Origin of the sequence: Vibrio sp. S/42/10 (genome assembly GCF_029890535.1) — a bacterium.
Classification (GTDB): domain Bacteria; phylum Pseudomonadota; class Gammaproteobacteria; order Enterobacterales; family Vibrionaceae; genus Vibrio; species Vibrio cyclitrophicus.
In genome coordinates, this window is sequence record NZ_JAKMZC010000009.1 from 1 (window position 1) to 57,671 (window position 57,671).

At 44.1% G+C, this 57,671-nt stretch carries 54 protein-coding genes and 1 pseudogene (1 of these 55 running past the window's edge); 37 read left to right on the top strand and 18 right to left on the bottom strand.

Annotated elements, in window-relative coordinates; translation table 11 throughout:
* Positions 1–96: IS3 family transposase (locus tag L8S15_RS11440; RefSeq protein WP_137409013.1), on the top strand; the 96-nt coding region annotated here is incomplete at its 5' end.
* 54 nt (positions 97–150) lie between these two features.
* On the opposite strand, the gene L8S15_RS11445 is transcribed toward L8S15_RS11440, so the two are convergent.
* The 3 genes from L8S15_RS11445 to L8S15_RS11455 form a co-directional block, all read right to left on the bottom strand.
* Entirely contained in the window at positions 151–816 is a 666-nt protein-coding gene (locus tag L8S15_RS11445; RefSeq protein ID WP_010432275.1) for a response regulator, read from the bottom strand.
* Positions 813–2,183 (bottom strand): ATP-binding protein, encoded by a 1,371-nt coding sequence (locus L8S15_RS11450; protein ID WP_016767944.1) that lies wholly within the window; start codon positions 2,181–2,183, stop codon positions 813–815. Before L8S15_RS11450 ends, L8S15_RS11445 begins: the two co-directional genes overlap by 4 nt.
* A 286-nt stretch (positions 2,184–2,469) precedes the next feature.
* Entirely contained in the window at positions 2,470–2,715 is a 246-nt protein-coding gene (locus L8S15_RS11455) for a hypothetical protein (RefSeq protein WP_010432281.1), read from the bottom strand.
* Between the two features lie 301 nt (positions 2,716–3,016).
* On the opposite strand from L8S15_RS11455, the gene L8S15_RS11460 reads away from it, so the two are divergent.
* The 6 genes from L8S15_RS11460 (at position 3,017) to L8S15_RS11485 (ending at position 10,138) form a co-directional block, all read left to right on the top strand.
* On the top strand, positions 3,017–5,056 hold the full coding sequence (locus L8S15_RS11460; RefSeq protein WP_280573119.1) for a DUF3466 family protein: 2,040 nt from the start codon (positions 3,017–3,019) through the stop codon (positions 5,054–5,056).
* A 338-nt stretch (positions 5,057–5,394) separates the two neighbouring features.
* Entirely contained in the window at positions 5,395–6,468 is a 1,074-nt protein-coding gene (hppD, locus tag L8S15_RS11465) for a 4-hydroxyphenylpyruvate dioxygenase (RefSeq protein WP_010432289.1), read from the top strand.
* Complete coding sequence (locus tag L8S15_RS11470) at positions 6,461–7,591, top strand: homogentisate 1,2-dioxygenase (protein ID WP_010432292.1); 1,131 nt, start codon at positions 6,461–6,463, stop codon at positions 7,589–7,591. The genes hppD and L8S15_RS11470 overlap by 8 nt, the downstream gene beginning before the upstream one ends.
* 12 nt (positions 7,592–7,603) lie before the next feature.
* On the top strand, positions 7,604–8,641 hold the full coding sequence (locus L8S15_RS11475) for a fumarylacetoacetate hydrolase family protein (protein ID WP_016787473.1): 1,038 nt from the start codon (positions 7,604–7,606) through the stop codon (positions 8,639–8,641).
* Positions 8,642–8,662: 21 nt separating this feature from the next.
* Entirely contained in the window at positions 8,663–9,367 is a 705-nt protein-coding gene (maiA, locus tag L8S15_RS11480; RefSeq protein ID WP_280573124.1) for a maleylacetoacetate isomerase, read from the top strand.
* Positions 9,368–9,451: 84 nt separating this feature from the next.
* Complete coding sequence (locus tag L8S15_RS11485) at positions 9,452–10,138, top strand: SGNH/GDSL hydrolase family protein (RefSeq protein ID WP_102282489.1); 687 nt, start codon at positions 9,452–9,454, stop codon at positions 10,136–10,138.
* 265 nt (positions 10,139–10,403) lie between these two features.
* Here L8S15_RS11485 and L8S15_RS11490 read toward each other — a convergent pair whose 3' ends face one another.
* Genes L8S15_RS11490 through L8S15_RS11500 form a run of 3 tightly spaced genes read right to left on the bottom strand, consistent with a single transcriptional unit; the run spans position 10,404 to position 12,347 of the window.
* Positions 10,404–10,715, bottom strand: a complete 312-nt coding sequence (locus L8S15_RS11490; protein ID WP_016794880.1) for a DUF1330 domain-containing protein — start codon at positions 10,713–10,715, stop codon at positions 10,404–10,406.
* A gap of 12 nt (positions 10,716–10,727) precedes the next feature.
* Positions 10,728–11,354: an antibiotic biosynthesis monooxygenase gene (locus L8S15_RS11495; protein WP_260811195.1), complete on the bottom strand. Its 627-nt coding sequence runs from the start codon at positions 11,352–11,354 to the stop codon at positions 10,728–10,730.
* A gap of 51 nt (positions 11,355–11,405) precedes the next feature.
* Entirely contained in the window at positions 11,406–12,347 is a 942-nt protein-coding gene (locus L8S15_RS11500; protein ID WP_010432305.1) for an NADP-dependent oxidoreductase, read from the bottom strand.
* A gap of 117 nt (positions 12,348–12,464) precedes the next feature.
* Here L8S15_RS11500 and L8S15_RS11505 point away from each other — a divergent pair, with 117 nt between their 5' ends.
* Positions 12,465–13,382, top strand: a complete 918-nt coding sequence (locus L8S15_RS11505) for a LysR family transcriptional regulator (RefSeq protein ID WP_016767953.1) — start codon at positions 12,465–12,467, stop codon at positions 13,380–13,382.
* Between the two features lie 125 nt (positions 13,383–13,507).
* Here L8S15_RS11505 and L8S15_RS11510 read toward each other — a convergent pair whose 3' ends face one another.
* On the bottom strand, positions 13,508–14,392 hold the full coding sequence (locus L8S15_RS11510) for a LysR family transcriptional regulator (protein WP_010432310.1): 885 nt from the start codon (positions 14,390–14,392) through the stop codon (positions 13,508–13,510).
* A gap of 144 nt (positions 14,393–14,536) precedes the next feature.
* Between L8S15_RS11510 and L8S15_RS11515 the strand changes: the two genes are divergently transcribed.
* Both L8S15_RS11515 and L8S15_RS11520 read left to right on the top strand, forming a co-directional pair.
* On the top strand, positions 14,537–15,157 hold the full coding sequence (locus L8S15_RS11515) for a glutathione S-transferase (protein WP_010432311.1): 621 nt from the start codon (positions 14,537–14,539) through the stop codon (positions 15,155–15,157).
* 315 nt (positions 15,158–15,472) lie between these two features.
* Positions 15,473–17,167: an FAD-binding oxidoreductase gene (locus L8S15_RS11520; RefSeq protein WP_171387619.1), complete on the top strand. Its 1,695-nt coding sequence runs from the start codon at positions 15,473–15,475 to the stop codon at positions 17,165–17,167.
* Positions 17,168–17,361: 194 nt separating this feature from the next.
* Here L8S15_RS11520 and L8S15_RS11525 read toward each other — a convergent pair whose 3' ends face one another.
* Entirely contained in the window at positions 17,362–19,398 is a 2,037-nt protein-coding gene (locus L8S15_RS11525; protein ID WP_280573135.1) for an acetoacetate--CoA ligase, read from the bottom strand.
* A 199-nt stretch (positions 19,399–19,597) separates the two neighbouring features.
* Between L8S15_RS11525 and phhA the strand changes: the two genes are divergently transcribed.
* From phhA to L8S15_RS11545, 4 genes are all read left to right on the top strand, one after another.
* Positions 19,598–20,392, top strand: a complete 795-nt coding sequence (phhA, locus tag L8S15_RS11530) for a phenylalanine 4-monooxygenase (protein WP_016787479.1) — start codon at positions 19,598–19,600, stop codon at positions 20,390–20,392.
* Positions 20,382–20,720: a 4a-hydroxytetrahydrobiopterin dehydratase gene (locus L8S15_RS11535; RefSeq protein WP_010432321.1), complete on the top strand. Its 339-nt coding sequence runs from the start codon at positions 20,382–20,384 to the stop codon at positions 20,718–20,720. Before phhA ends, L8S15_RS11535 begins: the two co-directional genes overlap by 11 nt.
* Positions 20,721–21,003: 283 nt before the next feature.
* A complete protein-coding gene (locus tag L8S15_RS11540) occupies positions 21,004–21,213 on the top strand; it encodes a DUF3283 family protein (protein ID WP_010432323.1) in 210 nt (69 codons plus the stop codon).
* 96 nt (positions 21,214–21,309) lie between these two features.
* Entirely contained in the window at positions 21,310–22,026 is a 717-nt protein-coding gene (locus L8S15_RS11545) for a YebC/PmpR family DNA-binding transcriptional regulator (protein WP_010432326.1), read from the top strand.
* 242 nt (positions 22,027–22,268) lie between these two features.
* On the opposite strand, the gene L8S15_RS11550 is transcribed toward L8S15_RS11545, so the two are convergent.
* Complete coding sequence (locus L8S15_RS11550; RefSeq protein ID WP_016785456.1) at positions 22,269–22,547, bottom strand: DUF2798 domain-containing protein; 279 nt, start codon at positions 22,545–22,547, stop codon at positions 22,269–22,271.
* Between the two features lie 85 nt (positions 22,548–22,632).
* On the opposite strand from L8S15_RS11550, the gene L8S15_RS11555 reads away from it, so the two are divergent.
* From L8S15_RS11555 to L8S15_RS11575, 5 genes are all read left to right on the top strand, one after another.
* The gene (locus L8S15_RS11555; protein ID WP_016797822.1) at positions 22,633–23,532 is read left to right on the top strand and encodes a LysR family transcriptional regulator; all 900 of its coding nucleotides are present in this window, start codon (positions 22,633–22,635) and stop codon (positions 23,530–23,532) included.
* A 17-nt stretch (positions 23,533–23,549) separates the two neighbouring features.
* Positions 23,550–24,425: an NAD(P)-dependent oxidoreductase gene (locus tag L8S15_RS11560; RefSeq protein ID WP_016797821.1), complete on the top strand. Its 876-nt coding sequence runs from the start codon at positions 23,550–23,552 to the stop codon at positions 24,423–24,425.
* A gap of 379 nt (positions 24,426–24,804) precedes the next feature.
* The gene (locus L8S15_RS11565; protein ID WP_016797820.1) at positions 24,805–26,325 is read left to right on the top strand and encodes a M20 family peptidase; all 1,521 of its coding nucleotides are present in this window, start codon (positions 24,805–24,807) and stop codon (positions 26,323–26,325) included.
* Between the two features lie 94 nt (positions 26,326–26,419).
* A complete protein-coding gene (locus tag L8S15_RS11570; RefSeq protein ID WP_016767959.1) occupies positions 26,420–27,028 on the top strand; it encodes a DUF3299 domain-containing protein in 609 nt (202 codons plus the stop codon).
* Between the two features lie 254 nt (positions 27,029–27,282).
* Complete coding sequence (locus L8S15_RS11575) at positions 27,283–28,566, top strand: serine hydrolase (protein ID WP_010432338.1); 1,284 nt, start codon at positions 27,283–27,285, stop codon at positions 28,564–28,566.
* A gap of 719 nt (positions 28,567–29,285) precedes the next feature.
* Here L8S15_RS11575 and L8S15_RS11580 read toward each other — a convergent pair.
* Positions 29,286–30,038: a hypothetical protein gene (locus L8S15_RS11580; protein ID WP_280573143.1), complete on the bottom strand. Its 753-nt coding sequence runs from the start codon at positions 30,036–30,038 to the stop codon at positions 29,286–29,288.
* Between the two features lie 326 nt (positions 30,039–30,364).
* Here L8S15_RS11580 and L8S15_RS11585 point away from each other — a divergent pair, with 326 nt between their 5' ends.
* Positions 30,365–31,264: a LysR family transcriptional regulator gene (locus L8S15_RS11585; RefSeq protein WP_102265458.1), complete on the top strand. Its 900-nt coding sequence runs from the start codon at positions 30,365–30,367 to the stop codon at positions 31,262–31,264.
* A gap of 284 nt (positions 31,265–31,548) precedes the next feature.
* Here L8S15_RS11585 and L8S15_RS11590 read toward each other — a convergent pair whose 3' ends face one another.
* Together L8S15_RS11590 and L8S15_RS11595 are read right to left on the bottom strand one after the other, a co-directional pair.
* Entirely contained in the window at positions 31,549–32,031 is a 483-nt protein-coding gene (locus L8S15_RS11590; protein ID WP_010432344.1) for a MepB family protein, read from the bottom strand.
* A 212-nt stretch (positions 32,032–32,243) separates the two neighbouring features.
* On the bottom strand, positions 32,244–33,701 hold the full coding sequence (locus L8S15_RS11595; RefSeq protein ID WP_280573147.1) for a HEPN domain-containing protein: 1,458 nt from the start codon (positions 33,699–33,701) through the stop codon (positions 32,244–32,246).
* A 341-nt stretch (positions 33,702–34,042) separates the two neighbouring features.
* Between L8S15_RS11595 and L8S15_RS11600 the strand changes: the two genes are divergently transcribed.
* From L8S15_RS11600 to rlmJ, 12 genes are all read left to right on the top strand, one after another.
* Positions 34,043–34,717, top strand: a complete 675-nt coding sequence (locus L8S15_RS11600) for a hypothetical protein (protein ID WP_280573149.1) — start codon at positions 34,043–34,045, stop codon at positions 34,715–34,717.
* Positions 34,718–34,764: 47 nt separating this feature from the next.
* Positions 34,765–35,463, top strand: a complete 699-nt coding sequence (locus tag L8S15_RS11605) for an ABC transporter ATP-binding protein (RefSeq protein ID WP_010432353.1) — start codon at positions 34,765–34,767, stop codon at positions 35,461–35,463.
* On the top strand, positions 35,451–36,749 hold the full coding sequence (locus tag L8S15_RS11610; RefSeq protein WP_010432354.1) for an FtsX-like permease family protein: 1,299 nt from the start codon (positions 35,451–35,453) through the stop codon (positions 36,747–36,749). The genes L8S15_RS11605 and L8S15_RS11610 overlap by 13 nt, the downstream gene beginning before the upstream one ends.
* A complete protein-coding gene (locus L8S15_RS11615) occupies positions 36,742–37,536 on the top strand; it encodes an outer membrane lipoprotein-sorting protein (protein WP_016795440.1) in 795 nt (264 codons plus the stop codon). Before L8S15_RS11610 ends, L8S15_RS11615 begins: the two co-directional genes overlap by 8 nt.
* Before the next feature lie 9 nt (positions 37,537–37,545).
* Entirely contained in the window at positions 37,546–38,838 is a 1,293-nt protein-coding gene (locus L8S15_RS11620) for a hypothetical protein (protein ID WP_280573153.1), read from the top strand.
* A complete protein-coding gene (locus L8S15_RS11625; RefSeq protein WP_102357263.1) occupies positions 38,838–39,896 on the top strand; it encodes a histidine kinase in 1,059 nt (352 codons plus the stop codon). Before L8S15_RS11620 ends, L8S15_RS11625 begins: the two co-directional genes overlap by 1 nt.
* A 51-nt stretch (positions 39,897–39,947) precedes the next feature.
* Positions 39,948–40,796 carry a response regulator transcription factor gene (locus L8S15_RS11630; protein ID WP_010432359.1) on the top strand — a complete coding sequence of 283 codons (849 nt, stop codon included), beginning with the start codon at positions 39,948–39,950 and terminating at the stop codon, positions 40,794–40,796.
* 192 nt (positions 40,797–40,988) lie between these two features.
* Positions 40,989–43,769 (top strand): M16 family metallopeptidase, encoded by a 2,781-nt coding sequence (locus L8S15_RS11635; RefSeq protein WP_280573158.1) that lies wholly within the window; start codon positions 40,989–40,991, stop codon positions 43,767–43,769.
* Positions 43,770–44,090: 321 nt separating this feature from the next.
* Positions 44,091–44,555 carry a hypothetical protein gene (locus L8S15_RS11640; protein WP_010432361.1) on the top strand — a complete coding sequence of 155 codons (465 nt, stop codon included), beginning with the start codon at positions 44,091–44,093 and terminating at the stop codon, positions 44,553–44,555.
* 271 nt (positions 44,556–44,826) lie between these two features.
* On the top strand, positions 44,827–46,626 hold the full coding sequence (gene secD / locus L8S15_RS11645) for a protein translocase subunit SecD (RefSeq protein WP_016785470.1): 1,800 nt from the start codon (positions 44,827–44,829) through the stop codon (positions 46,624–46,626).
* Between the two features lie 2 nt (positions 46,627–46,628).
* Positions 46,629–47,567 (top strand): protein translocase subunit SecF, encoded by a 939-nt coding sequence (gene secF, locus L8S15_RS11650; protein ID WP_016785471.1) that lies wholly within the window; start codon positions 46,629–46,631, stop codon positions 47,565–47,567.
* Positions 47,568–47,803: 236 nt separating this feature from the next.
* Positions 47,804–48,670, top strand: a complete 867-nt coding sequence (rlmJ, locus tag L8S15_RS11655) for a 23S rRNA (adenine(2030)-N(6))-methyltransferase RlmJ (protein ID WP_016793144.1) — start codon at positions 47,804–47,806, stop codon at positions 48,668–48,670.
* Positions 48,671–48,977: 307 nt separating this feature from the next.
* Here rlmJ and L8S15_RS11660 read toward each other — a convergent pair whose 3' ends face one another.
* The 3 genes from L8S15_RS11660 to L8S15_RS11670 all read right to left on the bottom strand — a co-directional run bounded on the left by L8S15_RS11660 (position 48,978) and on the right by L8S15_RS11670 (position 52,119).
* A complete protein-coding gene (locus L8S15_RS11660) occupies positions 48,978–50,066 on the bottom strand; it encodes an alkene reductase (protein WP_016790004.1) in 1,089 nt (362 codons plus the stop codon).
* 85 nt (positions 50,067–50,151) lie between these two features.
* Positions 50,152–51,360 carry an MFS transporter gene (locus L8S15_RS11665; RefSeq protein ID WP_280573162.1) on the bottom strand — a complete coding sequence of 403 codons (1,209 nt, stop codon included), beginning with the start codon at positions 51,358–51,360 and terminating at the stop codon, positions 50,152–50,154.
* A gap of 75 nt (positions 51,361–51,435) precedes the next feature.
* A complete protein-coding gene (locus tag L8S15_RS11670; protein ID WP_280573164.1) occupies positions 51,436–52,119 on the bottom strand; it encodes an SDR family oxidoreductase in 684 nt (227 codons plus the stop codon).
* Positions 52,120–52,244: 125 nt separating this feature from the next.
* On the opposite strand from L8S15_RS11670, the gene L8S15_RS11675 reads away from it, so the two are divergent.
* The 5 genes and pseudogenes from L8S15_RS11675 (at position 52,245) to L8S15_RS11695 (ending at position 56,054) form a co-directional block, all read left to right on the top strand.
* Entirely contained in the window at positions 52,245–53,180 is a 936-nt protein-coding gene (locus L8S15_RS11675) for a LysR family transcriptional regulator (protein WP_280573166.1), read from the top strand.
* Positions 53,181–53,288: 108 nt separating this feature from the next.
* Positions 53,289–53,686: pseudogene (locus L8S15_RS11680) on the top strand (GFA family protein).
* Between the two features lie 26 nt (positions 53,687–53,712).
* Positions 53,713–54,174 (top strand): OsmC family protein, encoded by a 462-nt coding sequence (locus tag L8S15_RS11685; RefSeq protein WP_016785476.1) that lies wholly within the window; start codon positions 53,713–53,715, stop codon positions 54,172–54,174.
* 129 nt (positions 54,175–54,303) lie between these two features.
* Positions 54,304–55,536, top strand: coding sequence for a PatB family C-S lyase (locus L8S15_RS11690; protein WP_102282475.1), 1,233 nt, complete (start codon positions 54,304–54,306; stop codon positions 55,534–55,536).
* 173 nt (positions 55,537–55,709) lie between these two features.
* Positions 55,710–56,054 carry a ribosome recycling factor family protein gene (locus L8S15_RS11695; protein ID WP_280573172.1) on the top strand — a complete coding sequence of 115 codons (345 nt, stop codon included), beginning with the start codon at positions 55,710–55,712 and terminating at the stop codon, positions 56,052–56,054.
* Positions 56,055–56,193: 139 nt separating this feature from the next.
* Here L8S15_RS11695 and L8S15_RS11700 read toward each other — a convergent pair whose 3' ends face one another.
* The 3 genes from L8S15_RS11700 to L8S15_RS11710 all read right to left on the bottom strand — a co-directional run.
* Positions 56,194–56,433, bottom strand: coding sequence for an RNA-binding protein (locus L8S15_RS11700; protein ID WP_010432413.1), 240 nt, complete (start codon positions 56,431–56,433; stop codon positions 56,194–56,196).
* 112 nt (positions 56,434–56,545) lie between these two features.
* The gene (locus L8S15_RS11705) at positions 56,546–57,220 is read right to left on the bottom strand and encodes an SDR family NAD(P)-dependent oxidoreductase (protein ID WP_016766890.1); all 675 of its coding nucleotides are present in this window, start codon (positions 57,218–57,220) and stop codon (positions 56,546–56,548) included.
* A 214-nt stretch (positions 57,221–57,434) separates the two neighbouring features.
* Positions 57,435–57,671, bottom strand: partial view of a hypothetical protein gene (locus L8S15_RS11710; RefSeq protein ID WP_010432418.1) — the 3' portion only. The gene runs 27 nt beyond the window's last position; only the last 237 of its 264 coding nucleotides appear in the window; its start codon lies beyond the right edge, outside the window; it ends in the stop codon at positions 57,435–57,437.

A 57,671-nucleotide genomic window follows, 5' to 3' on the forward strand; every position in this document is an offset into this window, starting at 1 on the left:
GAATACATCGAGTACTACAATACCAAACGTATAAAAGTGAAACTAAAAGGCCTGACTCCGATAGAATATCGAACTCAGGCCTTGAAAGCCGCTTAACAGAAATGTCCAACTTTACGGGGTCACTTCATGAAAGCGGCTTTTTCGTTCGTATTATTCTATTTCTAGTTTGTAACCTATCCCGTAAATGGATTTAATGTAGTCACATTTTTCATTTATCGAGACCATTTTTTTACGTAAGTTTTTAATATGGCTATCGATAGTGCGATCACTGACCACTCTTCTATCGTCGTAGATTTTATCAATCAATTGATCGCGACTATAAATGCGGCCAACATTTTGATAAAGAAGGTGCAAAAGCCGAAACTCAGCTGGCGTTAAACTTAGCTTAATACCACATAGGACGGCGGTCATACTCAATTCATCAATATCAATGGCGTTCGTTGCTGACGTGGCTTGGGGCTTGTTGGAACGGCGCAAAATATTTTTCACCCTCACGACTACTTCTCTCGGGCTGTACGGCTTACATATATAATCATCTGCACCCAATTCAAGCCCAACGAGTCGATCGATCTCTTCGACCTTGGCTGTCGCCATAACCACAGGGATGTCACTGAACGTTCTCAGCTCTCGATAAATATCCAACCCGTCTCGATTGGGTAGCATTAGGTCGAGAATAATGAGTTTAGGCGATGCTTGTTTTACCCAGTCAATGACAAGATTACCATCGATAATATGATGACTTTCAAGGCCAGAGTGCTCTAAGTACTCACACAGTACACTTGCTAATGCAGGCTCATCTTCGACGACTAAGATCACGATTTTATTTCCTTTGGTAACGCTATGATGATTCGTAGTCCACCCAATTCTGAGTGGTCGGCAGTAATGTGTCCTTGGTGCGCTTCAACGATATTTTTACAGATAGATAAGCCAAGCCCAGAACCGCCACTTGAGCGACTGCGCGATTTATCAACGCGGTAAAGCCTCTCAAACAAACGCGGAAGTGATGCATCAGGTACACCTGGATCACTGTCTTCAACGTTGATAATAATACTATCACTAATGTCGGTAACATCTATCGATACATGCCCATTATCGCTAGTGTATCGTGCGCTATTTTCCAACAGATTCACAAACAGTTGTGTCAGTAATCTCTCATCACACGAGGTAAACAGTGGGGCTGAATGGTCATAGTGCTTTGTTAATGTGATTCTTTTCTGTTCTAAACGGATCGAGTTTTGAACGATCACAGAATCAATCAGTTTATGTATATCAACGTTGTTTTTAACATTGAGGTTAAATCCGATGTCATACAGGGAGAGTTGATGAAGATCCTCAACGAGTTGACCCAGTGTGATGATTTGTTGATGTAACGAGTCGATATATTTTGGCTCAGGAGATCGGATACCGTCTTGTAGCGCTTCTAGTTCACTTCTTAGCACGGTGATAGGCGTTCTAAGTTCATGTGAAATATCCGATAACCACTGTTCTCTAAGTGTTTTTTGTTTTCTTAGTGTTTCGACTACACCGTTGAATATTCCGATGAGATCGGACAATTCATCATTGCCGCTTTTTTCAATGTAGAAATCGAGATCGCCATTTTCGATAGATTTGGCACCTTTCGACAAAGCACGCAATGGTTTCAAAAATCGCCTAACAAGAAATAAAGCGATAAGGAATGAAAGCAACACGGTAATCGAAGCGATAGTGCTTACATGCGTCGTTTGTTGTTTGAAAAAGCTTTCTGCCAAAGGCCCTGATATTTCATCCATCTGGACGATGGAGATATACCCAATCACTTGATCATCCCGTGTTATTTCGACTAGTGCTTGATGCTGACCATCTTCAAGGTGATGTAGGTTTTCAGGAGGTCCAATTATAGCTCGCCCGTTTTGATCTAAAATGTTGAGTCGTTGCCAAATAGGTTGAAGATCTGGCGCTTCCGGCTCTCTTAATGGTGGTGGCGATGGGTGTCTGTCACGAGCATGTGGTCGTGAGGGGCCACCAATGCTACTGGCGATTAAATGTGGTTCACGTTCTAGCCGCCTCCACTTTTCGGAAGGTGAGTAATATTGCTTTAAGTTATTGGCGAGTTCTTGAGCTAGGGCAATCTCATTATTATTTGTGAAATCTTGGAGCCCTCTTTGAAAACTGGAGTTAATAAAATAGGTCAGTACAAAGAGCATGGTCACGCATACCATTAGTATTGAAACAAACAGTTTAGTGAAAATTGATATGCGCACGTTCTCTCCAGAAGTTAAAGTGAATTAGGACAGTAAAATGAATTAAGACAAAAGTGAGTTAAACCAATATTAGTCACCAATCGTGTGGGAAATGTGGACATTGATTTCTTTATTCATCTTAGGCCATGTATAAGCATCTTTTTGTTAGAAACGAATAGCGAGCTGACAGGGTGCTATACCCCATCAGCTCGCATTGAATTATCACTATTTTTGGATAACCCTCTAACAATTATTGACGTCTTGGTGGTGGCGGCGGAACTTCCTCTTCCGATAGACCACCGCTTCCATCTGCGTCTAGTTTGTCAAAGTCATCGGCGAGTGGACCTCTGAGCTCTTCTAATTGTAACTCGCCATCACCGTTTGCATCCATTTCTTCAAAACTTGGCATTTCTCTTGGACCTTCACGGCTTTCAGCACACGCTTGAAGCGCGAATGTCGATGTCAGTAAAAGTAATGCTGTCGTGATTTTTTTCATAATTTAATTCCTATTCGTAACCAAATATAAGTGTATTTCTTTGACGTAAATAGGTTAGCGATCAAATTAGCAGAGAAAATGGATAAATCTAGGAGATGAAAGTTAGCGTTTAACTTTAATAGGGCATCAGTTCATCAGCCCATCAAGTCAGGTTGTTTAAACCTCCATTGTTTCTACATAGTTTCCACATTTTCTATTTTTATCCTAGTCCATTATTGAACTCATGAATTTAATGCCTTTAGCAATAAAGGCAGAAAGCTATCGTTGGTATTGAAATGGATTATTTTTTAGGAGCCGTAGAATGAAGGCAATGGTAAAAAAATCAGTCGTTGTCTCTTCTACGTTGTTGGTTGCTTCTTATAGTAACGCTGCTCTTTATAGGGTGGTTTTGGAGAAATCACCAGTAGAAACGGAATCGGTGTATGGGGTTGCAGTTGAACCAGAGCTTGGTACAACGGATTGCTTTAGTACCAGTTGTGGTGACACCGATTATGCATTCGCAGGGGAAGCTCAAAATGCAGAACCAGGTTTTTCCTTTAAAGAGGAGGTCCCTTTTGGTATCGATAACACGTTCTACTATTTGGATTATGACGATATCTATAGCTACTGCACAAGTGAACTTGGCTACGCGACTTGTGAAGCTTGGAGTTCTTTGTTGTGGTATGGCGATGAGGATGCAGGCATTGGAGGCTTGAGAAATGAGCGTGATGCATATTACGAGCTGAGCTATCAGACGAATTCCACGGCTTTCTATGACTCTTATTCGTTAAGTGATATCCCTGATGTTGGCAGTAATCCACCTGATGTGAGCAGTTATAGTTATTCCTTTGTTGATGGAACAGAGGAGAAGGTGATCACTAAAGTTGACGAGAATGGTTTTGTTCTTGGTAACACCAGCAGTGGTTATTACAGCTATAACAACCAATATATTCAGTTGTATAGGCTGCGTGGTTACTACGATACAGGCACTGAATTTACGGTTCTCCAACCTGAAGCCGATACCAGCATTACGATCAGCGATGCTGACGGCGAAGCGAATATAATCTCCCAAATGGGAAGAACGATGGCTTTTGATTCTTTCAGTTATGGAGGAGAAAGCTATGTGGTCGGAAGTGCGTCCGTTGCGACTTTTTATTACAGTGATGAGTATAAAGATTATGATTCTCCGTACACATCCGACAGTGATGCAGAGGATCTAGATAATTGTATCGATGAAGATATTGAGCCTGCTTTATATCCAGAGTGTCAGAACTTTGCTTTTGCTAATCGAGCTTTTGTCTGGAATATAACCGATGCGAATGGCCCCAATGATGATGGAAACCGTTTCTCAGTATCTGATTGGGAAACCAGTTCGACCTATTACTCTTACAACGATGATGAAGCTTCAGCACAGGCGAGTGTGAGGGCTGCAACGATTTCATCTAGAGGGACATATAGCTCTTATCCTGTTTTAGTTGGTTACAATACAGAGCTAGATGATTCTGATAACTTTCTTATGCAGGCTGCTGTGTTTAGGCCAAGCAGTACGTCAAATTTCAGCGTTTCGGAAAATGCTTGGACGACGACATTTATCGCTAATGCGACGGTAGAAGTGAGTGATTCATACATCCACAGTAATTCTGTCGCAACAGATATTAATGAAAACATGATGGTTATTGGTTATGCAAAACGAGATGGTGATTATCCGTCGGATCGTGTGTCTGACAATCGTATGTTTGTCGCTGATGCGAATGACACAACGCCAACAGCTACATTCTTCGCAAGTTTAGGTGAAGACATTTTCTTTGATAGTGCAGAAGGAAAAGCAAGTGAGATCAATAATTACAATGAAATTGTTGGCTATGTTGACGCAGAAACTCACTCTGAAGTAGACGGCCATGAAAGGAGGCATCGCGGCTTCATTTTCCCTTACAACGACATTGGTACCGATGCTGATAGACGTGCAAGATATAATGATCAAGCTTGGTGGTTAGACGACCTAACTAACGGTGGTGACTACAGTGATGCCAACAACCACTTTAGAATATTGGACGCAACCGACATTAATGATGCGGGTGTTATCTCAGGGACGGCAATACAATGTTTTGCGAGTGAAAGTAGCTCCTCTTCTATGGCTTATGATTCAACCGCGCACTTTGCATATTGTAATGATGGAGTAGGTGACGAGAGGGTGGTGGCTGTGAAACTTATCCCGATATCTGGAGCAACAAGTGAAGACATTGCTGAAAGAAGTGATGATAGCGCTGAAGATGTTGAACGTAGTGGTGCCGGTACCGGGTTATTGGTGCTTATCAGTTTGATGTCCGTGCTTTCTATGCGTTCAAGAGTATCTCGTCTGTAACTTTTTAAATTGATGAAGTTCAAAAGTCGCCTTCTTTTTCCGATAACATCGAAGGCGGCACTAAGTCGATGTTATCCCTTTCGCTTAAAAATCCACATGTAACAATTCAATAACATTTCTTGCTCGCCTGTAAATCAAACCACCCTCTTTCAATCCCTTGATAGCACTCATTTTCTTGTTGTGAGGTTTTGTGTGTAACAAATATTTTACAACTTGACGAGTTTTCAGCGTTACTGCCCATTTCCTTCCATCCATTCCAATCTTTCCGCTTGTGGGCCAAATTTAATCAAGGACAAAAATCACTTAACACAAAACCAGTAGGTACAAGGAGAAAATTCATGGTGGAGTCATACAACCCGCTTGGCACAGATGGATTCGAGTTTGTTGAATACACGGCCGTTGACCACAAGGGAATAGAGCAACTTAAAGCGCTGTTTGTGTCACTTGGTTTTGCTGAGATCGCCAAGCACCGTTCAAAAGAGGCTTGGCTGTATCGACAAGGTGACATCAACTTTATCGTCAATGAACAGCCTCACAGCCAAGCGGAAGCGTTCGCTAAAGTTCACGGCCCATCGGTGTGTGGCATGGCGTTTCGTGTCAACGAAGCAACAGCTGCAATGGAGCAAGCGTTTAAGGGTGGCGGTGAAGAGTACAGGACAGAAATAGGGCCGATGGAGCTTAGCATTCCTGCCATTTACGGCATCGGTGAAAGCCTGCTCTATTTTGTGGATCGCTACGGCAAGCAGAGCATCTACGACGTTGATTTCCGATTCTATGATGACGCGCAAGAGCGCATGGCGAAAGCCGACGTAGGCCTTTATGAGATCGATCACCTCACGCACAACGTGAAACAAGGCAATATGGATCTGTGGTCTGGTTTTTATGAGCGTATCGGTAACTTTCGTGAGATTCGCTACTTCGACATTGAAGGTAAGCTGACAGGCCTTGTGAGCCGTGCCATGACCTCACCATGTGGCAAGATCCGTATTCCAATCAATGAGTCTTCAGATGACAAATCACAAATTGAAGAGTTCATTCGTGAATACAACGGCGAAGGTATCCAACACATCGCGCTTGCTACGGATGACATCTACAAAACGGTGAAAACCCTGCGTGATCGCGGCATGGACTTTATGCCAACCCCAGATACCTACTATGAGAAAGTTGACGATCGTGTAAAAGGCCACCGGGAAGATACCGATCTGTTGCGTGACCTACGCGTTCTGATTGATGGTGCGCCGACCAAAGATGGCATCTTGCTGCAAATTTTCACACAGACGGTAATCGGGCCTGTGTTCTTTGAAATCATTCAGCGTAAAGGTAATGAAGGCTTTGGCGAAGGTAACTTCAAAGCGCTGTTTGAATCGATTGAAGAGGACCAGATTCGTCGAGGAGTATTAGACGATGCATAAATGGATCTCGTTTCCTCATCGGGAGGGTGTGTGCTCTAAACAAGCGCACGCCGATTTTCCCGAAGAGGCAATTTATGAGCGAGAGGCGGGCCGAAGTGGGTTCTTCGGCCCAGCGGCTCACTTTCATCACCAACATGCCCCAACAGGTTGGTCGGAGTGGGAGGGTGATCTGCGCCCTCGCGCTTTTGATTTCACGCTAGTGGAAAAAGCCAGCCAGATAACGCCTTGGGCTGTGCCTCATCTTTTGCACAATGCGGACTGCAAAATTCGTGTGTGGCGCATGGACGAGAAGATGGATTTCTTGGTGCGTAATTCCGACGGTGATGAGCTGCTGTTCATTCATCAAGGCAGCGCCGATCTCTATTGTGACTATGGTCATCTAGAGGTGAGTGAAGGGGATTACGTGATGATCCCGCGCTCGACCAACTGGCGTTTAGAGCCAAGCGAGCCGATGTTTATCTTGATGATTGAGAACACAGACGCGGCTTACTCCTTGCCAGAGAAAGGCATGGTCGGTAATCACGCGGTGTTTGATCCTGCTGTGCTCGACATCCCTTCTATCAATGATCAATTCCGCGTTCAGTACTCAGAAAATCAAACTCAGGTTCAGGTAAAACGCCACGACAAAGTCAGCGTTATTACTTATCCGTTCAATCCATTGGATGCAATTGGTTGGCATGGCGACCTAGCTGTGGTGAAAGTAAATTGGCGCGATATCAGACCGCTGATGTCACATCGCTACCACTTGCCACCCTCTGCGCATACAACGTTTGTTGGCGCAGGCTTTGTGGTGTGCACCTTTGTGCCACGCCCGATTGAGAGCGATCCTGGGGCGTTAAAAGTGCCGTTCTACCACAACAACGATGATTACGACGAAGTGCTGTTCTATCACGCAGGTGACTTCTTCAGTCGCGATAACATTGAGGCGGGCATGGTGACCTTCCATCCGGCTGGGTTTACGCATGGGCCTCACCCTAAAGCCTTTAAGGCAGGGCAAGCGCACAAGAAGAAGTTTACCGATGAAGTGGCGGTGATGATCGATACTCGCCACGCGCTGCAGTTCTCTGATGAACTCGATAGCGTTGAGAACAAAGAATATGTCTACAGTTGGCAAGAGAAGTAAGGGGCAACAAGGATGAAATTAGCAACCAAGAAAAATGGTACTCGCGATGGTCTGTTGATGGTCGTGAGTAGAGATCTTAAACAGTGTGTGCCAGCGACGGAGATTTTTCACGCGATGCATTTGGCGCCAACCATGCAGGTAGCTTTGGATAACTGGGACAGTGTTGCGCCTCAGTTAGAAGAATTATACACCTCGCTTAATACTGGGCATGTGATAGGCAGTGAAGTCTTTGCGCCTCAATATTGTGAATCGCCTCTGCCACGCGCTTATCAATGGGCAGATGGCAGCGCGTATGTAAACCACGTTGAGCTGGTGCGTAAGGCGCGTGGTGCTGAAATGCCAGAAAGCTTCTGGGTTGACCCGCTCATGTATCAAGGCGGGTCAGATGCGTTTATTGGTCCTCGTGACAATATTGAATTTGCTAGTGATGATTGGGGTATCGATTTTGAGGGCGAAGTCGCCGTTGTCACCGGAGATGTGCCAATGGGTGCTAGCGCTAAGCAAGCGCACGATTCTATTCGTCTGCTGATGCTGGTGAACGATGTGTCGCTGCGCGGTTTGATCCCGGCAGAGCTCGCGAAGGGCTTTGGTTTCTTCCAGTCTAAACCCTCTTCAGCGTTTTCTCCGGTTGCCGTTACACCTGACGAGCTAGGTGAACAGTGGAAAGGCAGCAAGGTGCATCTGCCACTGACTTCAACCTACAACGACACATCTTTTGGTTGTCCAAATGCAGGTGTGGACATGACCTTCAATTTCGCTGAGCTGATCGTCCATGCTGCGAAAACTCGTCCACTGTCGGCAGGCACAATCATAGGCTCGGGCACGGTTTCTAATAAGCAAGGGACTGACCACGGCACCTCAATTGCCGAAGGCGGTGTGGGTTATTCATGTATTGCCGAAGTGCGAATGATTGAGACGATTCGTGATGGTAAACCGTCGACTCAATTCATGTCGTTTGGCGATTCGATCAAGCTTGAGATGTTTGATGCAGCGGGTGACTCCATTTTTGGTGCGATTGACCAAAAAGTGAGCCAGTATCGAGCGTTATAATCCACGTAATAGGGTTTCAGTATGAGCGAGAGCATCGTGAACAAGAACATTTTACTTTACGGTTACTGGCGCTCGTCCGCAGCCTATCGAGTGCGTATTGGATTGAACCTAAAGCAACTCAACTATGAGTCTAAATCGGTGCATTTGGTGCGTAATGGTGGCGAGCAGCATGACCCACAATATCGCGCTCTCAATGCCAGTGAATTAGTGCCGGTGCTGGTGGATGGTGACGTTCAACTCAATCAGTCACTAGTTATTTTGCAATATCTCGACGAGCACTATTTATGTGTGAGTAGCCCGGAAGTCTCGCTGATTCCTGATCAAACACCACTGCGCTATCAAGCACTGGCGATGGCTCAGGATATTGCGATGGAAATTCATCCTCTTAATAACCTGCGCGTGTTGCAGTATTTGGAGCGAGAATTGTCATGCGGGCAAGAGGCTAAAATGGATTGGCTTCACTATTGGATGAGCCAAGGGTTTTCAGCGTTAGAAGAGAAGCTGGCCAAACACCGAAAAACACACGGTGATTCGGTGTATAGCCTCACTGATTCGCCTTGCATCGTCGATATTTGCTTAGTGCCGCAGGTGTATAACGCGTTGCGCTTTGATGTTGATATGTCGCCGTATCCGCTGATTAACTCAATTGTCGAAGCGTGTAATCAGTTACCCGCTTTTATTGAGGCGATGCCAGAGAACCAAGCGGATGCGAATGTACCGATGTGAACGAATGGCAACAATTTACGGCTAATTTCGACTGCAATACGATACACCACAAATATCTAAGATGTGTCTGACGTAGTGCTAACAATTTTCATTTCATTTGTAATACAATTAAACATCTTTAAATCAACGAATAAAATGGCTATGAAATCAGTTCTATGTTTTGGCGATTCCAACACTTGGGGATGTTCCCCAGACTTACCGCGTAGATATAACCGTGCAGAGCGCTGGACGATGTTACTTCAATCAAAACTCCCTAATTATGTCGTGATTGAAGAGGGTTTAAACAGCAGAACAACCGTTTTAGATGACCCTTATGAAGCAGGAAAAAAAGGGCTAGATTACCTTTTACCGTGCATAGAAAGCCATCACCCCGATCTTGTTATACTGATGCTTGGAACCAATGACCTCAAATCTCGTTTCAATTTGACTGCCAGTGATATATCTAAAGGGGCTGCAAGACTCGTTCAACTGATACAAAACTATCAACACGGTTTTATGACTAAGCCTGCTGAAGTCTTGCTAGTGTCACCTACTCATGTCCTTGAAGTGAATCCATTAAAAGAGGGTTTTACGAACGCTGAAGCTAAATCAAAGCAGCTAGGACACTATTTTAAACTTCGCTCCCAAGAACTGGGTTGTCATTTCTTTGATGCTGCAACCGAAATCCAACCTTGCCCAAAAGAAGGTATACATTGGCAAGCATCCCAGCATGAAAAGTTTGCTGAGATACTAGCAAAGCGAATCCCCACCATCTTGGAAACCGCTGTTTAGTTATAGCTGCAGGCTTTTCCGAGGTTAGAAAGCCTTATGTTGGTATTTCTAGTCATCCTTTTGCTTTGATATTTTTCGTCCTGGCAAACTATGGTGAGGGTTAGATTGAACGCCGCGGGACAAAAGCTTGTTAAGAAGCCAATAGAATTAAGGTGATGCAAATAATCTCTGCTGCTACAAAGTATTCGAATCACCTAAAAGTAACGATCAACTTTACTCATCCGCTACGCCTTCCACTACCTGTACTTAAATAAGATTCTTGGTATTAAGACGGAACAACCAATTTGTCTACAATGTAGCAATCTATATTGGTAGTGGCAGCAAGGCGTATGAGTTTTGCGTCACGATATTCAATGTCATTATCCCATGCTAATGCAGCTTCTCTACTTGGGAACTGAATGATTATTTTCATTTGTAAACATTGCCCCGACAGTGTCTGACCTTCACTTGTTGCGACCAAAATCTCACCACCATGCTTTGCAACCGTGTTAGCAGTGACATGATTTAACCCAGGGTTGTATTGCGCATAAAGTTCTTCATCCGCAATATCATAATTAACTACATAATAAGCCGTCATTATTATCTCCAATCAACCCGCTATTTGAGTGACAAAGTTCATGTACTGGTTCATATCACCTACCACGGCTTTCTCCATTAATGCCCCAGTCACTTTCGAGTAAGGTTGATTAAAGTGGATATCCCAAACATCCGATTCTTTTCTCCAGTGTTCATACACGGCTAACGTGTCGTCATTGCCATTAATGGTAAACAAATCAAACAACAAATTACCTGTCTCGGTGCGAGTGTGTTGAATATGCTCCTCGAACTGGGCGATTAGCGCTTCACGATGTTCCATTTTTAGTTTGAAAATGAAGAAAATATTAAATTTCTCATCCTCTTTATCTGCTTGCTTCAAGGCCACAGGCGCAGGGGTTGTTTCACTAAGGTTCAAAACCATCGCAGGCTCAACCAAAGCAGTTTCTGTCAGTTTGATGAGTTTTTGAGTGTGTGCCTGCTGTAAGTGTGAATCCAAAGCCTCCTGATTAACCCAACGGTCGTAGGCAAAAAATAGATTCGAATCTTGGTTATCAACATAGATTCGCATCTCCACATTGCCAGCTTCTTGGCTACTCGCCAGTTGGTGCTCCAATAGCTGTTGTTGAAATTCGTCTTCGTATTCTGGCTTTACTGTGAACTTTACAATTTGGTTAATCATTACTCTACACCTTGCTAGATTTTTAATTTTAACTTCAATGACTTATGGGAACTAAACCGTTACGATAACTTTACCTACGGTTCGGCCAGTTTCGACAGCAGTGTGCGCCAGAGCTAAATCTTTAAACTCGAAAATTTGAGATACGTGTGGTTTGATCGAGTTGTTGGCGAGCATTTCAGAAATTTTTGAAGCGTCTTCACCGTTAGATTGAACAAGAAGCGGAGTAATCTTTAAATTTGATTCAAACGCAGTTTTTTGCATGTTATCTGAAGGCTCTCGAATAGTAATTGAAACGAGTTGACCACCAGAACGCAGCACTTGTAGCGACTTTTCAGCGTTTTCTGGACTCACCGTGTCGAACGCTAAATCAATATCATGAAGTACTTTTTCAAAGTCTTGCTCACGGTAATCGATGTGCTCATCTGCACCAAGTGACATCACAAAATCCTTATTTCGAACCGAACTTGTCGAATAAACATAAGCGCCCATCTGTTTGGCTATTTGAACGGCAAAGTGGCCCACGCCGCCAGATCCCGCATGAATTAGAACTTTATCACCTTGGTTTACCCGACCGTTTAATGCCTGATAGGCTGTCATGGCAGCAAGTGTGGTTGCTGCTGCATCGATAAAATTAACGCCCTCAGGTATTAATGCGATATGTGATTCTGGAGAGGCAACATACTCCGCATACGCTTTACCATTTCCTGGAAAATTCACCATACCAAAGACGTTATCACCCACTTTGAAATTGGTGACGTTTGCACCAGCTTCAATCACTGTGCCTGCTATGTCCCACCCCAAAATGATAGGACGCTCTTCGCCATACAAATCAAGTAACGCTTCTTCTGCATACTTCACTTTGGTATCCGCAGGATTAATGCTGATGGCTCGAGTTTCTACTAGTACTTCATTGGCTCTAATTGTTGGCTTTTCTACGTCGTGCAACTGTAGGTTTTCAATGCCGCCTGCTTGATGAGTAATAATTGCTTTCATTGGTTTGTCTCCGTTGGTGAATTCGTAAATGATTATATATATGCCATTATTTGGTATCATCTAGCAGATTAAGGAAATACTATCCTTAAATTCGGGATTAATAGAGAGGCGGATGAAGTGAACTTTGATCTAAAAACCTTAGCGTTATTCTTACGAGTTGTAGAAATAGGAAAAATTGGACGTGCTGGCGAAGACTTTGGGCTTTCAACGACTAATGCCAGCCAAAGAGTGCAACAATTAGAAGCGGAGCTGGGCGTAAAACTGTTCCATCGCTCAACAAGAACCATCACATTGACTCATGATGGTGAAATGTTTCTACCTCATGCCAGACGCATTGTTGACGATGTTGAAGAGGTGGCAAATGTCTTCAAAGGTAGCGAAAGCAATGTTCAAGGGCGATTAAAAGTGGCTGTATCAGCTTCATATGGTCGACATTACATTGTTCCCTTTATCCCTGAGTTACTCGAGCTGTATCCTAATCTTGAATTGGAAATTGACTTTAACGATAAAACCGAGGATTTAATTGAGCATGGCTACGACTTAGCCTTCCGTATTGGTAACTTGTCTTCAAGTAACCTGTTAGCGAGGCGACTGGCTGACAATCCAATTATGCTAGTTGCTTCACCAGACTATATTGAAAAATATGGTGCGCCTGAAAGCCCAGAAGATTTACTCAAGCATCGATGTTTGCCCTTGGGTCATGCTGTCGATTGGGCGTTTATGAGTGCTGACGGGAAAGTACACAAGGTATCTGTAGCAAATCCGATCTCCTTAAACTTAGGGGATGCGGTCAGTGATCTTGTTGAGTCTGGTATGGGGATTGGTATGGCTTCTTACTGGCATGCAGGGCCTTCGTTAAAATCTGGTCGAGTGATTCAAATCCTTCCGGATTATAAGCTTGTGAACGACACAAAAATTTGGGCGGTACGGCCACCTGGCAGAGTTTTACCCGTTAGAGTTAAAGTATTCTTAGACTTTATTGAGAAAAAAATCGTAGATACCAATAAAGTGAGATACGGGGATTTACTGATGTAGTTTGGCTCTTACCTAGAGCACACTAAGACTATTTCTGAGACTCATTAGAATGTAAATGAGCCGGTCAGAATTCGCCCAGAACTAGATATAAGCGAGGCACCTAAATTCCTAATACTGGTTAGCGCTTAGTCGTTAAACCAAGCAACAAGATGATCGATTAAAGCTCTGATTCTTGCGGTTAAATGTCGGTTCTCGGGATATACGGCGTATAACCCCATTGGCTCTACTTCCATCTCTTCGAAAAGCAACGTTAGCTCACCTGATTTGACATGGTTTTCGACGGCGTAATACGGCCCAATTCCGATACCTAAACCACCACGCGACATATTGGTAATTGCCCTTGGTGAGTCTGCATTGAAAGTCCCAGACACTGGGCAAGAGACGATTTGGCCATTGAGGTTAAAATGCCAGTTTTTCGAATCAGTAGAGCTACGAAAAAGCAGGCAGTTATGATCGACAAGTTCTTCAGGATGAGTAGGTAAGCCATTGAGACTTAGATAGTCTGGGGAAGCAAAAAATACCACTCGCATATCTTTCAGCTTTCGTGCCATTAAATTAGAATCTTGCAGCTTACCAAATCTTATTGCAATATCGACGCCCTCTTCCACGACCGCAATATGGTTGTCTGACAGGCGAAGATCGACTTTTACTTCGGGATGCTGCTTTTGGTAGCTTAGCAGCGGTTCTATCAACTCTTTACTTCCAAAGCCTGTGGATGCTGTTAACCGGATAGTCCCTGAAAGTTCTTTTTGACGGTCTTGTACCAAGTCTTCGAGCTCATCAAACTGCTCTAGTATCGGTTGACAACGCTTATAGTAAGCTCGTCCCGTTTCGGTTAATGTCACGCTGCGTGTAGTTCGATAAAAAAGTTGAGCATCCAATCTCGCTTCAAGTTGACGAACATACTTACTTGCTAGCTTCGTACTCAGATCTGATTGCTTTGCTCCTTGAGTAAAGGATTTTTGACGTGCCACATTAACAAAAACCCGCATCGCTTCAATAGTGTCCATAAACTCCCTTTCTCTGCTGACCTCAGAATTATAATTATCTACAAAATGTACATTATTATTGTATATATGGGTAGATTATAACCTATTAAACACCTTATATACTCCTAGCATACACAATCAAACCAGTCCGTTTAGGAGGCTAGAATGTCACATGGTATTCGAATCTACAGTTTTCCATTATCAGGCCATGCACACCGTGTGGAACTTTTTGTAAGCATTGCCAATATTAAACACGAAATTGTTTATGTTGATCTTCCATCAGGAGAGCACAAAAAAGAACCGTTCCTAACATTAAACCCTTTGGGACAGGTACCGGTCATTGAAGACAATGACATTGTCATCAGCGATTCAAATGCCATCCTCGTTTACTTGGCGCGCCGATATGCTCCAGACTTTCTTCCTTCGGATCCTATGCTAGAAGCTGAAGTGCAAAAGTTCTTAACACTAGCCGCTGGTGAAATAGCTTTTGGTCCAGCTGCTGCCCGTCTAATTACTGTTTTTGACGCGCCATTCGATGCTCAGTTTTGTCAAATTGTTGCTGAAAAGGCACTTACCAAACTCGATACTTTATTGGCTAACAAAGACTTCTTGGTTGGTGGTCGACCAACCATTGCGGATATTGCCGTCTACTCATATGTGGCTCATGCACCCGAAGGTAACGTGTCGCTAGACAAGTACCCGAATGTACTCCGTCTGCTAAGCAACATTGAGAATCTTGATGGCTTCAAAGCGATGCCTCGCACAGCTGTAGGGCTCTATGCCTAACACGGCTATTTCGCGTGAGAAGCGTTACGAGGCACGCTCATAAATAGACGATTACACGATCTGAAAAGTGACATCTCTCCCTTTTATAAGGGAGAGCTAATATGCTGGTACGAGTAGGGACGTGATAGATCATCGTTCATTTCTATCGACAGGCTGTTTGCCCGCACATGCTGGACAGCACCGTCAGTTTTTTAATTAATCACCATCCATGACTAGCACGGATTCAGCTATAAACATGGCTTTTTTCGGTAGAAAGCCTCGATGGTTTTAAAGCTCTGAAGCAAGCAAATTAACAACGAAAAAATAAGGGATACTATGTCTTTTTTATCTTATCATCCGGGGGAATTAGCAGCCCAAGACAAAGCGGGAACAAGAGGCGCAGCCGCTGAACTCGCTGCCGGTAAGCGCAGTGCCCTTAGCTTTTCTTCTAGTCATGATGCATTTTTGGCAGCTCAATCATTTGCCGCTTTAGCAAGTGTTGATATAAAGAGTCAGTCTGTGTGGGTAACCCCTTTGTTCGGCAAAGCTGGTGATTTAACGGCTACCTCAGAACACGAAATTTCAATCTCCGCAAGTTGCATCCCAAACTCTGAAATACTTAAATTTATTGAGCCTGGCACGCCTCTTTCATTATTAGGAATTGATTTAAATAGAAGAATAAGACATCGCATTAGCGGCACTTCGCTAACTTCAATGAATCAAGAGAGCCGTGGATTGAATTTACAAGTTGAGGAATATAGCCCCAACTGCCCTAAATACATTAATCGTAGACAAATCATCCATGCATCAAATGAAGCGTCTGCCTTAAACAAAGATGCAAAGGCAGTAATCCGCACTCAGTTAACTCCTGATGATCAAGCGTTTGTTCGGACAATCGATACTTTGTGGATCGGCAGTTATGCACCTAATGTCGGTGCTGATTGCAATCATAGAGGCGGGCAACCAGGTTTTATACGAGTAATATCACCATCTATCATAGAGTGGCCTGAGTATCGTGGTAATGGCATGTTTTTTACCTCGGGTAATTTGGAATCTTGTGATAGAGCTGGAGTTACTTTAGTAAATTTTGAATCAGGTAGCATGATTCAAATGACAGGCCGAGCAACTGTAGATTGGGCACACGATGGGAGTTATGAAGGTGCTTCAAGGAAAATAGTCTTTCACATAACAAGTCTTATCCGAACAGACAATGTTACCAGCCATCGTTGGCAACGCTTAGATTACTCTCCTTATAACCCTGTGGTAGCGGGTGCAGAAATCTTAGATTCTGAAACTGAATATCCGCAAGTGGCAACGTTGGCGAAAATTGTGGACGAAAGCGAGCATGTTAAGACTTTCCGCTTTGTGATACCGCGTCGTATTGCTTTTCTGCCTGGTCAATATGCTACTTTTGAATTTTCCAATATTCCCGATGGTGAACCGCTTGAGGTACGTACTTGGACTCTATCGGAAACTCCTAACAGTATTAATGGCGACAATACATTAGATATTACGGTGAAGCGTGTCCCAAATGGGTTGCTAACGAACTGGTTACACGACCATGCGGAGCTCGGCATGCAAGTTAAATTGCTGGGTGTTCAAGGCGAAATGACTGCAATTCGATTGGACATAGAAACGCAAAAACCGGTCGTTCCTAAACATTTGCTGTTACTGAGTGCTGGCATTGGTATTACGCCTAATCTGGCGATGGTTCGTGGTATCGGCGCATTTTCACTACAAGACAAAACCAACATTACTATGATCCACATAGAAAGAGATGAAAAGCACCTCATTAGCCAATCAGAATTATTACGCCGAGCAATGAATTACCCTAGTTTCAATTACATAAATATCATTAGTAGTCGTCAGGGGCGGTTGACAGAAGATGCACTGGAAAAGGTGGTGCCGAATGCGGCTAGCCAGCAAGCCTATATATGTGGGCCGACTCAATTTATGAGGGATATGACTGAGTACCTAGTTTCAATAGGCGTCCCAGCAGCACAAATTTATACTGAAAGTTTTGAGTTTTGAATTTAGCTGTTCGAGGTTTGAGGCACAGATGGTTGGACAACCGATTGGAACAGCTCAAACCTTGATTGATAATGACAGGCTCGTGCTGATTAGCCCACTTAGATAAATCGAATACGAAGATCAAAAAAACTCCGCGGCGTTAAATTCCACGGAGGACTTTTTATTTCTAAATCATGTTCTTCTAGGTCTCAGCGCTACAGCGAAACAGCACGCTTTATCTCTTCTAGAACCTCGGCGTTAGCGATTGCTCCGAGGTTTTCTACATCTTTGCCATTCACGACCTGCTTCACTGCCAACTCCACCAATTTACCAGAGCGTGTTTTTGGCACGTCGCTGATCGCAAAAATCTGGCTTGGTACATGCCTCGGTGAGCAAGAGGATTTGAGTTTACTTTTGATGGCTGTCAGTAAGTTATCATCTAAGCTCACACCTTGCTGCAGTTGAACGAACAGCCATATTTGCTCATTGCGGTCGATGTCTTTGCCGACTGCTATCGAATCAACAATGCCCTCAATGGTATTCACTTGCTGGTAGATCTCGGCAGTACCAATTCGCACGCCACCAGGGTTGAGAGTGGTGTCGCCTCGCCCGTAGAACAGGTAGCCACCATGTATGCTCTGTGCGACTTCATCACCGTGATGCCACACATTATCAAACCTGTCCCAGTAAGTGCTGTGGTAGCGCCCCCCTGTGTCATTCCAAAAACCAACAGGGAAGTTGGGTAGGGAGTTTGTACACACGAGTTCGCCACGTTCGTGATTGACCTTGTCACCAGAAGAGTTGAACACCTTGATATCGATTCCAAGCCCTGCCTGTTGGCACTCACCGCGATACACAGGCGAGATCGGGTTACCCAATACAAAGCAGCCACAAATATCCGTGCCGCCAGAAATTGAGGCTAAATGCAGGTCTTGTTTGATGTGTTTGTAAACGTAATCAAACTGCTCTGGGTAAAGCACGGATCCCGTCGAGCACAGTGTTCTCAAATGAGGAAGCGAGTGACTGTCTATTGGCGAGAGTTCGGCTTTCTCAATCGCCTCTAAATACTTGGCTGAGGTGCCAAACAACGATACATTCGCGCGCTGTGCCAAGTCCCAAAGTACATTGGTTTGCGGATAAACCGGGCTACCATCAAAGATCACCAAACAAGCCCCGCTGGCGAGCGCAGAGACGTGCCAGTTCCACATCATCCAACCACAAGTGGTGTAGTAGAACATGCGATCGTGTGGCTTAACATCGCAGTGAAGTTGATGCTCTTTTAGGTGATTGATGGTGGTGCCACCGACAGAATGCACAATACACTTGGGTTTGCCCGTTGTGCCAGAAGAGTAGAGTACAAACAGTGGTTCATTAAAGTTCACACGAGTAAATCGAAGAGGCTTTGGTTGATAGTGACTAATGATGTTTATCCAACTTTGGATTGACACACCATGTTTAACTTTGTTCTTCTCCAAATTGCTCTTCTCTAAATCATCACTTGGCTTTAAATAACCGATCTGACACACCTGCTTTAGCTCGGTTAAGTGTTCGATGATTTCATGGTTCTTGTCCGTCATATCGAACGTTTTGCCATTGAAGGTGTAGCCATCACAGGTGAATAGCACCTTAGGTTTCACTTGGCCAAATCGTTCAATCACACTCTCTACGCCAAAGTCGGGAGAGGTCGATGTCCAAATCGCCCCTAAGCTGGTGGTCGCCAACATCGCTATCACGGTTTGCGGTAGATAAGGCGTATAAGCAGCAACCACATCACCTTGTTGAACTCCGTTATCAACAAGCCATTGTTGAACGCTAGAGACGCCTTCACTTAGGGTTTGCCATGTATAACTCTGTTGTTCGCCACGCTCATTCTCAAACCAAATAGCACGTTCATCCGGTATCTCATGCGCCAAGCGCAGCAAATTTTCGGCGTAGTTTACTTGCGCATTCGGAAACCAAACTGCATCGCGATTCGATTTAGGCTGCAGCCAGCGGCTCTCTCCTTGAGTTTTGATGAGCTCTCTTTGTGCGTTATCAATACTGTTCTGCGAGCCCACCATTCCACAAAACTGCCAAACGTTCTGCCAAAACGACTCGGGATGTTCCACGGACCATTGATGGAAATCCGTGTAGTTTTGTAATTCCCGTCCGAGTACGCCCTGCTGAGCAAGGCTATCCATGAATTGGGTTAAGTTGGCGTCTGCGATGCGCTGCTCGCTAGGTTGCCAAACTGGCTTATTGCTTTCGTGCATTCCTTTACCTTTAACAAAAAGTTAACGTTTTCAGTCTGGTATTTAGGTTTTACAAAGTCAAAAGATCAGCAAAATAAGGGGCTGTCGGAATTGTGTAAATAAAATGTTACACGATCGCCTGTTTCGAAAAGTCGCGCAAATTGGCGGATATAACGAGTGGAGATAGGCTTAAAGTGAGACATTCGAAAGGAGGTGTGTAATGACTCAATATCATTCTAAGCCCGTGAGCCAAGAGGGATGGGTTGAGTGGAGCCTCGAAGAAGACGCTATTTGGCACGACTTGGTAAAAAGGCAACTGGACGTCATTAATGACTGTGCATGCGATGCTTATTTGCATGGCTTGACCCTGCTGGATCTGCCATTAGACAGAGTTCCCCAGCTTCCAGAAATAAATAAAGTTCTAATTAAAACAACAGGTTGGCAGGTTCAGCCTGTGCCTGCGTTGATCGATTTCGACCGTTTCTTTGATTTGCTCGCCAATAAGAAATTCCCAGTCGCGACATTTCTGAGAACGCGAGACGAGTTCGATTACTTACAAGAGCCCGATTTCTTCCATGAAATTTTCGGACACTGTGCCATGCTCACCAATATCGATTTTGCGACATTCACTGAGCATTACGGAAAACTAGGCCAAGCAGCAACACCTAAACAGCGCGCCTATCTTGCCCGTTTGTATTGGTTTACGGTCGAGTTCGGTTTAGTAAAAGAAGGCGATAGGCTGAAAATCTATGGCGGCGGCATTCTTTCGTCTCCGGCGGAAACCATGTATGCGCTGGGAGCGGATTTGGCCGTTCGTGAGCGGTTTGATCTGCAAACCGTATTAAGAACACCTTATCGTATCGATATTATACAACCGAAATATTATGTGATTGATAAGCTGTCTGAACTCTTCAAAATCAGCCAGGAAAACCTATTGCAGCAAGCTGATCTAGCGATAGATGAGGGATTATTACCACCACTTTTTGAACCTAAGGAACCAACACATGTTGAATGAACAAAAATGCGAAGCCTGCAGTATCGACGCGATTGCCCTAAGTAAAGACGAACAAAAGTCTTTACTGTTGGAGTTGTCTGATTGGCAGATCATCGAAAGAGACGGTACCCCACAGCTTGAGAAGGTGTTCAAGTTTAAGAACTACAAACAAGCATGGGCATTCAGCAATAAAGTGTCGGAGTTGGCAGAAGAAGAATTCCATCACCCTTCGATCTTATTGGAGTGGGGCAAAGTCACGGTTACTTGGTGGAGCCACTCAATCAAAGGCCTGCACAAGAATGATTTCATCTGCGCCTCACGCTGTGATGTGCTTGCTGTGAGTGAATAGTATTTTGGGTTAGGGGTTACTCTTGCAACCTTATGTGGTGTTATTACCTCATTATTCGGCTCATAAGGTGAGCTGAATAATCACCTTAATCAACTCATGGTATGAGTTGAATAAGCGATACTTTCGTATCATAGGGTGTAACTTCTCCCAAACTAGCTTGACCTGCATCAGTGACTTGCCGCTTTCTCGTCCTACAACCCCCACTATTGCTCATAGTATTGGTTTTATGAGGCTGCTCTATGATATATTTCTCGGCCAAGTGTATTACAGACGAAGGCTAATAATGTCTATCAACCTTTCACTCCTTCCACCCAGCGAGAAAAATAAAATCGAACTGGATAAGCAGGCATCGTTTCTTGTATGGAAACTGAAGCAAGCGAAATGTGGCCCTGAAGCCATTGTTGAAGAAGCAATGAAGCTAGGTGATCCAGAAGAAAAGGCTTGGTTTGAACAGTCTGTAGAAAAATACAAACGGGTAATGGGTGTCGCATAAACGCAGACAAACCTTACCCAGCAAAGCTGTAGAATTGAAATGACACAGTAATTTGCTAGAATTTGCTCCGTTAACTGAATCAGAGAGAAGATCCCGATGGGAAGAAGTTTTGAAGTGCGCAAGGCCTCAATGGCGAAAACTGCAGGCGCAAAAATTAAAGTTTATTCTAAATACGGTAAAGAGATTTACGTACTGGCTAAGAACGGTAGCTCTGACCCAGACATGAACCTACCTCTTAAGCACCTGATTGCTAAAGCGAAAAAAGACCAAGTACCAGCTCACGTTATCGAAAAAGCGATCGACAAAGCTAACGGCGGCGGCGGTGAAGACTTCCAACCAGCTCGTTACGAAGGTTTTGGCCCAGGTGGCACAAGCGTAATCGTTGACTGTCTAACAGACAATGGCAACCGTACTTTCCAAGACGTTCGCCAATGTTTCGTTAAGACTGGCGCGAAAATCGGTGTTGAAGGTACTGTTTCTCACATGTTCGCTCACCAAGCTGTATTCCAGTTTAAAGGCGAAGATGACGAGATCATTCTAGAAACGCTAATGATGGAAGACGTAGACGTGACTGACGTTGAGCTAGAAGACGGTGTTATCACTGTATTCGCTCCAACGACTGAGTTCTTCAAAACGAAGACTGCACTAAACACTGCGTTCCCAGAGCTAACTCTAGACGTTGAGGAAATCACTTTCGTTCCTCAAACGACTACACCAGTTGCTGAAGAAGATTCTGAGAAGTTCCAGAAGTTCTTAGACATGCTTGACGACTGTGATGACGTTCAGCAGGTTTACCACAACGCTGAGCTGTAATCTTTACAGTAACAACAGTTATTAAAAAACCGAGCCTAGTGCTCGGTTTTTTTATGCCGTTTATTCAGAGATAGAAGAACTTAAAAGTGTGACTCTGGGTGTTGGCTGTTTTCTTTGTTTTTGCTTGCAGGCCGAGATTGATCGTTGTTTTCATTTCCCGTATTTGTTCGAAACTACCGGACGAATTTCCCTTGATCATCGTTCTATATTGGCGACATGATCGACCTAGTTGAGTAACCCATTTAGTTCATCATTTCCGGTGAAGTTGAAGTTTCAGGCAATGGGGTCGGCATCGTTTTAGCTTTTGGCTTGCAAATCCATGCTGCGAATTTTCGAATCAATGGCAGTACGGTTAGGTTGAGCGTTAATGCGCAAGGCCAAGCAATAAAGAAGCTTTGCAGCCAAATCGACGGCCATTCGTGGCTGAATCCCATTTTATAACCTGAGATAACTCCAGACATAATCGTTGCCATGGTCAGGGAAGACAAAAGGGCGGTGACCCAAAATTGTTTATTGTTCATGGTATGTTTCTCCCGTGATTTTCTGTTGTTGATGAGATAAGGTTACATATATCCATTAATGAGAAAAATAGGCACGTATAGAAGTATGAATTCCATATTTGGAAACATTGATGATCTGTTTTTATTCTGCGCAGTGGTTGAAGAGGGTTCTTTGCTTTCAGCATCGAAACGTCTGCAATTGCCTGTGTCGACCATGTCGCGTCGGTTAACCGCCTTGGAAGAGCGCTTGAGCATCCGCCTTCTGGAAAAGAAAGGACGAGAGCTGGTGGCCACCAAAGACGGTGAGGCGGCCTTTGCAGCGCTGAGCAGTGGTATGGAATCTTTGCATCAAGGGTTTAGTTGCCTGCTTGAAGAGCGCGATGCGATTCAAGGCAAGATAAAGCTCGCGGTGCCTCATAACTTCTATAGTGGTTTTCTTCGGCTAACGGTTGAGCAATACCTCACTCAGTATCCGAACGTGCAGCTCAATCTCATTTTGAGTCAGCAGCAAGTAGTGCCTGAAACCGATCGTGACTTGTTGATCACGTTTAAAATTTCCGACATGGACGGCATGATTGCTCGACCACTGTTTAAGGCCAAGCATGGCTTTTTTGCGAGCCAAGAATATTTAGATTCTCGTGAAGAAATTAAAAATCCAGACGATCTCGAGCATCAAGAGTGGATTAATGTCGATGATGTGTTTGATATACCGCTCTACAAATCCGATCGCTTAGAGCAGATGGTGACGATTAAACCCAAGTTCATCGTTAATGATATTTATGCCGTTGCGGCCGCAGCGCAAAAGGGGCTGGGTATCGCCTCACTGCCTTTTCGCCATGTTTCTCCAGAAATGAATCTGATTCAAGTGCTCCCTGAGTATCATCGGGGTGATCGCCAAGCGTATTTAGTGTACAAAGAAAGAAAATATCAGCCGAAGGCTTTGACCTTGCTTATCGAAACCTTGATTGAGAGCGTTCAGTCATTCCATCACGATGAGCTGAGTTAAATAAAAAGGAGTAAGAAATGAAAGTAAGTTTTATCGGGCTAGGCGTAATGGGGTTCCCAATGGCAGGCCACCTAGTCAAAGCCGGTTTTGAAGTGACGGTATTTAACCGCACTCACAGCAAAGCATTAGACTGGGCTGATAAACACCAAGGTAAAGCTGCTGAGAGCGTGGCTGAATGTGTAGCCGAAGCTGACGTAGTATTGGTTTGTGTCGGCAACGACGACGACGTGCGCAGCATGACGACCAGTGAAACAGGCGCTCTGGCCGCAATGAAGCCAAACGCGATTCTTGTTGATCACACCACAACGTCTGCGGTTCTGTCTGAAGAGCTTGAAGTGGCAGCGAAGAAAGCGGGTGTTCGCTTTATGGATGCACCAGTGTCTGGTGGCCAAGCGGGCGCAGAAAACGGCGTATTAACCATCATGTGTGGTGGAGAACAAGAGCTATTCAACGACCTTCAACCTGTATTTGAAGCTTACGGTAAGTCGTCAGTTCTAATGGGCAAAGTCGGCCAAGGCCAACGCGCGAAAATGGTCAATCAGATTTGCATTGCAGGTGTATTGAACGGCCTATCTGAGGGCTTGGTACTTGCAGAGAAATCAGGTTTGGATATCCCAACTCTGGTCGATTGCCTTAAAAACGGCGCAGCTGGCTCATGGCAGATGGAAAACCGCGCGACCACAATGGCGCAAGACAAATTCGATTTCGGTTTCGCAATTGACTGGATGATCAAAGACTTAGGTTTCTGCCTAGATGAAGCAGAGCGTCAAGGTATCCAATTGCCATTGACGGAAAAGACCAACAACGCATACAAGGCATTGTCTGCTGAAGGACAAGGCCGCATGGATACGTCAGTATTGATGAAAGCTGTCGTTGAAGAGACGAAGAAGTAGAAGAAACAAAGAAATTGTCCCAGCGAATAAGCAGTAAAGCTTCGTTTAGATAATTAAAAATAGCCGCTGATTAGCGGCTATTTTTGTTTGTGTGAACTTAGGAATGCAGTGAAAGCGTTGGTTCTGAAACTCACCATCGAACAAAACCTTGTCACAAATCTCATATCTTAAGGTGAGCTCGGAGCATTTCCGAGAATGTAAAAACTTTTCCCCCTACAAAGTCATGTCTAATTTTACTCATCCCCCTAAAAATTGTTCCCGACGCCTTCTGATGGATGGAGTCCATCGCTAGAGATTGGTTTGGCCTGTATTGTTCGTTAATAATTACCGCATAAACCAAAACACAGATTTACTCTCTACCTAATTAAGGCTTCAAATCATGACAAAACCATCAAAACTCTTTACCAGTATCGCTTCTGCTTTGGCATTGACCGCTAGTGTTTCAGTATGGGCTGATGAGCAAGATTTTAGTTCGATGCAAATGCAAGGCGTCGAAAAAGTGGATATTCAAGTTGATATAGAAGGTGCTGCGCAACGCTTATCGCAAGCGGTTCAGTTTCAAACTATCTCTAACCAAGATCGCAGTGATTTTGACGAGCAGGCTTTTCGTGACTATCACCAATTTCTTGAAGAATCGTACCCATTAGTGCACAAAACACTCAAGCGAGAAGAAGTCGGTGACCCGCGCCCTTTCAGCTTGATTTACACGTGGAAAGGTAAAGATCCATCACTTGCTCCCGCTATTTTTATGGCGCACCAAGATGTAGTACCAATTGCAGAAGAGTCTCGTGATGAGTGGAAAGAAGAGCCGTTTTCAGGCGCGATTAAGGACGGTTATATCTGGGGTCGTGGCTCATTAGATGACAAAAACCAACTTCAGGCGCTGTTAGAAGCTACTGAGATGAAGCTAAAAGAAGGTTTCCAGCCTGAACGTACCATTTTGTTTGTATTCGGCCACGACGAAGAAGTGGGTGGGCCAGAAGGTGCCAAGCACGCGGCTGATATCATTGAGCAACGTTATGAGAAAATTGCGTTTGTTATGGATGAATCTGCTCCTCTTGTCCCAGGTATATTTCCTGGCATCCGTGAAAACACGGCATTAATCGGCATTGCTCAAAAAGGGTTCGTTAGTCTAGAGATTGCTATCAATGGTGTTGGTGGTCACTCATCACAACCGGGAGAAGAATCGAATATTGTCGCGTTAGCAAAAGCAGTTGAGAAAGTTGAAGCAGCGCAATTCCCTTACAAAATTCATGATGCGGTGAGATACCAATATCGATACATGGGGCCGGAACTCCCAGAAGCGCAGCAACCACTGTACAAAGCCGTAGCCTATGGCGAAAACGACACGGTGACGGACTTAGAGAAAAAATTTATTGATGTGATGTCTAAAAATGAGGTTACTCGCGCCATGCTTCATACTACAACGGCGGTTACTATGTTTAATGCTGGTATTAAAGACAACGTATTACCGCCAGCAGCTACCGCAGTTGTAAACTTTAGACCGATGCCGGGTGACACTCCTGAGGTGATTATCGAACATGTGAAGAAAGCGATCGGCGATGAAAGAATGACCATTCGTGATATCTCAGCATCAACGCCTGCAACCAATGTTGCGGATCCTAGTGGTCCAGGTTATGCCATGTTAGAGAAAACGATTCGCCAAACTTGGGGTAATGATCTGATTGTTTCACCGTTCTTTGTTATTGGTGGTTCAGACTCTAAACACTTCCAAGCGCGAGATTTTGCCCCTGATGTATATACAATGACGGCGATACAATTAGAAAGCGTAAAAGAATTCGAAGGCTTCCACGGCGTGAACGAACGTATCTTAGTTGAAGAATACGGTCGCTCTATTGGGTTCTTCTACCAACTAATGGATAACCTCGAAAGTTTGTAATTTAAATATTATTGACTCATATAAAACGAGACGATGGCTAAGATTTTCTTAGCCATTTTTTCATTAGCCCTTGTTCTAATTAGAAAATATTGACATGAAAAATACATTATTAATGGTTATGGCTTGCTGTTTTAGTTTGTTCACACAAGCTGCTGAAACGATATCTTGGGAGTCATTAAGACCTGTGCAGAATCAGTATCAGGTTCTTTCTCCTGGGAATAAGGCGCTACTTTCTGAGATTTACGCCTACGAGGCTGTTCAAAAAACTCGTCAGTTAAGTCCAATGGAAAAAGATGGATACAATCAACGTGTGGTATTGGCTGAACAATTTGGCTTAAACGTACGTGAGCTGCTTGTACAAAGAACACAACAAACGAACGATATTGTTCCCGACCTTAGTATTAACGATATGAAATTAGCCGGATTTTTAGTACCGCTCGAAATGGAAGGTTTAATAGGAAAGCAGTTTATATTGGTGCCTACCGCAGGGGCTTGCATTCACACACCTCCCCCACCTGTAAACCAAACGATTTTAGTCGAATTTCCAGAAGGCCATGAATTACAAAGTTTATACACACCAGTATGGGTGACAGGGAATATTAAAACAGGGGCGGTTGATACGTCGGTTGCACTTTCTGATGGCAATCAAGATATTCAAACTGGATACGTCATTGATGCGTCGGATATTGAGCTGTACCACTAAATCTGTTCAACGAATTTAGAATATAAAATGGTGACTAACGGGGGAATCGTTAGGTTCAATCGGCTCACTATGTACTGTCTAACTCACTTATCTTCATGCTCCCCACTTCGATCTTTGAGGGGGGCAATCCATCGGAGGCGATGAGGTGTTATTCCGTTTTCCTTATACCGTATCTGTATTAACAAAGGCGACTGACTCGCAGCTTTTGCATGCAGTCCGCCCTACAGCACTTATATACCAATAGGAAAACCAATATGAAAAGCTTAATCGCTATATCCATAGTAACGGCTCTGTCGGCAGGCTCAGCGTGTGCTAATGAGATCGTTAATGAATCATCCACAAATGTAGATGTTTACAACACTCATGACTTTTTTTTGAAAAAAGGCAATCGAGTTAAACTTCAGTTTCCTATCGAGCAATCCAAGTTTGCTTGGCAGAACCTAAGTCGTTTCTACCCTACCGCTCAAATAGAACGGGATGGGCCTGTCTATCAATTCCCATATCAAATTGACCAAAATATTGGCGAAATATCAGCGACTGTACACGGTGAAAGCAAGACTCTAAACGAACATCTCAATTCCTATCCTGTCGATGCTTTTCTTGTTGTTAAGAACGGAGAGGTTGTCTTTGAGCGTTACAACACGATGCGAAAAACAGACAAGCATAATTGGTTTTCAAACTCGAAAATTACAGTAGGTATCGAGCTGGCTAAATTGGTCAACGAGGGGCAAGTTAACCCAGGAGACCCTATTTCTAAATACATTCCTGAATTAAAGGGATCTGACTGGGACATGGTATCCGTTTCTGATACTGCAAATATGGCGACAGGCTTGAACGCAACAGAGCATGATGAGCCAGAGGCAGACTCACGTATAAACCCAGAACAACCTTGGTTTAAATGGGCGGTTTCCATTGGCGTGTTTGAAGGTCAAGGCAACCAAAGCCCACTTGAAGTACTTGCTGAAATGAAGCGAAGAGCACCGGGCGGAAAAACATTCGAATACAATTCAATTAATACGTTTGTTCTAGCTCGGCTTATTGAGAACGTTCGTAACTTACCCATGAATGAGATTGTCAGCCGTGATATGTGGCAGAAGATGGGGGCTAATAATGACGCTTATACTGTCGTTTCTCCACAAGGGGGATACCCTTTAATGTTTTTCTCAATGAATACCACAATTGAAGATATGACTAAATTCGGCATGTTACTTACTCCGTCCGCCATAAAGTTGGGTAATGGTGGAGTTAGCAAAGAAGTCATTACGTTAATTCAAGACTCTGGTAACTCAGAAGCTTACGGTGGTGGTTATGTTGGCAAGATGATGGAAAACTCTTTCTACAACGACACAAACATCAAGAATGGTTATCAATTTGATGCAATCTTTGAGGATGGCGACTTATTCAAGGCAGGTGTTGGCGGTCAAGGTGTGTATATTTCACCAGAAAAAGACTTAGTTATATCTTTCTTTTCAACCAGTAACGGTAAAAACCAAGAAGAAACTTATGCTCGTGAGATTGCGAAATATTTTAGCCGCTAATTATGCACGATGATTACCACCTAATGTGACCAATCATTGATAGATTTGAACATTGAATAAGTTTTATCTTTTTTGTAACGCCAGTCGCCTGACTGGCGTTTTTTGTTTGCTGAGTTTGGTTATTGATTCCTTGCGAGCGGGTGATTAAGCATCACGAAACCTTTAGGTTATTTATCTACAGCACTATCCATTATCGCTGTAGTAACACTGTTATGCGTTTTAGGCTCGTGGTTAAACACCGATGTCAGAGCCTAAATAAGTTTACGTCATCATATAGATACGACTTGTTTGAGCTTCTTCCCGTTACTCATTGCATTCAGACGATACATTCGCTCCTCTTACCCTATACTCATTGGCAATACACGTAGGGTTAGGATGCAGTGTAAGTTCAAGAGAGGCTTCGTTTGAATTCACTTATCTTGATGGGTTTAGGTATGCACTAGCAAACGTAAACAGTTAGATATCAATCAATAGAAGCATCGAATTCGCTCGCTGGAATAAGGTTTTGAGTGTTGAATCAATACGGGATGTAGATGTACTTGATAGAGATAGAGATAGAGATAGAGATAGAGATAGAGAGTCAGTTCAAGGTAAGGCCGAACTGAATAGTAAATCGTGGCTATTTTAATAGAGAAAAGTGAGAGGATGTAAGAGAAACAAAATTTAAAAAAGGCGAATCTCTCGATTCTCCTTTTAACGTATGATGGTTTTTGATCGTTTTAGAAGAATACTTTGTATTGGAACCAAACCACGGTGTCGTCAATGTCTAGTTTTTGAGTGGTTGATTCCATGCTTCCATAAGTATTTTCAACCTTGACTTGTCCCCAACGTGTTTTGTCTGGCGAAAAAGGAGTTGCTGCCAGTAGGGTGGTTTTAACAGTACTCGTTTCAATATCACCATCCATGTACGTAAATTCTGGGTAGGCTGCAAAATAAGTACCATCGGCGCCTGGCTTCCAAACTGCATAAGCAGCAGCCATACCACCTACGATACTATTGTCTGTAACACCAAAGGCACTTGTTGTGCTGTCTGAATATTCACCGCCCATTACTGCTGCACGGCCGAAAAAGGTCAGAGAGTCGATTGGAGTTCTGAAAATAGCGACACCACCTACTGCAGCAGTAGTAAAGCTTGCATTATCAATGATATCTAATGATGCGGCTACGCGAGGTGTAATAGCATTATTTATGTTGAACACATGGAAATATTGAGCTCGGCTGTCTTTATATTTACCTTCATTATCCATCGAACCTTCCAATGTGAACATAGACATCTGTCCGTTGTCATAAGCGTATGATAGTGCTCCTGATAGTTTTAGGTCACCTTTGTTATTGGTTGCAACATACATATTAGAGCTGGCACGAGTCATATCGGATGGATCGACTTTTTGAGTATCATCGCCAGCAAATGCAGAAATAGAAATGGTAGCAAGTAAAGCAGTAGACAAAGCGGTCATTTTTAGAGTGTTCATGGTACGTTCCTGAGTTATTTAAGTTAAGTTGCCGAAGCAATGACGCAACTTTACATAAGGTTTTTAGACTCATTAACTCTCTAGCGATGGGCTCGAACCATCGCTGCCATCTAAGCAGCGTCAGGAAAGGGGGTGAGCTCGGTTTCTCGTGGTGAAAAATATATCTATTCGCCTGTTTAAAGTGTATTTGGGAAGATATTTTGAATTGAAATTAGAGCGTGATGATAGAAATGTGTTATTTGATAAGAGAAACAGACGCTGTATTGGTTAATGTAGACTCTGGTGGTAAGATTTATTATCGAATATGAAGACTCGCAGGGCATGATATGAATTTTAGTCTTGAGCAACTAAATACTTTCGTTGCGGTATATGAACAGCAGGCTTTTAGTAAAGCTGCGATAAAATTAAATAAGCACCGAACAACGGTTGCACAAGTCATCACGAGTTTAGAAGACCAGTTAGCGATTACTCTATTCGATAGGTTGAGCCGCAGTGTTGAACCCACTGAAGATGCAGTTCTCCTTTATCATTACGCAAAGCAAATTCTAGAGCAGGCTAAAACTCTTGATAGATTTGCATTAAGTCTTTCATTTGGCGGGCTAGAATCGGTGACGATAGCCTATGCGAGCTTTTTACCTCATCACGTTGTTTCTAAAATTCGTCGACAGCTTTATGAAGACTTCCCATCTATGCGCGTTAATTTTTTGGTCAGAACGAAACCAGAAATAAAAGCAGGGATTGAAGACGGAAGCATCCATTTTGGGATTGTGAACATATACGAAAGCAAAGTGATTAATAGTATTGATTTTACTTTCTTGGGGAATATGCCTTTTGTTCCATTTGCTCATGCAGGAAGTGAATTATCGGCTAAGCCTTCAAACGAAACGCTCTCAACGATGAAATCTTTACGCCAGTTTGTACTCAAATCTATGGTCGATGATAAAATGACGGAGAAGGTTGTCGTTTCTTCAAAACATGAATATGTTGATCAATTAGCGGTCATTATTAAGCTTGTCCAAGATAATTTTGGTTGGGCTCTTTTACCAAAGTCGATAATTGAGTCTGAATATGTGACTGAAAATTTGGTAGAGATAAAATGTGACGAGATCAAACAAGAAATAATGGTTCCTATATCCCTTTGGTGTCCACATTCAAAACAAATTGCTCAGGTAAAAAAATCGATCATCAAGGTCGCTGATTATTATATAAACAAATCAGCGTACTAAAAAATGGACACTTTATTGGGATGAATTTATCAGGCCATAGAAGTATTTATCTTGATGAGCGATCTATTATGAACTCGTTTAGGGCACTTTGAGTCATAAAGCGCCAAGAGTTAAATATTGGACTATCCAAGTTCTGGACATAAATGAGCCAGTAAATTTCCTAAGTTAGCAATTGACCAATCACTTTTTGTATGGGAGAAAAAACGGGGTTTTGGAAAGCTAGTATGATGAATAAAATCGCGTCACACCAGTAAAAAGGTTTGGTCTAAGAGGATTGAGTAAACCTAATTTAAATTAATGAAAATATTATTGAATTTGTCTAAGTCAACAATCTCATTATCTTCAATCCATAAAAAGAAATTACTCTGCCACCTCTGAGTTTTCTTTGCTGAATCGGAAAAAACTTTAGATTTTAACTCTCCACGGCTTGAAGTCCACGGCGGAAAAACTCTGAAAGCCATTTTCCCTTTAGCTTTGTTTGAGGTTACAACTCCCTTATTAACCAAAACAGTTAACGGGAAGATATAAATACCTCTCTTCGATATGTCGCAATCACTAACCTCAACAAAAAGATAATCTAAATCATGTTCTTCGTAAGGCATCGTTCTTCTCGGATCGGTACTATTTTCATCAGGTCTCTTCCATATTGATAGAAAATTACCTGGTCTATCTGGTGTAACATTTCCCTTTCTATAAAGTATTTTTTTTCCATCTATTGAGAACTCAAGAGCTTCATACTTACTATTCTGAGGATATCGATCTAACACGACGGGACTGGTTAACTCGCATCCTTTAGATATGAAGTTATGACGTATAAACACACTTACCTGATTAAGATACTTATACTGAGACAAAATGCTCCCCCTTCAAAAAATTCGATCTAACATAGTACACGTTAATGAGCCGTTATCTAATGAAGAAAGCCACTCAAGTATTCAAAAGTTCGAAAAGCAACCAGTAAGACAGAGCTTTAGTCTACTTATGCAATTAAGCTCCTATCGCGCTGTAATTCTTCACGTGTTGGCAACTCATCCAGAAATTTAGGTAATTTTTTGTTGAAGCCTGTTTTTTCAAAGCCAAAGAGAGAAAAATAGTAGATAGCTCTTACTAGAGTTTCCGAACAAAAATCAATGGCACAAAAATCCAATCTCTCATCGACTGATGAGCCATGAACGATTTTTGAACGAGCTTTGTAGAGTTTTTCTGCTTTGTCTTCAATCAAATCACTAAGTCCATTGTGAGTGATGTTTAAATGAGTAACTCTTCGTTTGAAGACCTCTGTAAGTTTATCTTCGTGAAAATTGACCAGTGCTTCCATTGAGCTGACGAGCTTTTGTATTTGCTGATAGAAGTTAGGTTCTCTGGTAGCATCCCCATACCATAATAAAGCTCGCTCTAAACGCTCGACGACCCTTTGACTTGAAAAATTAGGTGTTAATAGTAATTCAGGTATCTGAAATACGGTGTCTATATAGTTTGTTTCACAAGCTCTACTCTCATGAAAAGCTAGCCAAAATTGTTCTGAATCGGACTGGAAAGAGTGAAAATTACGAGTTGTCGTTTTACCCATGTTATTTCTATCTTTTCCTACTCTGTAAAAATCAAACAGGTGATTATTTCTATCATTGGACGCCAGTAGCGGGATGGCTTGGGGTGATAATCTAGTGGCTAAAAGCTTCAATGCGTTATATGTAGCATCTCTAGCTCTTTCCGCTAGTTGTCGTGATAGTTTCTTACTGCATTGTGTTGGTACAGAGACTTCTAGATAATAGTTATAGTTATAGTTATAGTTATAGTTATAGTTATAGTTATAGTTATAGTTATAGTTATAGTTATAGTTAAATGTTCTCGTATCTTTAAAATGGGTTAGCTCCTTTTCCGTCAGAGCAATCTCGTATGCAGGCACTAATCGAATATTTTTGCTTATTTGTAACTCATTGCTCAGGTTAAACATCGTTACTGGGAACTGATAAACAGAGCGCATAAACTCTTTTTTAAAGGCCCACACTCGACGACTTATAATGTTTTTTAACGTTTGAAATTTAACATCGAATTGCTCTCCGTCATGTATCATGCATTGAGCAAAACCATCCAAATCAGAATTAGCATACTCGTATACTATCTCTTCAATAATAGGGTTTAGTTCATAGGATAAACAATTGAGGTTTCTCTTATGTATAAGCGTCGCTAATTCTCGGATTAGAGATAGGGAGCACGATGAATGGTGCAACTGATAAATGCAAGGTTCCTTACTTTCCCATTTTTCTCTCATTTCTTCCTTTAGGTCATTAGGAGCATCAATCCATGTCAATACTGCATTGCCCATTTTAACCTTTTGGTAGTAAGCCTCAGGATCATCTAACCAGACTTTATGTGTACGAGCTAGTTCTTTTAACAGCTTTGAAAATACCTCACACTCACTTGCTGATAGTTGCATCAATACCCACCTTAATTTATTAGTTGCGGTCATTTAGATAAAATACTGACATTATGAAAAGTAAGTCAAATGATACTTAGGTGTAGTTGTGTGCTCATTCGGTCGAAACACGGAATGGGGCAGAACTGAGTCAGCTCTGTCCAAGGCCTGAAATGGGCAATATCAGATTATGTTTTGATCCATCCATTTTATTCTTTCGCTACTCTTTCTTTTTTGAATTTTCCACTCACGCCCCAGCTCAACCATTCGCTCCTCGTAATGACCATTCGTCGCATTGATAAAACTGCATGACAAATTCTAGTTAACCTTTCAACGTCAACATTTGAAAGGGATTAGAAATCATGACTACTGCAAACACGACTTACTTACTTACTTCTCTATTTAAGCGCTCATTTTTGATTGGGCTTGTTTCCTTCGCTCCTACGTTAGCTTTAGCTAACCCAAGTTCAGACGTGCTTGATATCTACAACCAAGCCGCGCAAGGCAATGAAGACTTGGTGGAAGTGGCTTACGAACGCCTGAACGACACGCTACAACAAGATGGTGCTACGCCACTAACCTTGGTTTACCTAGGCAGCACTGAAACTTTAATGGGACGTGATGCATTCTTGCCTTGGAACAAGATGAAGTATGTGGAGAAGGGCTTATCGACAATTGATAAATCACTGGTGCTGCTTAAAGACGAAGTCCAACCGATTCATGAACAACCTCGCGTTCAAGGGTTGCCAGATTCTTACCTAACTCGCGCCATGGCTGCGGTGACTTACACCTCTCTGCCAGACATGTTTAACCACTTTGACCGTGGTTATGACCTGTTCCTCTCGTTACTCGCGGAAGATGATTTCCAGCAACAACATTTCGCAGCGACATCCTGGATTTACCGTTACGCCATTACCGCATCGCTTCGCGCTGAAGACTTCAAACAAGCACAAGTGTGGCTTGAAAAAATGGGAACTGCTGATGCTGGCAATATCGAAACTATGACTGCGAAGGCGCTCATTGCAAATGCTAAATAACGGTTTACTAAATCTCATTAACGAGCTGGTCTTCAGAGGACAATGAAATGATCGAATTTAACAGTATCGGCAAAGCGTATGTGACTGGTGGTCAAAGCGTAGATGCACTCAAGGGCGTTGATGGTCAGATCCAACGCGGTGAAATGGTGGCGCTATGTGGGCCGTCGGGTTCAGGAAAAAGCACACTTTTGAATATTCTTGGTTTATTGGATATGGATTATCGAGGGCAGATTAATATTGATGGCCAACCGTATCCGACAGAGCAAATCGCCGCTGCACGTTTTCGTCGTCAGTCGCTGGGTTTTGTGTTTCAGCGATTCAATCTGGTTCCTGTAATGACTGCGCTTGAGAATGTCGCTTACCCATTGATGTTGAACCAATGCTCAAAGCAAGAACAGCAGAGCAGAGCGCAAGACATGTTAGAGCGTGTTGGGCTAGGGGATTACGTTAATCATCGTCCAGACAACTTGTCTGGAGGTCAGCAACAACGTGTCGCGATTGCCAGAGCACTGATCCACAACCCAAGCTTAGTGATTGCCGATGAGCCGACCGCGAGCTTAGATAGCCACACTGCGAACCTTGTGATCGACATTATGAAAGAGCTTGGTCACGAAATGAGTACGACTTTTATCGTCGCAACGCACGACCCAAGAATGGCGCAGCGTTGTGACCGAGTGATTGAACTTATCGACGGACAATTGGCTCCACAAGCCACAGCAACGGAGACGATCTCATGGGCAAGTTAACACAAAGAATGAGCACGTTTTTACTTCCAACTTCGGTGCGTTTGGCGTGGCTTAATCTATTAAGAAATGGTCGACGTAGTTTGTTGTCGGTGTTGATCATCGCCATTGCGGTATTTGCACTGACCAGTGCTGGTGGTTATGGGCTTTACACCTATGAGTCACTGAGAGAATCGACTGCGCGTGATACTGGCCACCTTACTTTGAGTACGCCAGGTTATTTTGAACAAGATGAAGACATGCCGCTGAGCAATGGTCTGGATAACGTACAAACGCTAACCAAGAGCATTATCGGTGATAGTGACGTGCGTGGTGTGCAGCCGCGAGTCTATTTCAGTGGTTTGGTGTCTAACGGCAGTAAGTCGACCATCTTTATGGGAACGGGTGTCAATGAGCGTGAGTTCGACATGAAAGGCCCTTTCCTTGATGTGCGCAGCGGGCAAACCCTGTCGGATGTGAAATCCCCAAGATACGATAGCCAAGAGCCACAAGTGATGCTGGGTACTGACTTGGCTCGTAATCTTAAAGCTGCGGTAGGAGATTGGGTGACTCTGCTCGCTACAACAAGTGACGGTGCTTTGAACGCTTTTGATTTTAAGGTGCAGGGCATCTACTCGACAGGCGTGCCAGAGTTGGATAAGCGTCAGCTGTATGTTCATATCACTGCCGCTCAAGAGCTTTTGGCCTCAGACAAAGTCAGTACCTTATCGGTGTTCCTATTTGAAACAAGCAAGACCTCGACCGTTCAACAACGTATCCAAACTGCTTTAGATCGAAATAGCGCTAGCCAAAGCGAACAAGGATCAGAGATCGAGATCACTCCATGGCAAGATCGCGCGTTTTTCTATACCAAGGTTAAAGATCTTTACGACCGGATCTTCGGCATCATGGGTGCAGTGATGGCGTTGGTAGTGTTTGTGTCGTTGTTTAACACCATGACCATGTCGGTGACCGAACGCACTCGTGAAATTGGCACCTTGTCAGCACTCGGCAGTTACCCTTCTGAAATCGTGGCGGGTTTCTTAAAAGAGGCGGGACTACTGGCGGTGATTGGTAGCATGATTGGCGCGCTAGTGAGTGGCTTAGTGTCGGTGTTATTGCTGGTGGTTGATATACAAATGCCACCACCTCCGGGTCGAACCGAAGGTTATCCACTCAACATTTACTTCTCATTGGAACTGGTTGGTTACGCCACTTTAGGTGTGCTGACGATATGTTTGCTGGCTGCTTATTTCTCTGCTCGCAAAGGCGTGAATAAGCCAATCACGGAGGCACTCGTTTATGTGTAAATTAACTCGTTCATTCAATATCTTGGCTTGCGCGTTGGGCTCTGTTTTGGCTCTGGTTCTAGCATCGACACCAAGCTGGGCTGTCGATTCACAACAAGTCACTGAGATGATTGCCAAAGCGGATAGCTATCGCTTGAACAGCGAACAGGCGTCTAAGGTAGTGTCTTTGGTGGCGCTATATCAAGACGAGCAATTGGATAAAACGCGAGAATACAATGTCTACACAAGGCCAAATCGAGAGTCATTAGTCGTCTTTAAATCAGCTGTTGAGGCAGGTCAAAAGATGCTGATGATTGAAGATAATTATTGGTTACTGATGCCGAAATCGCGCCGCCCAATTCGTATCACACCAATGCAAAAGCTATTAGGTGAAGCGTCGGTTGGCGATATCTCGACGCTGACTTGGAGCGAAGATTACCAAGGCGAGTGGGTTGCCGATCAGCAGGTTGAGATGCCCAATGGTGAACAGCTCGATACCCATCACCTAAAGCTCGCGGCGAAAACTAAGGGTGCCAGCTATCAATCGATTGATCTGTGGTTAACGGCAGACCGAGCGTTTCCAGTTAAAGCGGATCTGTATCTGCGTTCAGGAAAGCTGGCAAAACAAGCTTGGTTTACTGAGGGCGTGCGTGATGGTTTACCCACAGTGGTGTCGATGACCTTGCTCGATAAGATTCAACCAAGCAAGAAAACCGTGATTGAGTACCGCAAAGTGATTGAACAAAGCTTGGAAGACAAATATTACAACCCTGCTTATTTATCGCGTAACAGTGTTTCTGGTCTGTAGGTGGACGTCATGAAAGCGCCCAATCGCCGATTCCACATAAAGTCTTCAATCACTACTTTGCTTGCTTTGTCTTGTGTGAGTAACACGATTCAAGCAGACGATCTGAGCTTGGCCTGGGATTGGCAACTGAGCGCTGAGTCGGTTGAATCGCGAGAATCGCCATTCAGTCCTTTAGCATCAGATAATCGTCAGTCACTCAATGGTTTGCTGGATCTAGAGGTTGGCTATGGCAATTGGCTTGGCCTGTTTGCCGTGAAAGCCAACGATATTCTAAGCAACAACCCTCAACAACAAGACGCGAGCTTTGAGTCTGAATTCATTGTGCGTGAGTTGTTTTGGCAAGGTGGTGTTGAGATGTCGAATTCAGTAATCGGTGACCACTATCTTGATGTGACGCTTGGTAAGGTTCGTTTGGATTGGGGGGGGGGTTATGGCTATCGGCCTTTAGACATCATCAAACCTTATCGCCAAAATCCTGTGGGTATTGTGGTTGAAGAAGGGGCGGGAGTCGCTTCGGCGTCACTGTTCGATATGACGGGCGAGTGGACATTGCTTTACAGTGATTCGTCATGGACTTCCCAAGATGTAAATGAATTCGAAAAGCAGAATCAGCAACAAGGGCTTGGGATACGTCGTTATAACTTAGTGGGCGATCACGAATATCAATGGGTCGCTTATTACGATGATGTACGCCACGGCTTGCTCGGGGCTAGTTTGGTTTCGGTATTAAACCTCGCGTGGGAGTTTCACGGTTCTGTGGTTTATCAGCGACAAAGCCTAGGCTACAGTCAGCCGAGCTCAATGCTTAAACCGGTTTATCTAGAAGAGCAGGGCGAGGCTTATCAAGCGTTGGCAGGACTAACATGGGCCAATGACTCGGGGCACAATGTGGTTCTGGAATATTGGTTTGATAGCCGAGCTTGGAGTAACTCTGAATGGCAAAGTGCGATAGAAAGTGCAGTGTCTTTGTCGGTTAATCCGATGACAGCTTCGTTGGCAGGTTCTTATGCGCAAGGCTATCAGCACGCCAATTTAGTTCAACACAACATCATGTTTCACTGGTCTATGGATTCGACACATGGCTGGCTTGAAGATATCACGCCGACATTCGACGTCATGTTATCTCCACAAGACGGCGGCTTTATTGCAACGCAGTGGCTCAACTATCAGGCTTTAGATAATGGTAATTCATCGTTGGATTTGGAACTTGCTGCACGCTTTCTAGAAGGTAAAAATGATTCTGCTTACGCCAACTTACCTGATAGTCATATGATTCTCTTAAATATCAAAGGACGATTTTAATGAACACTTCTTCAAACAGTCGGTTTTCATGGATTAAAAGCTTCGCGTTCACCACGCTATTTTGTGTTCTTATTGCGATTACAACCCATACGATTTGGGGCGGTGGATTAACGGTTAACCTGGCAATCAGTTTTGGCTTTGGCTACAGCGCGGTGGGTTCTTCTTTCATGTTGGTTAAGTTGTTCAAGAGAACATCCCGAACGCTTGAAGTGGGGATCTCAATGGTGTTCGCGATGACGGTTGGTACCTTGAATGCGCACTACTGGTTGAACGGATATTTCGGAGCCAATATCTCGGACCTTAAATCTGTGGTGTTGCTCGGTGTGATTTTCTGTTCGGTTTGCTATTACTATTTCTACACCCGAGAGCAACAGTTACGTGCCGACAACGAATTGGAAGTAGCCAAACGTCGTCAGGCCGATCAAGAAAAGGTGGTGGTGCTAAGCCAGCTTAAGCAATTGCAAAGCCAAATTGAACCGCACTTCTTGTTCAACACACTTGCGACCATCAATGTATTGATTGAGAGTGACAGCACGAAAGCCAAGTTGATGCTCGAAAAACTGACTAACTTGTTGCGTGTGACTTTGAAAAACAGCCGTACTGAGCAATCGACCATCGCACAAGAGGTCGACTTGTTAGACGCATATCTTAATATCCAAAAGATACGTTTGGGTGAGCGTTTAGCGTTTTCTATTGAAACACACGAGATTAGCTATTTGCAGGTGATTCCCCCGTTCTTGATTCAACCTTTAGTCGAAAATGCACTCACGCACGGCATCGAGCCCAAAGCCGCAGGTGGTAAAGTGAATATCTGCATTACTCAACAAGCACAGCTGCTAAAAATCGAAGTTTCAGACAATGGCGCTGGGCTAAAAACGCCTTCTGCGAATACGGGGCACGGTGTTGGGTTGAGCAATATTCGTCAGCGAATAGAAACTCTTTACGGTGAGAAAGCTAGCCTGACGATCACTGAGCAAGCTGAGGGTGGGGTGGTATCGACGATCTTATTACCGCTCATAAGCGAAACTGGCTCCGAGAGCGATGAGCCGAAACTCTAAGAACAGCAACTAAAAACAGACGATTTACAGTGTGAATTTAAAGGAATAATAATGACTAACCCAGCAGTAAAGCCGAACGTAACGGCAATTATCGCAGACGATGAAGCACTGTTAAGGCATCACCTAGACAAGAGCCTTGCTGAGGTTTGGCCTGAGCTAGAGATTGTCAGCAAGGCAACAAATGGATTGGAGGCGATGCAGAGTATTCAGCAGTTTGAGCCTGATGTGGTCTTTCTTGATATTCGTATGCCGGAGCTGGATGGTATCTCGTTGGCGAAACAATTGAACAAGCTAGATTCGCCGCCCTTGGTGGTTTTCATTACCGCTTATGATGAATACGCAGTTAAAGCCTTTGAGCACAATGCGATGGATTACCTGCTTAAACCGATCAATGAAGAGCGCTTACTCGCTACCTGTAAGAAGGTGCAAGCGCGTCTGTCGAGTAACCAAGCGCAATCAGGTATTACGCCAGAACAACCGAATATCACGGCGTTAATGGCTCAGCTTCAACAGTTATCACAATCGACGTCACAGCAAATGCTGTCTCCTTCTCAATCTCAGAAAAAGCATCTCACTTGGCTCAAAGCCAGCGTTGGGGAAGACATCCACCTTATCGCCGTTGATGATGTGGCTTACTTCAAAGCGGAAGACAAGTACGTCTCGATATTCAAAAAAGGCCAAGGCGGTTCGTTAGAGGAGTTTATTCTTCGCGTATCACTAAAAGAGCTGATCGCCCAGCTTAATCCTGATGAGTTTTGGCAGATCCATCGTTCTGTCGTGGTGAAAGTCTCGGCCATTGATAAGGTGAAGAAAGGGCTCTCAGGTCAAATGTCGGCGTATGTATCAGGCGAGAAGCTACCTATTAGTCGAGCGTCGCAAGTGCTCTTTAAAGGGATGTAGCCATTGATTTTAAAGGGACGTAATAAGTTCTTATCAAAACGCCATTTTAAACGAATACTGTCGATTTTTTATAGCGCGTGATGGTTTATAAAATGAGGATGCAGATCACAAAGATATTCATCGGGTTAAATATTAAATAATAATCATTAATTCAATCTGTATATTGTTGATGAATGACATTAAGAGGTTGTTATGAAAATATATTATTTAGCGACGGCACTATGCCTTACCTTAGTTGGCTGTAGTTCAACATCAAATATCACCGAAACCTTAATCCAGCCGGATCCGGCATGGACATCAGGCCAGCTAGAAAATGGTCTTACCTACCATGTTTATCCAGATCATGAAGAATCCGTATCTGTTCGGTTAGTCGTGCACGCGGGTTCGTTCCAAGAAACTGACCAACAAGAAGGTTATGCTCATTTCTTGGAGCACATGGCATTCAATGGCAGCAAGAATTTCTCTCAAAATGACGTGATTCGCTTATTTGAAGATGCCGGCGCTAGCTTTGGTGCTGATATTAATGCTTATACCTCTTACCAAGAAACCGTATACGAATTAGATTTACCAGATAATACACAATTAGAGCAGGCTTTAACCTGGCTGCGTGATGTCGGTGATGGCCTTGAAATCGCCGATACGGAAGTAGAAAAAGAGAAAGGCGTTATTATTGGTGAATTTCGTTATGCACGCTTAGATGATAAACCATTCGCAGAGCAGTTCTTCGATCACTTTATAGAGGGCAGCCAGTATGAAGACCAAGATGCATTGGGTTCCAAAGGATCTGTGCTCAACGCGACTTCTCAAGGGATAAATAGCTTTTATCAGACTTGGTATCAGCCCCAAATTGTCGAGGTGATTGTCTCGGGTGACATTGACAAAAAAACGGCTATTCCACTCATTGAAGCGAAGTTTTCTAGCTGGGAACGTGGTGAAACACCAAAGCCAGGAAAACAAAGAATCATAAAGTTCAATGACGGTGATTATATCGAGTATGCAGAAGGGGAAACCCCAAGTATTTCTTTGATGATCAACCGAGGTTCAAGCGAGATAACGACTCGCGAACAACAGCATCAACTTTGGCTCGATGAAACTGCACAACAACTGATTCGACAACGACTCAACACCAAGTTCAATGACGCGGCCTTAGCGACTCAATGGGTGGTGGCTGAACATTACTCAATGGAATATCAGCGCTATTCATCGATCAGTGTTGGTTTCCCTGTTGGTGCGCGTGAGGTGACTCAAGAAGAGCTTATCGCGACATTGGCATCTCTACGTGATTATGGTGTCTCTGAAAGTGAGATCATCAGCGAGCAGAACTATTATCAAGACTTGCTCGATAATGTTGAGGTCGACTGGGACAACATGGACAGTGCTCAACACGCTAATCAGAAAACGTTGGCTTTAGTGAACGAGCAAACCGTGCAATCACAAAGAGACTATGAAGCGAGCCTTGAAGAGTTTGTCGCGAATCTCGATCTTGAAGGGATTAATGCCAGTATCAATGCCTTGCTTTCTAGTGACTATTTTTTAGTGGTAGGGATGAGTGAAAGCGAAGATAAAGTTGCGGTTACCCAAGCTATCGATAGCTTAAAAGCAACCTATAGCGAAGCGGGCGCCAAACCTGTGCTTGCAGTGACCAGCAGTGCTTTTGCCGTACCGAGTTCTCAAGGTGATATTGTGTTGGTCGAACAGATGTATATTGACCCATATGTTCAAAAGTGGACGCTCAGTAATGGTATCGATATGTGGTATCTGCGTGATTCTCTTGCTGGTAATGAAGTGGGTATGTACTACACAAGCTTAGGGGGCAAGGCCGTTTTAGACTCAAGCTTATATCCAGCGACCGAGTTGGCTCTTGCGGCTATTGGTCGAAGTGGTGTTGGCAGTTTTACAGGAACGGAGCTTGATGCGCATCTTGATCGTGAAGATATTAAAGTTTATCCGTTCATCGAACCGACTCGCCACGGCGTCGAGTTTAAGATCAAAAAGAGTGGTTTAGCGGAAACTTTTGCCGCACTCAACGCGATCGTGACATCAGTGAAAGTATCACCAGAGCAACTAGCGGCGGTTAAGCAAGAGTTCATTCAAAACCGAGAATCCTACTTAGCAAGCCCAGCTGGTCAGTTCGCCTATGCAATGAACAAAAATACTTATCAAGCAAACAGCGACCATGTGTTGTTAGACGGAAAAAGTGTTGAAGCGGTTTCCGTTGAGGATGTAAAGAATGTGCATCAGCAGTTATTCGGGCAATTGCGAAGTAACCAACTGGTTATGGTGGGCGATATTGATCCTAGTGAACTGAAACCTTTGGTTCGCCAGTACTTGGCTTCTATTCCGTTGGAGAAAACCGCTGCACCTGACTTTAACGTCGCGTACAAGCACCCTTCCAAAGCGCGTATTGATTTGGCGGTTAACAGTGCCAACAGTACTGAGTACATGCTAAGAGTGATTGCGGAGCCTTCCGTTAATACAGGAATGGTAAGAGGGCAAACGGCGAAAGATATCTTTATGGAAGATCTGCTACAACGCGTGCTTTCTACTCGTTTAGATGCGTACATTCGTGAAGATTTAAGCCTAGATTATTCACCTTATTCTTACTATGTATCTCAAGATGGAGAAACAAGTCATGATTGGTTTATTGGTGCGATGATCGCCCCTGAAAATACTGAACAGATAGAAGTGGCGATTGATAAAGTGGTTGCAGACCTTTTGAAGGGGGTCTCACAAGATGAAGTTAGAGCGGCGGGCAAGCAATTAGAAGCGGATTTTACGCCTTTAGATGCTAGCACTGTTGACCAAGCATGGTTCGTGTCTCGTTATCTTTTGCACGACTATGGCGTAGCAGCTTTGTTTAACGTAAAAGCGACGATTCGCTCAATTTCTCGTGAAGACATGAATCAACTTGTGCAGCGTATATTTGGTGAAAACAGCCGTAAGGTTAAAAATATCATGCGTCCTAAAGCCTAAAGCCTAAAGCCTAAAGCCTAAAGCCTAAAGCCTAAAGCTATAAGCAAACAGAAAGACTTAACTCAAAGCCAAGCATGCACTGATGCACTGCTTGGTTTTTTGTTTTTTTACATTATTCATAACATCAATGTATTAGGTGTTGTTGGCCGCATTTAAAGGCATGTAGTTCTAAATGCGAGAGCGCTTAATCGGTTGCTTCGTATCATTTTCTAAAAAAATGTTTTAAATCAAGACAGCGTTTCATTTGTATTGTAAATTGGCGATCTACGAGAATGTTGTTTGGATATTAGATTGCTTAAATTAGGTACCCGATTAGTCTTAATGTTGTTTTTACTGAGCTTTGGCTTAGTGAATTCTAACGGCTATTCGTTCCCTTCTAAGCCATTCCAAATCCACTCCGCTCAAGAGCAGCCTTCGCAGAATAATCTTTGTAAACAAGCTGCTGCGGATAATCCGTCGAGCTACATGGAATGTGATCAGGTTCAGTTTGACACTGCGTCTTTAGGTGATAGTTCCAATTATCACGACACTGAATCGAGTCTCCAAGCGGTAACCTTTAGACGTATGCTCAGCAACGAGCAAGAAAGCGTGGCCGACCTTGAGCCTGCTTATCATCTATTGATCGACTTCTCTCCCCCATCACTACTGGCTTCTCTGCTCTTCAACACGCCGATGTTGGATACTAAGCAGCATTGGACCAGCATTGTGAGTTCTCCGTCCTCCCGGCTTTCGGGGTGGAAAGAGGGCAACATCCAATACTCGCATTTCCGAGAACTTCTTAGCTAATCGTTTGACCCTAAATTGGTCGTCTCGATGGTCACTTGTGCCCGTTGAGCTCGCCAGTTAACCAAGACAAACATAGCGACATCAGCTTTAGCATCATTACCGTTCAATCAGCTTGTTCTGGTTTCGGCTATCGCTCGTGTTCGCAAAACATCAGTTATACCAATCGTAGTAAATGACTGGTCACCCAAGCTGGTTAAAATGCTCGAACACTGCTTTTTTTCGGCTCTATTTTTGAGCTCGTATTTACGGTGATTGGTACAAAGAAGAGATCTTGACTGTGAAAAAACGCATTCCAAGAAAACAAATTAACCACTACTCAAAGTGGAAATACGTGGTGCTTATCGCCACCATCATTATCATGATTCTAAGTGCCTTACCTTCTTGGTTTGGTGAGGACGCCTCGGTTCAAATCAGTAACCGTTCTGAGCAGACGATCGACGCCACTCAAGTGACGCAATACCTTGCTAGCGAAGGCATTCAAGCGACATCAGCCTTTCAAAAAGACAAACGCTTAGTTGTGATCTTAGAAGATGCAGAGCAGCAAGCGAAAGCCAAAGAAGTGCTTAATGAGCGCTTCCTCGACAGCGCAACCGTTGCTCTAGCGATGGAGCCAGCTGCACCTAAATGGCTAACTGATATGGGTTTTGCGCCGATTCAACTAGGTCTTGATTTACGCGGTGGCGTGCAGTTCTTGCTAGAAGTGGATATGGCACCGGTTTATCACGCGCAAGCTCAAGCGGTGGTCGACGAGATCACTAGCGAAGTGCGTTATGCCCGTGGTGAAGTGGTGAACAACCAAGTTAAGTTTAATTTCCGCACTGATGCTGATTTTGAACAAGCTCAAAAGCTGATTCGTGAAGAGTTCCCACAATGGCAACGTGATCGTTCAGATAAATCGCTAACGTTAACCCAATCTGAAGAAGAGCAAAGAACGCTACGTAACCTAACGGTTCAACAAAACCTGCAAATCATGCGCAGCCGTATTGAAGAGTTAGGCATCACAGAAGCATCAATTCAACGCCAAGGTGAAAGCCGTATTCGTATTGAACTGCCGGGCGTACAAGACCCTGCAGCAGCGAAAGATGTGATTGGTGCAACCGCATCACTTGCTTTCTATTCTGTGTACGACAACCCAACGCGCAGCACTCAAACGCTGAAGGACACAGACGGCAACCGCGTGGTAGTCGACCGCAAGGCTGTGTTGAGTGGCGAACACATTATCGATGCTCGTAGTGGCATTGGTGAGATGGGCAGCGCAGAAGTAAACATCACACTGGATTCTTCTGGCGGCAAAAAAATGTCTGAATTTTCTCGCCATAATATTGGTAAGCCAATGGCGACTGTTTACAGCGAATACAGCCGTGATAGAGCAGGCAACAGCAAGCAAGACAGTGAAGTGATTAGTGTAGCAAACATCCAATCTCAACTGGGTAGCCGCTTCAGAATCACTGGCGCAGGCAGCTTGGCAGACGCACAAGAGCTTGCGTTACTGTTGCGTGCGGGGTCATTAACCGCGCCCGTTACCATCATTGAAGAACGTACTATTGGCCCATCTCTGGGTGCAGAAAACGTAACCAACGGCTTTGCTGCTCTGGCGCTTGGCTTGGGTCTTACTCTGACGTTTATGGCGCTATGGTATCGCCGCTTAGGTTGGGTCGCGAACTGTGCATTGGTGGTGAACATGACCACATTGTTTGGCTTGATTGCCTTGCTACCAGGTGCGGTATTAACCCTGCCGGGCATTGCGGGCTTGGTATTGACTGTCGGTATGGCGGTAGATACCAACGTGCTTATCTTCGAGCGTATTCGAGACAAGATGAAAGAAGGGCGCAGCTTTGCGAGTTCTATCGATCGTGGCTTTGACAGTGCGTTCTCTTCTATTTTCGATGCCAACGTCACCACCATGATTGTTGCTGTAGCCCTATACACCATTGGTAATGGACCGATTCAGGGCTTCGCTCTGACACTGGGCTTAGGTCTTCTAACCAGTATGTTTACGGGCATTTTTGCTTCACGAGCGATCATCAATTTGGTTTGGGGGCGTGACCAACGCCACGATGTAAGGATTTAAGCATGAGTATTTCAAAAATGACTATTTCAGACCGCTATTTTTCAAACAGCAATATGACTCGCCTTCGTAAGGTGATGTCTATGATCTCTATTGTGCTGTTCATGAGCTCTGTGATGCTGGTGGCAGTAAAAGGTTTTAACTGGGGTTTGGACTTTACAGGCGGTGTAGTTGCCGAGGTGCAACTCTCTGAACAAGTGACTAAAGACGCCTTAAAAACAAAACTCGACACGGCTTTCCAACAAGACGTTCAAGTGGTTGGTATGGCAGAACAGGATCGTTGGACGATTCGTTACAGCCAACTGACAGATACTCCACAGCCAAACTTAGTGGATGCATTGACAACGGTTAGCGACCAAGTGAAAGTGCTCAACAGCAGCGTGGTTGGCCCTCAAGTAGGCCAAGACATGGTTGACCAAGGTGGCTTGGCGGTATTGGTGTGTTTCCTCATGATCATGCTGTACTTGAGTGTACGATTTGAGTGGCGTTTGGCACTTGGTGCGCTTGCCGCGATCATCTATGACGTGACGCTCATCTTGGGTCTGTTCGCTTTTACTCAGTTTGAGTTCAACCTGACGGTATTGGCGGCTGTGTTAGCGATTTTGGGTTACTCACTCAATGACTCAATCATCATCGCCGACCGTGTACGTGAAATGCTGCGCGGCAATCCAAACGGTGATACTGATAACCTGCTTAACGAATCGGTTAAAGCGACCTTCTCACGCACCATGGTGACTTCAGGTACAACGCTAATCACCGTATCGGCACTTTGGCTACTTGGCGGTTCTGCGCTGCAAGGCTTTGCAATCGCATTGGTTGTCGGCATTGTCAGCGGTACGTGGTCTTCAGTGTCTGTCGGCATCACACTGCCTAAGTTATTTGGCCTACAGCCTTGTCACTACCAAGTGAAAGCGCCAGTGGAAGTTGAGGGTGAGTACCCTTAGTCAAGCTAAGCTAGCTTATGCACGGTAGGCCGATTTACTTACGCTATTAACTGAACCCAATAATGAAGCCCTTGAACTTACTTAGCCCCCTAAGTAAGTTCAGGGGCTTTATTTTTTATATAAGAGTCAACTGGTTAGAGAAAAGTGAGCCTATTTCAAAAAACGATGGATTGAGCAGGCAAGCCCTCATGATATGAAGTATGTTTAGATGACGTTAGTAGAAATGAGGCAAGGGAATGGAATATCGACATCAATGTCATGTAGGCGACCATGGTGATGCACTGAAGCATCCAGTATTGAGTGCACTTGTTCAGTCATTAATGCAGCAGCATTCACGCCTCAATGTTATCGACACGCACTCAGGTACAGGGTGTTATGACCTCACCAGCGCACCAAGTAATCATGCAGGTGAGTTTGCTGAAGGGGTCGGGTACTTGTGGCGCAATAAGGCTTATCTTCCTCCGGCATTCGCTTCTTTTATGTCGGTACTGGAATACTACAATCCGAATCAACTTATCTCTTTGTATCCGGGTTCTGCCGCCATCACTTACCAACAAGGTCGCAGCCAAGATAGCTTCTATTTTTCAGACATTCAGCAAGATGAAGCTGATTTACTGCAAACTAATATCGATAAGTTACAGCGTAACTTGGGTGTTTCAAGCAAGCTTACGATTAGCGCAGGTGATGGGCTTAAAGCGTTACCTGATGACGTAGCTAAACATGACAATCATCATCTGATTGTTATCGACCCACCCTATGAAACCGATTCAGAATATCTCGCGGTGATTGATGCCTTAGTTAAGGCATATCAGCAGTCGGAGAAAGTATCTGCACTAATTTGGTACCCGCTCTACACGGATGACAAGAGCTCACTGATTTTGAACCACTGTGTGACCGCAGTGAAAGATGGTTTACTGCCAAGTCCGATTAAATCGGAGCTTCGCCTTCGAGATCCTAAGGGTGATGATCGCCTGATCGGTAGTGGTTTACTGTTGTTCAATCCACCACAAGGCATTGCTGGGACAGTTGCAGATACGCTCGATTATTTACACAGCCAACTCGCGACCAATGGTGAAGGGTATTGGCAAATCAGAAGTCTATAGCTCTGATTTATATGGGGTTTATGATTACTTTCGAGATGTGTCTCACTAAATCGCTAATTTTTGTGTGGTTTAAATTGACCAAACGCTAACTTTTATCGATTGATTAATTGCAGTGAATCATTTAAAAATAGAATATCAATGCGCGCAAGTGCATAAAGGCTCATAAGTTAAATAATTAGTCTAAGATTAATATCAGATTGTGGTTTACCCCCTAAACTGCATAAGGCTCGCACTAGTCACGCGAGCCTTTCTTTTGCCTGAAGGAAATGTTTCTAGTGGTTAGAAACCATCATCTCCTCCAAATTCACTACAATGCTGGGTAATCGGTATAGCCTTTTTCGTTGCCGCCGAACAGAGTGGCGCCGTCGAGATCGGATAGTTCGTTGCCGTTTTGTAGGCGTGATACGAGATCTGGGTTAGCTACGAATGGGCGACCAAATGCGACAAGGTCAGCGTAGCCTTTGCTTAACACTTCTTCGGCGCGTTCTGGTGTGTAGCTGCCAGCGACGATGATTGTGTTAGAGAATAGTTCTCTTAGCTCGACACGGAAGCTTTCAGGTATCACAGGCGCGTCATCCCAATCGGCTTCTGATAGGTGCAAGTAAGCGATGTCACGCGCTTGCAGCGCCTTTGATGTCTCTAGAATCGTTGGCACGATGTCTGGGCAGTTCATGTCTTTGAAGGTGATGAAAGGAGCTAAACGCACACCAACTTTATCGGCGCCGATCGCTTCAATCACCGCATCGACCACTTCGATTAGGAAGCGAAGTCGGTTCTCGCGGCTGCCACCATAGTTGTCGGTGCGCTTGTTTGAATTGGTGCGTAGAAATTGATCGATGAGGTAGCCATTGCCACCGTGGATCTCGACGCCGTTGAATCCTGCCTCGACAGCCTTTTTAGCTGAGTTAGCAAAATCTTGAACAACGCGATCGATATCGGTTTGGGTCATTTCTCTTGGTTGGATGCAATCGACCATGTTGCCATTACCATTCTCATCAGAGATCCAAACCTGAGTTTCTACCGGAGCCAGTGCCGAAGGCGCGATTGGCAGTTCACCTTTTTGGAAGGTTGGATGAGACACGCGCCCCACATGCCATAATTGGCAGAATATCGCGGCACCTTGCTCTTTTGCGGCTGTGGTTACTGACTTCCAACCTTCGATTTGTGCATCGGTATAAACGCCGGGTGTGAATGAGTAACCTTGAGAATCATCTGAGATTTGCGTGGCTTCAGTGATGATAAGCCCAGCACTTGCGCGTTGTTGGTAATAGGTTGCCATCATGTCGTTTGGCACGTTTCCAGGTTGGCTAGTACGAGCGCGCGTCATAGGTGCCATAACCACGCGGTTTTGCAGTTCTAGGCCTTTTAGTTCTGATGTTTCGAATAATTTGTTCATGGTCTCTACCTTTGTGAATTTTTAGCTGCTGTGCCAATGCCAGTTTGAGAATGAATTGGCATTTTGAAGTTTCTGAGTTCTTAAATTACTTAGCTTCTGTTGGTGCGAATATTGAGTTGCTTTGTGGTTTTCCGTTTCGGTTAGCTTTAGCAATCAAGAACAAGCCGATGAAAGGAACGACAACGGCAGTGAATGGAATCATTCCTGCGCCTAGTTGGCTGTCGAGTACCATGCCGCCAAGGAAGCCACCGAAGGCATTGGCCAAGTTAAAGGCTGAGATATTCGCGGTTGCTGCTAGCTCTTGGCCTTCGCCACCGTGATTCATTACTCGAAGCTGCATAGCAGGAACGTTCGCAAATGATGCAATACCAAAGACAAATGCAGCTGCAACGAATAGGATTTTGTTGTCTACAACAAGGCCAACCACTACTAATGAAACGATCATCGCGATAGCCCAAAACATCGATGCTTTGCCTAAATCTTTGTCAGAAGAGCGGCCGCCCAAGGTGTTACCGATGATTAAGCCGACACCAACAATCACTAAGATCCAAGTGACTGATTCTTGACCGTAACCCGTGATGTGCATCGCGATAGGCGCAAGGTAGCCGTAAAGCGTCATGAAGCCAGACCAAGCAAAAGCGGTGATCGCCAAGCTGATGAGAAGCATTGGATTTTTGAATGCCAACAGCTGAGTTTTGATGTCTTTCGCTTCGCTGTGACCTGAAGATTTTATTGACGTTAAGATTGAAATCATGGCGATGGTGCCAAGTGCTGCCACGGTAAAGAAAGTGGTGTGCCAACCGAATTGCAAGCTCACCCAAGTTCCTGCGGGAACCCCTAGAACGTTAGCGAGTGTTAAGCCAGCGAACATCTGACCAACAGCACGACCTGCCATTTTCTCAGACACTAAATTGGTCGCGACAACTGCCCCTATGCCATAGAAAGGACCTTGCACTAAGCCTGCGATAAAGCGGCTTGCAAGTAGAAGTGGGTAGCTAGGAGCTAAGGCTGACAAGATATTGCCGATGATGAACAGTGCCATTAAGCCAATCAGTACCACCTTCTTGTTAAAACGTGCGAGGTAGATGGTTAAGATCGGGCCACCAATAACGATAGCCAATGCGTAAGCACTGATTAGGTATCCGGCTTGACCTTCGGTGATCGAAAGGGATGTGGCAATTTGTGGAAGGATGCCTGCGATAACAAATTCAGCCGTACCAATAGCGAACGCTGCGAGTGTCAGTATCCAAACTTGGAATGGGATCTTTTCTTTATGGATCGCTTCTGGTTTCATAGTGAAGTACCTGTGTTAATTCTTGTTTGTTAGGACGTTTACATACACGCCCTAACGATTGTTCTTTGCGGAGTGTTAACCGAGTAGAGCACCGCCATCGATGTCGATGATTGACCCCGTTACATATGGGTTGTTAATCGCGAATAAATAGCCCATTGCGATATCTTTAGCCTCTCCGACTTTGCCTGCTGGTAGGTTGTTTTTCGCGTTGTCGTACATTGTTGAACGAGCTGAGTCATCCATATTTTTGTAGGCTTCAGTCATGGTAAGGCCGGGGCTGACGGCGTTGACTCTAATCGGTGATAGCTCTTTCGCCAGTACTTTAGTCACGCTCTCTAGTGCGGCATTAATCGCGGTTTTTACGTAAGTACCAGCAACCACTTTGCGTGACAGCATGCCGGTTGTGAGTGTGATTGAGCCGTTTGGAGTCATGTAACGTGCGGCGTGCTTGGCTACGTTTAAGCTTCCCCAAAACTTTGTATCAAATGCTGCTTTTGCGTCTGTGATAGCAACGTCTGTCACTTTTCCGCCCGGAGCGTATGAGCCTGCGGTTATTACCAAATGATCAAAGGCACCAATTGACTCAAAGTAAGCACAAATTGACTTTTCATCTCTGATATCGAGGCCTGTGTGTCGACTGGCAATGTGTACCGTATTTTCTTCGTTTCTCAATTGCATTGCTAATGCTTTGCCGATACCAGATGTGCCACCAATGATGACGAAAGTGCTCTTTTCTTGGTTCGCTATTGTGTTGCTCATGGTCTGAATTCCTGCGTGTTCTGCTGATGGTTGTCATTATATTTGTTCGACTAAATTTGATAATTGGCTAAAATATAAATTCATTATTCGGTTTAAATGAACAATATGGCGAGAGCACGAATAGCATGGATAAGTTTTCAGACATGGCGATGTTCGTCAGTATCGTGAAACATCAAGGTTTGGCTGCTGCGGGACGTGAACTGGGTTTATCACCCGCGACCATGACAGCAAGGCTTCAAGCACTTGAAGAACGATATGGTGTGAAGTTGTTGAATCGAAGTACGCGCCATGTGTCTTTGACCGACTCTGGAGAGCTGTATCACAAGGCGTGTTTGGAGATTTTAGACAACGTCAGTGAGGCCGAAAACCTGATTCAAAATGGCGTCAAAGAAGTTAAAGGTCCGTTAAAGATTGCTGCGCCAAAAGACATCGGGAAACAGTACATTCTTCCTATTTTGACTGAGTTTTGTCAGCAGTATCCAGACGTTGTTCCCTACTTGTATTTGAACGATAACTTATCGAATATCGCTGAATCAGGCATGGACATCGTGATCCGCTACGGTGAATTGGTTGACAGTAGTTTGATCTCTAGACGCTTATCACCAAGCCGACGAGTGCTATGTGCTTCACCAGAATATCTCGCTAAACACGGCACGCCGATCAAGCCACAAGATTTGGTTGATCATGCGTGTCTGGCGATGCTTCGCAGCAACGAAGAACTCAAAACCTGGCACTTCCAAGATCATGACATGAAGAAGGCTGTGACGGTGGTTCCCAAGCGATTTTCGGATGATGGCGAAGTGATCCGTTATTGGGCGCTACAAGGAGAGGGGATTGCACTGAAATCCATTCTGGATGTGCAAGATGACATCAATAATCAGCGTCTTGTGACGTTACTTAACGGCTACATGAAGAACTTCAATACCGCGATGTCTGTGTCCAGTACCGATTTGAATGTGGTGTACATCAGCAAGAAATATCAGCCGAAACGTATCCGACTCTTCTTAGATTATCTTCTTGAGAACTTCAGTGGTTTGATCGAAAGATCAGGTAAAGAGTAGACGCTTACCTACGTATGACGGATCTCTCGAACTCAGCGTCAGCTTACGGACAGAGATCATCGTTCTGGTTATGATACCTGCAACATAAGGACGTGATTGGAGAGAGAAATGAAAGTCGTCGGTAACACGGTTATCCAACCTTTTCACAAAGCCACCTGCCACTGCGGTGCGGTGCGGTGGAATTAGAACTCAGCCTGCCTAACGGGATCGAAAAGCCGCGTCGCTGCGATTGCTCTATCTGTCGTCGTAAAGGCGCGATAGTTGGCTCTGTGGCGCTTGATGGGATTAAGGTTCTGAAAGGTGCTGAGCATCTCAAGCTTTATCAATTTAATACTAATACGGCTAAGCACTACTTCTGCTCGAACTGCGGTATATATACGCATCATCAACGCCGTTCTAGCCCAAATGAATACGGGTTTAACATTGGTTGTTTGGAAGGGGTAAACCCTTTTGATATTGACGATGTAGTGACCAACGATGGTGTCAATCACCCTGCTGATCGATAAGATAAACATTAAAAAGGAACAGTTCTATGTCTGAATACGGTGCGCTCATTCGTTGGCAAAAAGCGGAAGATGAAGTCTTTAACGATAATCAATACAGCCGCGGTCATACGTGGGAATTTGATGGCGGTGTTACTGTGCCAGCTTCGTCTTCTCCCCATGTGGTACCACTGCCGTTTTCGGTAGAAGAGAATGTTGACCCAGAAGAAGCCTTTATCGCGGCACTTTCTAGCTGCCATATGTTGACGTTTTTGGGCATTGCCGCAAAGCAGAAGTACGTGGTCGACTCTTATGTCGATGCTGCAATTGGTGTGCTTGAAGAAGATGAATCAGGCCGCTCATCGGTTACCACGGTGACTCTACGACCTCAAATTGTGTTTCTAGGCTCTAAACAACCAACCGCCAAACAACTCAAAAAACTTCATCACCTAGCCCATAAAAACTGCTTTATCGCGAACTCTGTCAAAACAGAGATAAAGGTAGAAGTGTGAGTTTAATTTTTATCACATCATCTTATTTTCTACAAAGTTTCGTCTTTCTGGCTTCACCATCGTCTTAAGGGTATTGATGCAATTCAGTTGATTGTAAAAAGACCGAATATACTATTTGAGGGCACCTCCATGACTGCGTTTAACAGCACATCTAACTATGGTGAAAATGCGTTTATAAAAAACAAACCGCAGATGCTACAGAATATTTATAACACCACAGATGTATTCCCATATTGGATTGCTGATATGGACTTTCAGGTTGCAGAACCTATCACTCAAGAGCTGAACCGATTGGTTGAACGTGGTGTGTACTCTTACGAATTTAGTGAGCAAGAGGTGTTTGAAGCTTTGTCTCAGTGGTATTCAAAGCGTCACGGTGTGAGCCTTTCGGCTGATAAATTTGTTCAGGTCCCGGGAGTGCTATCAGGTATTGCACTGTTATTGCGTCAATTTACCAACGAAGATGATGGCGTGCTTATCCACACTCCGGCATATCATCAGTTTTCTAACTTGGTGAATAAAGCAAACCGTCAGGTCGTGCAAAGCCCGTTGTGCAGTGATAAACAGGGTTACCAAATTGATTTCGCTGGTATGGAACAACAAATCATCGAGCAAAAAGTGAAGGCGATGATTTTCTGTAATCCACATAACCCGACTGGGCGCGTGTGGACATCTCAAGACATTGAACAAGTCATCGAGATTGCTAAGCGTCATGATGTATTGATCATCAGTGATGAGGTCCATTCAGACATTATCTTTGAAGGTCACGCTTTTACGAGTTTAACCAACTTTGATTACGACAAGGTCATCACCTTAATTGGATCTCCGGCAAAAACATTTGGTATGCACAGCATCTCAAACGGCTATGTGTACACCAACAATGATGAGCTATTTGAAGCGTTCAAAACCAATGTGGTCGCGATGTATCTTGATCACGGGAATGCATTCAGCACGTTTGCAACCGTGGCGGCCTTCGAAAAGGGTGAAGAGTGGTTAGATGGCATGTTGGTGTACCTGCAAGACACGGTTAAGTGGATTACCGAGTTTACAGAGCAACGTATTCCTCAATTAAAAGTCTTTCAGCCGCAAGGCACCTACCAAATGTGGTTTGATTTCTCAGGCTTAGGCTTTTCGGGAGAAGAGCTAAAAAATGTGGTGTTTGAGCAGGCTAAAATGGGTTTAACTCCAGGTGATTGGTTTGGTGCTGAAAGTCCTAACTTTATGCGAATGAATATTGCGACGTCACGCGACAATATCGAGCAATCATTTAATGTTTTAGCGGACGCGATTGATGGCTTTGAGCGAGGAAGTCATACTCGTTCAATTTGTTGTGATAGCGGTGCTTCAAAAAGCTGCTGCTGATATCGATCGTTAGTCCTAAAAAACGAAAAATCGCCAGGCTGCTTAGTGCACCACTGGCGGTTTTTTTGTGTCTGTGTAATCCTACGTGCGGTTTATTGAGTAACAGTTAAAAAGTTCGGAGAGATAGGTAGAGAGCTTTTGAATGGTAGGAATGGATTGGTTATCAGAGAGTTATGTTTAGCGTCCCATTGAATAGTTTTGTACATCGTGTGAGTGATAAGAGCCAATTGATGGCCAATGCTGCAGAGTGTGGATGTCAGTTAAAACGCGCTCGTCGTTCGCGTAATTGGATGTTGGTCGCTCAAGAGCGTCAGCTCGTTGAGTTTAAAACGATGTTAACCCACGAAAAAGACGGTTGGATAGCGATCGCAATCGACAAAGTACTGCCTAAACCAGTGGTATGTTTGGCATCTCTGTTGGTCGCGACACCCTCAATGACTGTGGCTCAGTTGATTATGGAATCTGGATGTTCAATGGCAGAGGCAAGACGTGCTATTGATGAACATGAAGGACTGTAGGCATATTCGAATCGTATGAAAAGAGATTTGCGGTCAGCAAAAAGCCTGTAACGATATTACGTTTTTCAACGCAATATCGTTACAGGCTTTATCATTTGTGTTGCAGTTAAGCCGTAGGGCTTACAAAGCATCTACTCGATTAAGAGTTAGCCACTTTTACACGAATCGTGTTTTTGCCAAGCTTTGACATGTTCAGCTTGTTTAGTGCTGCTTTAGCTTCTTCGTGCTCTGGCATTTCAACAAAAGCAAAGCCTTTAGATTCACCAGTTTCTTGGTCTAAAACTAGGCTGCACTCTTTTACTGAGCCAAACTCAGAAAATAGAACACGGATGTCTTGCTCAGCAGTAGAGCGTGATAGGTTACGAACTAGAAGTTTCATAATAAACCTTGAATATGAATTTACGCCGAGCATTGTCGCACACTTTCATGCTCACCCTCACAAATAATTACTCGAATGTAACTCTTTAGCTATTCGCTTCTCTGTTTACGTGTTAGCCGCGGTTTATTGTGACATCTGAAATATACCCATGCTCAGTGCTGGTTAACGCCTGTTGCAGCATCTGAGCGGCTTCTGTAGCTGTCATAAAGCTTGAGGTATCCATCGCTTTGCCACTCGTTCCCCAAAACTCGGTCGCCATTCCTCCAGGATAAACGGCAACGATTTTCATCGGGTGACCTTTTAGTTCCAACCTAACCGATTCGATAAAGCCTTTTACTGCCCATTTGGCCGCGCAGTAAGTTGATTCTTCCGCTTTTGCTCCTTGCGCTGCGGTCGACATTATTACAGCTATGGTGACAGGTTGCTCTTTGTAGCGTTTAACCATTTCTCGAATCAGAAAGATTGAAGACTCGATATTGTTTTTAAGCATATCGCTGATTGTGGTTGGGTCTTGCTGCTCTATCTTACCGAAGTATCCACTGCCTGCGCTGTGAATGACCAGTTTGGGTGTTTCAGGTAACGCATCCAACAAATCGCTTACTGATTGCGGGTCACATAAGTTACAGGTTTGGCTAATGGTATTCGCTGGCAGAATTTTCGCCACTTCAGCTAAACGTTGCGTGTTACGACCTGTAATGGCTACGCGTTGAGCGTCTGTTGTAGAGCTCGCATATTGTTTCGCTAGAGCTGCACCTAATCCGCTGCTTGATCCGGTAATTAAAATCATACTGTCTTAAATTTGTAGAGTTGATTCGAGATAGTAAGGGGCTAGGCTGAGTTTTTCTGAGATCTATGGCCAAAGTTGACGGATAGCTTCGTTGATAGTCTTTACGATAGATCGAGATTACAGAATAGTGAAAGTGGAGGAGCAGAATGATGAAGCAGAGCTAGAAAGTAAAAACGCCGGCATTGAGCCAGCGCTTTTGAGTAATCAGCCGTGATTATTCTTCGTCGAACTGTTTGATCGTGAATGCGTCTTCGATTCGGTTTAGTTCTTCTTGTTCTTTAACTCGCTTCTCTTCTTGAAGTGTTGCTCTCGTTTCGTTGAAACGTTTTTTCTCTGACTTAGTCAGGAATTTTACAGCTTTTTTGTTGGTCAATGCGTAAGCAACTACGTCTTCGCCTTTTTCTCTGCGGTCGTTTACGCGTTGTGAGAAACGTTCATTGTCGCGAGCTTT

Coding starts and splice junctions, on each gene's coding strand:
- L8S15_RS11555 (WP_016797822.1), top strand. CDS start 22,633: ATGAATTCCATATTTGGAAACATTGATGATCTGTTTTTATTCTGCGCA.
- L8S15_RS11690 (WP_102282475.1), top strand. CDS start 54,304: ATGACTGCGTTTAACAGCACATCTAACTATGGTGAAAATGCGTTTATA.
- L8S15_RS11695 (WP_280573172.1), top strand. CDS start 55,710: ATGTTTAGCGTCCCATTGAATAGTTTTGTACATCGTGTGAGTGATAAG.
- L8S15_RS11550 (WP_016785456.1), bottom strand. CDS start 22,547: ATGAACAATAAACAATTTTGGGTCACCGCCCTTTTGTCTTCCCTGACC.
- L8S15_RS11580 (WP_280573143.1), bottom strand. CDS start 30,038: ATGAACACTCTAAAAATGACCGCTTTGTCTACTGCTTTACTTGCTACC.
- L8S15_RS11660 (WP_016790004.1), bottom strand. CDS start 50,066: ATGAACAAATTATTCGAAACATCAGAACTAAAAGGCCTAGAACTGCAA.
- secF (WP_016785471.1), top strand. CDS start 46,629: ATGAGTATTTCAAAAATGACTATTTCAGACCGCTATTTTTCAAACAGC.
- L8S15_RS11490 (WP_016794880.1), bottom strand. CDS start 10,715: ATGACGGCTTATTATGTAGTTAATTATGATATTGCGGATGAAGAACTT.
- L8S15_RS11625 (WP_102357263.1), top strand. CDS start 38,838: ATGAACACTTCTTCAAACAGTCGGTTTTCATGGATTAAAAGCTTCGCG.
- L8S15_RS11495 (WP_260811195.1), bottom strand. CDS start 11,354: ATGATTAACCAAATTGTAAAGTTCACAGTAAAGCCAGAATACGAAGAC.
- L8S15_RS11605 (WP_010432353.1), top strand. CDS start 34,765: ATGATCGAATTTAACAGTATCGGCAAAGCGTATGTGACTGGTGGTCAA.
- L8S15_RS11455 (WP_010432281.1), bottom strand. CDS start 2,715: ATGAAAAAAATCACGACAGCATTACTTTTACTGACATCGACATTCGCG.
- L8S15_RS11705 (WP_016766890.1), bottom strand. CDS start 57,220: ATGATTTTAATTACCGGATCAAGCAGCGGATTAGGTGCAGCTCTAGCG.
- L8S15_RS11635 (WP_280573158.1), top strand. CDS start 40,989: ATGAAAATATATTATTTAGCGACGGCACTATGCCTTACCTTAGTTGGC.
- L8S15_RS11670 (WP_280573164.1), bottom strand. CDS start 52,119: ATGAGCAACACAATAGCGAACCAAGAAAAGAGCACTTTCGTCATCATT.
- L8S15_RS11565 (WP_016797820.1), top strand. CDS start 24,805: ATGACAAAACCATCAAAACTCTTTACCAGTATCGCTTCTGCTTTGGCA.
- L8S15_RS11470 (WP_010432292.1), top strand. CDS start 6,461: ATGCATAAATGGATCTCGTTTCCTCATCGGGAGGGTGTGTGCTCTAAA.
- L8S15_RS11575 (WP_010432338.1), top strand. CDS start 27,283: ATGAAAAGCTTAATCGCTATATCCATAGTAACGGCTCTGTCGGCAGGC.
- L8S15_RS11665 (WP_280573162.1), bottom strand. CDS start 51,360: ATGAAACCAGAAGCGATCCATAAAGAAAAGATCCCATTCCAAGTTTGG.
- L8S15_RS11535 (WP_010432321.1), top strand. CDS start 20,382: ATGTTGAATGAACAAAAATGCGAAGCCTGCAGTATCGACGCGATTGCC.
- L8S15_RS11585 (WP_102265458.1), top strand. CDS start 30,365: ATGAATTTTAGTCTTGAGCAACTAAATACTTTCGTTGCGGTATATGAA.
- L8S15_RS11615 (WP_016795440.1), top strand. CDS start 36,742: ATGTGTAAATTAACTCGTTCATTCAATATCTTGGCTTGCGCGTTGGGC.
- L8S15_RS11460 (WP_280573119.1), top strand. CDS start 3,017: ATGAAGGCAATGGTAAAAAAATCAGTCGTTGTCTCTTCTACGTTGTTG.
- L8S15_RS11450 (WP_016767944.1), bottom strand. CDS start 2,183: ATGCTCTTTGTACTGACCTATTTTATTAACTCCAGTTTTCAAAGAGGG.
- L8S15_RS11570 (WP_016767959.1), top strand. CDS start 26,420: ATGAAAAATACATTATTAATGGTTATGGCTTGCTGTTTTAGTTTGTTC.
- L8S15_RS11620 (WP_280573153.1), top strand. CDS start 37,546: ATGAAAGCGCCCAATCGCCGATTCCACATAAAGTCTTCAATCACTACT.
- rlmJ (WP_016793144.1), top strand. CDS start 47,804: ATGGAATATCGACATCAATGTCATGTAGGCGACCATGGTGATGCACTG.
- L8S15_RS11595 (WP_280573147.1), bottom strand. CDS start 33,701: ATGCAACTATCAGCAAGTGAGTGTGAGGTATTTTCAAAGCTGTTAAAA.
- L8S15_RS11540 (WP_010432323.1), top strand. CDS start 21,004: ATGTCTATCAACCTTTCACTCCTTCCACCCAGCGAGAAAAATAAAATC.
- L8S15_RS11675 (WP_280573166.1), top strand. CDS start 52,245: ATGGATAAGTTTTCAGACATGGCGATGTTCGTCAGTATCGTGAAACAT.
- L8S15_RS11475 (WP_016787473.1), top strand. CDS start 7,604: ATGAAATTAGCAACCAAGAAAAATGGTACTCGCGATGGTCTGTTGATG.
- L8S15_RS11700 (WP_010432413.1), bottom strand. CDS start 56,433: ATGAAACTTCTAGTTCGTAACCTATCACGCTCTACTGCTGAGCAAGAC.
- L8S15_RS11610 (WP_010432354.1), top strand. CDS start 35,451: ATGGGCAAGTTAACACAAAGAATGAGCACGTTTTTACTTCCAACTTCG.
- hppD (WP_010432289.1), top strand. CDS start 5,395: ATGGTGGAGTCATACAACCCGCTTGGCACAGATGGATTCGAGTTTGTT.
- L8S15_RS11500 (WP_010432305.1), bottom strand. CDS start 12,347: ATGAAAGCAATTATTACTCATCAAGCAGGCGGCATTGAAAACCTACAG.
- L8S15_RS11630 (WP_010432359.1), top strand. CDS start 39,948: ATGACTAACCCAGCAGTAAAGCCGAACGTAACGGCAATTATCGCAGAC.
- L8S15_RS11545 (WP_010432326.1), top strand. CDS start 21,310: ATGGGAAGAAGTTTTGAAGTGCGCAAGGCCTCAATGGCGAAAACTGCA.
- L8S15_RS11525 (WP_280573135.1), bottom strand. CDS start 19,398: ATGCACGAAAGCAATAAGCCAGTTTGGCAACCTAGCGAGCAGCGCATC.
- L8S15_RS11640 (WP_010432361.1), top strand. CDS start 44,091: ATGTTGTTTTTACTGAGCTTTGGCTTAGTGAATTCTAACGGCTATTCG.
- phhA (WP_016787479.1), top strand. CDS start 19,598: ATGACTCAATATCATTCTAAGCCCGTGAGCCAAGAGGGATGGGTTGAG.
- L8S15_RS11685 (WP_016785476.1), top strand. CDS start 53,713: ATGTCTGAATACGGTGCGCTCATTCGTTGGCAAAAAGCGGAAGATGAA.
- L8S15_RS11510 (WP_010432310.1), bottom strand. CDS start 14,392: ATGGACACTATTGAAGCGATGCGGGTTTTTGTTAATGTGGCACGTCAA.
- maiA (WP_280573124.1), top strand. CDS start 8,663: ATGAGCGAGAGCATCGTGAACAAGAACATTTTACTTTACGGTTACTGG.
- L8S15_RS11600 (WP_280573149.1), top strand. CDS start 34,043: ATGACTACTGCAAACACGACTTACTTACTTACTTCTCTATTTAAGCGC.
- L8S15_RS11520 (WP_171387619.1), top strand. CDS start 15,473: ATGTCTTTTTTATCTTATCATCCGGGGGAATTAGCAGCCCAAGACAAA.
- L8S15_RS11560 (WP_016797821.1), top strand. CDS start 23,550: ATGAAAGTAAGTTTTATCGGGCTAGGCGTAATGGGGTTCCCAATGGCA.
- L8S15_RS11515 (WP_010432311.1), top strand. CDS start 14,537: ATGTCACATGGTATTCGAATCTACAGTTTTCCATTATCAGGCCATGCA.